This is a genomic window from Brevundimonas sanguinis, from assembly GCF_029636725.1.
Classification (GTDB): domain Bacteria; phylum Pseudomonadota; class Alphaproteobacteria; order Caulobacterales; family Caulobacteraceae; genus Brevundimonas; species Brevundimonas sanguinis.
On sequence record NZ_CP116770.1, the window covers coordinates 2,318,093 to 2,375,637 of the forward strand.

Genomic DNA, 57,545 nt, shown 5'->3' on the forward strand with positions numbered 1-57,545 from the left:
TCCCTCTACGAGCCGTGGATGACCTACGGCACGGTCAGCGCCAATAACGAGCTGACCCATTTCGAGCGCGTCGAGTTGCCGGGGCCGCGTCTGCCGCACGACATGGGCCTGACCGAGAACTACGTCATCCTGCACGACCTGCCGGTGGTCTTCACCGACGCCGGCCTGCGCAAGAGCCAGTGGAACATCCACTTCGCCGACCAGCCCGCCCGATTCGGCGTGGCGCCACGCCGAGGCCGCGGCGACCAGATCCGCTGGTTCGAGACGGATAGCTGCTACATCTACCACGTCGTCAACAGCTGGGAGGACGGCGACGAGGTGGTCATGACCGCCTGCATGATGACGCCCAACGGCTATCCCCCGAACCCGGCCTACGGCCCCTATGCGGCCATGGTGAATGTGCTGGCGCTGAACGCCGTGCCCGTCGAATGGCGGATGAACATGCGCACCGGCGAGGTGAAGAAGCGCCAGTTGGACGACCGCATTGGCGAGTTCCCGGTCGTCAACCTCGACCATTACGCCCAGCCGACCCAGTGGTCCTATCACGTGGCCATGTCGAAGACGGAGCTTCAGCGCTTCAAGGGCCTGATCAAGTACGACCTGACCACGGGCGCCGCGCGAACCTATGATTACGAGCCGCAGATGTTCGGCTCCGAACCGGCCTTCGCCCCGCGCATCGACGCACGGGCCGAGGACGACGGCTATGTCATTGCCTTCGTCACCGATGAAAACACCGGCCGGTCCGAGGTGCAGGTGATCGACGCCCAGAACTTCGAGGCTGGACCGCTGGCGCGCGTCCTGCTGCCCGTTCGTGTGCCCGCCGGCTTCCACGGCACCTGGGCGCGCGGCGACCAGATGACAAAGGGTTGATCCGTTGAGCGCCTATATCCACGACGCCGTCCGCACCCCGCGCGGCAAGGCCCGCCCCGACGGCGGGCTGGCCGCCTTGAAGCCGCACGAACTGGTCACGGGCCTGATCGACGCCATGGAGGCGCGCGGCCATGCGCCCCGCGCCGCCGAGGCCCTGATCCTGGGCTGCGTCGGCCAGGTCGGCGCCCAGGGGGCCAATGTCGCCCTGGTCAGCAAGATGCACGCGGGTCTGGACGACGCCGCCTTCGCCTTCGCCCTGAACAACTACTGCGTATCGGGCCTGACCGCCGTGGGTCAGGCAGCGGCCCTGGTTCAGACGGGCGCCGTGGGTTCGGCTCTGGCCGGCGGGGTCGAGATGATGTCGCGTGTCCCCTTCATGGGCGACAAGGCTGACTACTATGAGGACGCCAGCTTCCCGCCGCGCACCCGCTACCTCCCCGTCGCCGTCGCCGCCGACCGTCTGGCCGAGGACATCGGCGTCACGCGCGCCGAGATGGACGCCGCCGCCCTCACCTCGCAGCAGCGCACCGCCTTCGCCGAGAGCACGCCCCTGACCGCTTCACGCATTCCCCTGAACGGCCTGTCGCACGAGGAAGCCGCGCGCCCGAAGACCAGCAGCGAGAGTCTGGCGTCGTTGCCACCCGCCTTCGCCGCCCTAGCCGCGCCTTACGGCGAGGCATTGGAGGGAAGGGTCATTGACCACCGCCATACCGTGTCGCACGCCCCGCCGATGAGCGACGGGGCCGGGCTGGCACTGATTTCCAGCCAGGCCAAAGGCGCCCGCGCCCGCATCATCGCTTGGACCGAGGCCGGGGGCGATCCCGCCGCCTCCCTGACCGCCGGCTTCACGGCGATGGACCGGGTGCTGGACCAGGCCGGGCTGACCCTGGCCGACATGGACAGGATCGAGTTCATGGAGGCGTTCGCCGTCACCATCGCCAAGTTCACGCGGGAACACCCGACGCTGAGCGACAAGGTCAATGTCGGCGGCGGCCATCTGGCCAAGGGGCACCCGATGGGCGCCACCGGCGCTATCCTGCTGTCGTCCCTGCTCGATGCGCTGGACGCCTGCGAAGGCCGTTACGGTCTGGTCGTCGCCGCGGGCGCGCAAGGCGTCGGCTCGGCCATGATCGTCGAACGGATGGGCTGAGCATGAACGTGCCCTTCCCCGCCGCCGAGGCCCGCCGCGGCCTCGTCGAACGTCACGCCGACCTGATCGAGGCCGCGATCAAGGCCGTGTCCGCCCGCGCCGCCTGGTCGCCGTTCAAGGACTCGCCCTCGACCAAGATCCACGGCCCGGACAAGCCCGTCGCGGGCAAGGCCGCCTTCGAGGCCCAGCTCAATCGTCCCTTCGACCTGGACCTGCCCGGCGTGATCGACCGCGTCGGCGCCGAGGTCTCGCCCTTCACCGGCGAGGCGCTGGGGATCACCTATCCGCGCTGCGATCCCGAGGCCCTGATCGTGGCGGCCCAGACCGCCTGGCCCGACTGGCGCGCCGCCGATCCGGAACTGCGCCTGGCCCTGTGCGCCGAGATGGCGACGCGCCTCTACGACGCGAACTTCGAAATGGCCCAGGCCGTCATGCACGTCGCGGGTCAGAGCTATACCCAGGCCTTCAGCGGCTCCGGCCCCAACGCCCTGGACCGGGGTATCGAGGCCCTGGCCTACGCCGCCAAGGCCATGCGCGACGTGACCCGCAGCGCCCGCTACGAACGCGACTTCGCCGGCGAAGCGGTCAGTCTGGACAAGACCTATGTCCTGGTCCCGCGCGGGATCGGCCTGGTCATCTGCTGCGCCAGCTTCCCGACCTGGAACGCCTATCCGGCCCTGTTCGCCAGCCTGGCGACCGGCAATCCGGTCATCCTCAAGCCCCACCCCATCGCCGTCCTGCCCATGGCCATCGTGGCGCGCGAGTGCCGCCGGGTGCTGGCCGACTTCGGCTTCGATCCCAACCTGATCACCCTGGCCGTCGACACCCTGGCCGAGCCGGTGGCTCAGGTTCTGGTCGATCATCCCGCCGTCCAGATCGTCGATTTCACTGGCAGCCCCCGCTACGGCGGCCATCTGGAACGGACGGTGACGGGCAAGCTGCTGTTCACCGAGACGGCGGGCGTCAACACCGTGGTGGTCGAATCCGTCGCCGATCTGGACGCCGCCGCCCGCGCCGTGGCGCGCGCCGCCAGCCTGTTCTCGGCCCAGATGTGCACCAGTCCGCAGGTGGTCTATGTCGCCCCCGCTCTGGCCGAAGCCTTCGCCGCCGCCCTGGTCGCCCAGATCGACGCCATCGCCGAAGACCCGGCCCTGGCCGCCGGAATCATGGGCGCCGTCCAGGGCGAGGTCAGCCTGAAGGCTGTGGCCGACGTGCGCGGGGCCGTGGAGCGGCGTCCCGGCCTCCGCGTCCTGCGCGAAGCCGCGCCCTACGCCCACCCGCAGTTCCCCCAGGCGCGCACCCTGACGCCGCTGGTGCTGGGCGTCGATGGGTCCGCGCCCGACCTCTACGCCGAGGAGCATTTCGGCCCGGTCCTGTTCGTGGTGACGATGGAGGCCGACGCCGCCGTGGCCGAGGCGACCGATCTGGCCCGCACCAAGGGCTCGATCTCGTCCTATCTCTATTCGACGGATGAGGCTTTCATCGTCCGCTCGACGCCGCTCTATGAGCAGGGCGGGGCCAATCTGACGATCAACCTGACCGGGGCGATGTGGATCAACTTCGCCGCCGCCTACAGCGACTATCACGTCAGCGGCCTGAACCCGGCGGGCAACGCCTGCCTGGCCGACCTGGCCTTCGTCGCCGCGCGCTTCCGCATCGTCCAGCGTCGTCGTCCGACAGCATGACGACGCCGGTCTTCATCGCCGGCGTGTCGATGACCGCCCTGGGCAAACGCCCCGCCGACACGGTGAAGAGCCTGACCGCAGAGGCCGTGCGCGACGCCCTGGCCGACGCGGGCGCGCAGGTCGGCGATATCGAGGCCGCCTGGTTCTCCAACACCCGCCAGCCCATGCTGGAGGGGCAGAACACGGTGCGCGGCCAGATCGCCCTGCGCCCGCTGGGCCTGGACGGCATCCCCGTGGTCAATGTCGAGAACGCCTGCGCCTCGGGCTCAACGGCCCTGCATCAGGCGATCCAGTGGCTGCGCGCGGGTGCGGGCGATATCGCCCTGATCGTCGGGGCCGAGAAGATGGTCTGGCCCGACCGGCCCGAGCGCGTCGCCGCCGCCTTCATGGGCGGGACCGACATCCACGACCGCGAGGGCGTCCTGGCCTATATCGCCGCCATGGGCGGTGAAGCGCCGGGCGAAGGCCGCAGCCTGTTCATGGACCTCTACGCCGCCCAGGCCCGCGCCCACATGGCCCGCTTCGGCACGACCCAAGAAGACTTCGCCCGCCTCGCCGCCAAGAACCACACCGCCGCCGCCTTCAACCCCAAGTCGCAGTACCGCACGCCGATGACGGTCGATCAGGTGATGGCCGACAAGCCCATCGTCTTCCCCTTCACCCGCGCCATGTGCGCCCCGGTCAGCGACGGCGCGGCGGCCATGGTGGTCTGTTCGGCCAAGGGACTGGCGCGGCTGGGCGCCGCCGCCCGCGCCGTGCGGGTGCGCGGCTGCGCCCTGGTCAGCGCCGCCGACCGCGCGCCCGACGACTACGCCAATCATATAGGCCGCCGCGCCGCCCGCGCCGCCTATGAGCAGGCCGCTCTGGGGCCAGAGGCCGTGGACCTGGCCGAGGTTCACGACGCCACCAGCTATGCCGAACTGCAGCAGATCGAGAACCTGGGTCTGGCTGTCCCCGGCGAGGTGGGCGCGCGGCTGAGGGCGGGCGATTTCGCCCTGGGCGGCCGCACCCCGGTCAATCCATCCGGCGGTCTGGTGGCCAAGGGACACCCGGTCGGCGCCACGGGCATCGGCCAGCTGTATGAACTGATCCAGCACCTGCGCGGCGAGGCCGGTGCGCGTCAGGTCGCGGGCGCCCTCATCGCAGCCGCCGAGAACGGCGGCGGTTTCCTCGGCGTCGAGGAGGCGGCGACCGTCGTCACCCTTCTGGAGCGCGCGGCGGCATGATCCGACACCCGATCCGCGCCCTCTATGACGGCCTGTCCGACAAGCGCGACCGTCCCGCCCTGTTCGACGGCGACCGCGTCCTCAGCCACGGCGACCTGATCGCCCAGGTCGAGGCCGCCGCCGCCGACCTGATCGCGTGCAGTGTCAGACCCGGCGACCGCGTCGGCCTGTGCGCCGCCAACAGCGCCGATCATGTCATCGCCTACCTGGCCATCCTGCGCGCCGGGGCGGTCTGGACGCCGCTGAACCCGCGCAACGGTCCGCGCCTGAACAGCCTGTTGCAGCAGCGCGCCGATCTGCGCCTGACCCTGCACGATACAGAATCCGCCGAGGCCATGGGCGAGACGGCCCGTCCGCTGGCGCTCGACGCCTGGCGCCCGGCCCCGGTCGATGCGGCGACCCTGTCTCCGATTTCCGACGATCCCGAACGTCCCTTCGCCCTGAAATTCACCGGCGGCTCGACCGGCGTGCCCAAGGGGGTGCTGCAAAGCCTCCGCAGCGGGGCGGCGGCGCTGCGCTCGCTGCAGAGCTTCTATGGCTTCGGCCGCGATGACGTGAACCTGGCCGTCGCGCCGCTGACGCACGGGGCCTCGCACTACATCCTGCCGGTGCTGGCGGCGGGCGGGGCCCATGTCCTGCTAGACAAGCCCGAGCGCGAGGCCATTCTGCGCGAGCTGAAGAGCCGGATCACCACCGTCTTCATGCCGCCGACCCTGATCTATCTGCTGATGGAGGAAGGCCGCTTTGCGCCCAGCGACTTCGCCCGACTGCGCCACCTGACCTATTCCGCCGCCCCCATGCCCCCCGCGCGCATCGCTGAGGCCGTGGCGCGCTTCGGCCCTGTGCTCTCGACCCTCTACGGCCAGACCGAAGCCCCCATGACCATCGCCGGCCTGTCGCCCGCCGAGATGGCCCGGCCCGAACTGCGGACCTCGGTCGGGCGACTGTTCCCGGACACGCCGGTCGCCCTGCTGGGCGACGACGCCACGGTCCGCACGGGCGAGGCGGAGGGCGAGATCCTGGTGCGCGGCGACCTGGCCGCCACCGTCTATCTGGACGACCCGGCGCAGACCGACGCCGCCCGCCACGAGGGCTGGCTGAAGACCGGCGACATCGGACGGCTGGACGGCGACGGCTATCTCTTCCTGCTAGGCCGCTCGAAGGAACTGATCATCAGCGGCGGCTACAACATCTATCCCGGCGAGGTCGAAGCCGCGCTGAACGCCCACCCCGCCGTGCGCGAGGCCTGCGCCTTCGGCGTCGCCGACCCTGTCTGGGGCGAGCGGCTGGAGGCCGTCGCGGCCCTGGACGACCCTTCGGTGACGCCCGAGGCCCTGACCGCCTTCGTGCGCGAGGCCGTCGGCCCGGTGCGCACCCCCAAGACCCTTCACGTCGTCGCCGCCCTGCCCCGCAATCCGGTGGGCAAGGTGGTGCGCGGCGAGGTGAAGTCACTGATCTATCCGGCGCCTCAATGACCGGAAGACGTAAAAGAGAACCAGGGAGAAGACCGACATGATCGTCGTGCCGGAGGAGCGCATCCGCGATTTCAAGGCCAGGGGCTGGTGGGGCGAGGAGACGCTGGACGATCTGTTCCGCCGCCACGTCGCCGCCATGCCCGACGCCGAATCCGTGGTCGATCCGATCAACCGCGAGGCCATCATGGGCGGCGCCCCGGCCCGCCTGAGCTGGTCACAGGTCGAGGACAGGGTGGCGCGCTATGTCGCCATCCTGCACGCAACCGGGGTCGGCCGTGACGACGTGGTGGCGGTGCAGCTGCCCAACGTCATCGAACTGGGCCTGATCTATCTGGCCTGCATCCGCCTCGGCGCCATCGTCACCCCCGCTCCGGTCCAGTACCGCGAGCACGAACTGGCCTATATCCTCCGCAAGACCGACGCCAAGGCCGTCGTCACCGCCGCCCGCATCGGCAAGCATGCCCACGCCGAGATGATGCTGGCGGTCCAGACGGGCGCCGCCGCCCTGAAGACCGTTCTGGTGGTCGGCGGCCATGCTCCTGACGGAAGCATCGACCTCGACGCCCGCGCCGCCGGGCTGGATGAGGCCGAAATCGAGGCCGGGCGCGCCGCCGCCCGCGCGGCGAACATCTGCGCCGACGACATCGTCACCATCTGCTGGACCTCGGGCACCGAGGCCGAGCCCAAGGGCGTGCCGCGCAGCCACAACGAATGGATCATCATGGGCGCCGGCGTCACCGACGCCGCCGACCTGAAGCCCGGCGCGGTCCTGCTGAACCCCTTCCCCATGGTGAACATGGCGGGCATCTCGACCAGCTTCGTCTCCTGGCTGCTGCTGGGCGGGGTGCTGGTCCAGCATCAGCCGTTCGACCTGCAGATCTTCCTGCAACAGGTGCGCGACGAGAAGATCGACTACACCGTCGCCCCGCCCGCCATCCTGAACCTGCTGCTTCAGAACGAGGCCCTGCTGGAGGGCGTGGACTTCAGCCGGCTGCGCGCCATCGGCTCCGGCTCGGCGCCCCTGTCGGAATGGATGGTCCGCACCTTCCACGAGAAATACGGCGTCCAGATCGTCAACTATTTCGGCTCCAACGAAGGCGCCTCCTTCCCCAGCGCCCAGAAGGACGTGCCCGACGCCGCCGAACGCGCCGTCCTGTTTCCGCGTCTGGGCGAAGGCTTTGAATGGAAGGCCCTGCTGCACGACCGCATCTTCACCCGTCTGGTCGATCCCGAGACGGAGCAGGAGATCACCGAGCCGGGCCTTCCCGGCGAGCTGCGGGTCAAGGGCGCGACGGTCTTTTCCGGCTATTGGCGCGCGCCCGAGATCAACGCCTGCGCCTTTGACGGCGACGGCTGGTTCCGCACCGGCGACCTGTTCGAACTGGCCGGCGACCGGCTGCAGTTCTATCGCTTCGTCGGGCGCCTCAAGGACGTCATCATCCGCGGCGGGATGAACATCTCGTCCGAGGAGATAGAGGGCCATCTGATCGGCCACCCGGCCGTGGCCGACGCCGCCGTGGTCGGCGCGCCCGACCCGAACCTGGGCGAACGCCTGTGCGCCTTCGTCGTCTTCAAGCCCGGCCAGAGCGCCGACCTGGGCGACATCAACCGCTTCCTGACCAGCGACAAGCACGTCGCCGTCTACAAGCAGATCGAACGGCTGGAGGTCATCGACGTCCTGCCGCGCAACCCCGTCGGCAAAGTGCTGAAGCGCGAACTGCGCCAGTGCCTCGGCGACCAAACCGGACACCTGAAATCCGCATGACCACCGCCTTCCCCCACCCAATGCGCCTGCCCGTGATCGCGGCGCCCATGTTCCTGGTCAGCGGGCCGGAACTGGTCATCGCCGCCTGCAAGGCCGGGATCGGCGGCGCCTTTCCCACGCCCAACTGCCGCACGGTCGCAGACCTCGACGCCTGGATGGGCCAGATCACCGACGCCCTGTCGCCCGGCGACGGTCCCTGGGTCGCCAACCTGATCACCCATTCGACCAACGCCCGTCTGACCGAGGATCTGGCCCTGGTGGCCCAGTACAAGCCGCCCATCGTCATCACCGCCCTGGGATCGCCCAAACCGGTGATGGAGACGGTCAAGGCCTATGGCGGCCTGGTCTTCGCCGACGTGGTCAACATGGCCCTGGCGAAAAAGGCGGCGGACGCGGGCGTGGACGGCCTGGCCTGCATCAGCGCCGGCGCGGGCGGCCACACCGGCCACCTGTCGCCCTTCGCCTTCGTTTCGGCGGTGCGCGAGTTCTTCGACGGCTGGCTGACCATCGGCGGCGGCATCGCCGACGGCGCGGGCGTGGCGGGCGCCGTCGCTGCAGGCGCCGACATGGTCTATATGGGCACGCGCTTCCTGGCCGCCGCCGAGAGCCGGGCGCAAGACCCCTACAAGCAGATGATCGTGGACTGCGGGCCGGACGACCTGATCGTCTCCTCGGCCATCACCGGCACGCCCGCTTCGTGGCTGAAACCCAGCCTGCGCGCGGCGGGCATGGACCCGGACGCGCTGGGCGGCCCCATCACCCGCGACTATTCCGGCGACGCCGCGCACAAGCGCTGGCGCGACATCTGGGCCGCCGGTCAGGGCCTGCAAAAGGTCGGAGCCGTCGAGCCGACCGCCGTCGTGGTGGATCGGCTAGAGGCTGAATACCGCGCCGCCGCCGCCCGCTTCGCCGGCCTGACCGCGCCCCGGAGCGCCGCGGCATGACCGCGTCGCCCCAGACGATCCAGCCGCCCGCCTTCGCCCTCGACCCGGCGCAGAGCGGGCTGGAGCTGGCGCGCCTCTGGATCGAGACTGTCTGGCCGGGCGGTTTCGTCAACCGCCTGGCCGCCCGTCCGGTCGAGGCGGCTGAAGGCTTCATGCGGGTCGAGTGCGACATCGACCCCGGCCACTCCAACTTCGTCGGTCTGGTCCATGGCGGGGTGACGGCGGCCCTGGTCGACATCGTCGGCGGCGGGGCGGCCATGACCCTGCTGAAACCGGGCGAGTTCCTGCTGTCCACCGACCTGTCGATGCGCTTCCTCAACGCCGCCCCCATCGGCTGCGGACGGCTGATCGCCGAGGGCCGCGCGGTCTACGCCGACCCGCGCAAGGTGGTGGCCGAGGTCACGGTCTCGACGCCCGACGGCCTGACCATTGCCCACGGCTCCGCCGCCATCGCCATCCGCGTCCGGCGTCAGGACGGCTGACCCGCCCCGAGGCCTAAAGCTTCAGTCGCGACCGATCACCAGGCTGACAGTCGTGGTGGTCGAGCCGCCGATGTTCAGGGTCTGCACGTTCTTCGCTCCCTCGACCTGACAGCCGCCCGCTGTTCCGGTCGTCTGGCGGAAGGCGTCCAGCGCCATCCGCACGCCGGTCGCTCCGACCGGGTGGCCGCATCCGATCAGCCCGCCTGACGGATTGATCGGCAACCGTCCGCCGATCTCGATACTCCCCGCCTCGATGGCCTTCCAGCTCTCGCCCGGCGCGGTCAGGCCCAGATGGTCGATGGCCATGTATTCGGTCATGGCGAAGCAGTCGTGCGTCTCCACCGCGTCGATAGCCTCCAACGACAGCCCCGCCCGCGCCCGCGCCTCGTCGATGGCGCGCTTGACCTGAGGGAAAACGTAAGGCGCCCCGGCGCTGGCCTCGACCTTGCGGGCATAACTGATCGGTCCCGACCGATGGCCCCAGCCCTTGATGCGCGGCAGGGATTCCAGCGGCGCGCCGCGCCGCCGGGCGTAGTCCGCCGCCCGCTCGGCCGAGGCCAGGACCACCATGGCCGCCCCATCCGTCACCTGGCCGCAGTCGCTCTTGCGCACCCGGCCCTCGATGACCGGATTAGCCTCATCATCGGCCGCAAAGCTGGCGTCGTTGAAGACATAATCCCGCGTCTGGGCGTTGGGATTCAGCCTGGCGTTGGCGAAGTTTATCTGGGAGATGCGCCGCAGGTGCGCCTCGTCGATCCCGTAGCGGCGGTCGTATTCGTCGGTCAGTTCCGAAAACGCCCGCGGCCAGACGTAGCGCGCATCCTGATACTCATGCCCGACCCAAGCGGCTGCGCCCAAGTAGGCGGCCCCCGTCTCGCCCGGCGCATTGCGCATCATCTCCAGCCCCAAGACAGCGGCGGTTCCGTAGCGTCCGGATTCAATGTCCGCCATCGCCGCCAGCAGGGCAATGCTGCCCGAAGCGCAGGCCGCTTCGTGCCGCGAGGTCGGCAGGCCGTCGAAGGCCGGCTCCGCCATGGCGAAGAAGCCGCCCAACTGCCCTTGGCCCGAGAACAGGTCGCCGACAAAGTTGCCGACATGGCCGACTTCGATCTCGCCCGGCGCCATGGCTACGGCGTCGAGGCCGCCGTGCAGGGCCTCGGCGAAACCGTCGCCGATCTCCAGTCCTTCGCGGGCCCAGTTGCGTTTGAAATCGGACTGCCAGCCGCCCAGGATATAGACCATCGGATATTCTCCCTGTTTCAGGCGACGACCACGCCCCGCCCCGGCGGCTCGGCGTAGAGAGCGTCGACCTGGGGCTTGCGGTTGTCGATGACGGCGCGGCGGTTGATCGTGGCCTTGTCCGACACCTCGTGGGCGTTCGGATCGGGCGGCGTAGTCAGGAAGGCCAGACGAGCGATACGGCCGCTGGCGCCGTGGGCCGAGGCGTTGTGCGCGGCCAGTCGTTCCTTCGCAGCCTGCCCCAGTGCGCCCGAGGTCATGGCCTCGGCGACCTCCATGTCCAGCGCCGCCTTGATGCCGGCGGCCGAGGGCCAGGCCAGAACGCCCAGCCAGGGTCGGTTGTCGTCGCACAGCACCACCTCGGCGACCAAAGGCGCCAGGGCCTGCAAGGCGGCTTCGCGCATCTGCGCGCCGAACACCCAAGAGCCGGTCGACAGCTTGAACTGGTCCGCCAGCCGCCCGCCGAAGAAGACGCCCTGGGCCGGATCGTCACGGTCTGCCAGGGTCGCCAGATCGCCCATGCGGTAATAGCCGTCGGCGTCAAACGCCTCGGCGGTCCGCGCCGCGTCGTCGTGATAGCCGGCCATGACGTTGGGGCCGCGCACCCGCACCTCGAACTTGTCCGCGTCATGCGGGACCAGCTTCACCTCTACGCCCGGCACCGGCAGACCCAGTCCCAGCCGGTCGGTGTACTGATGCACCACCATGAAGCCCGCCGTGGTCTCGGTCGCGCCGTAGGCCGAGGTCAGCATGATGCGATGGCCGGTTTCCTGCACCGCCATGGCCTGAATCCGGTCGCTGACCGACTGGCTCAGGGCTGCGCCGCCGAAGACCATGACCCGCAGGTCCGAGAAGAAGGTCCGGCGCAGCGCAGCGTCCGCCTCCAGCGCGTCGGCCAGCATGGCGTAGCCGGTGGGGACGTTGACGTAGTAGCGCACCGGCAACTCGCGCAGGTTGCGGATCGACTCCTCGAACAGGCCCGGCATGGGCTTGCCGTCGTCGATATAGAAGGCGCCGCCGGCCAGCAGCACAGCGCGCAGCACCGCCGCCCCGGCCACATGGTTCCACGGCATCCAGCCCAGCATCTGCCCCGACCAGGCATAGCCTTCACCCACCACCTGGGCGGCCTGGGCCGTGTTGGCGGCGACCGATTTCAGGCTCAGAGGCACGACCTTGGGCAGGCCGGTCGAGCCCGAGGTCATCATGAACTGGGCGACCTGATCGGGCTGCAACCCTTCGATGCTCGCGGCGACATCCGGGCCAGGCCGCATCGTCATGACCTGGGCGAGAGACAGACTGGGGCGGGTCAGCGCCTCGGGCGTCGCGGTGATGACGATGGCGTCGCCCAGGTCCAGGGCGTCGATCGCACCCGCGACCATGCGCGCGTCCTCCACCAGCAGGATGGACGGCTTCAAACTGCGGATGACATGGTTCAACCGCCCCAGATCCCCGCCCAGCAGGGCGTAGTGGGCGCTGACCGGCGCGGTCGGCACGCCCGCCGCCATGGCCCCGAACAGGAAGGCGGCCATGGCCGGACTGTTGGCGCCCATCAGCATCAGCGGCCCGCCCGTATGCTCCGGATGATCCAGCAGCCACTGGGTCACGGCGTCCATGCGGCGCTTCAGACCGGCGTAGTCCAGTGTGGACCAGGCCCCGCCCTGGGCAGGATCGCGCCGCGCCAGGCCCGTCTCCGCCCCCCGGCGCGCCGCCACCCCGGCAAAGGCGCGCGGCAAGTTCCAGTCATGCTCGGCCAGAGGCACGCGCGAGCGCATCACTATCGCCCCGTCCGCCCCGCGCCGCACGTCCAGATCGACGGGCATCAGCCCGGCGTCACGGAAGCCTGCGGTTCGCCACTGCTCCGACATCTGATCCGATGCGTCCATGAAACCCTCCCGGTCGCCGCCTCAAGACGGTCTGCTAATAAAAGCAAGATGAGGCGCAGAACGACGCTGGGTCAAGCCGCGTCGGCGGCGTCCGCCTCGGCGGTCAGGAAGCGGCGGTCGGCCCAGCAGGCGTGGGTGCCGGAACTGATCTTGTGCGGCAGGGCGATGCGGCAGACGGGGCCGTCCTCGAACCGCTTGCAGTCGATCAGGATGCACTCCGACCGGCCCGCGTTCTCGTCGATGATGAAGCTGACCAGGTACCCGTCGTCCTCGTCCGTCGCTCCGATGCGCGGCGCGAACGGCGCCTCGCTGGCGTAGCGCCCGTCGGGCAGGGTCACGGTCCAGGATTCCCCGGTCTTCAGGTCGTGCTTGATGAAGCCGTTGAACAGGAACCAGCCCGGCTTGGTCGTGGTGCTGTAGGCATAGCGATAGGGCTGGCCGGCGTACTGCTGATTGATGGTGCCGAACTCGACCAGCCGGTCGTCCAGCCGCTCTTCCTTGGTCGTCCCGTTCGCCAGATTGAAGCGCCAGCGGTGCAGTTTCGGGCGGAAGCTGTTCTCGTCGACGAAGGCCATCATGTGGGCGTGCTCGGCGTAGATCTCAGGCAGATCGCCCAGCGGGTCCGGCATCGGCTTTTCCTGGAAATAACCGTCCATGACGATCTCGTCGCCCTCCTCATAGGCGTTGAGGAAGTGCAGCACATAGGTTGGCGCCGCCTCGAACCAGCGGATGTCCTTGGCCTCGCCGTAGCGGGGAATGACGGCGAAGCGCGACGGCATATCGGGGCGATAGCGCACGGCGTGATAGCCCGCCTTCAGCGCCTTCTCGTCCCAGAACAGCGGGAAGTCGTTCAGGATGGTGTAGTTCTCGCTGAAGATCATGTCGTGCGGCAGACGCGCGCCCGGCAAGGGAACGGGCGTGTAGTGGGTGCGCCGCCCGTCCGGGCCGACCACGCCGTAATACATATAGGGCGCGTGCTTCGAGTAGTTGAAGAAAAGCAGTTCGCCGGTCCGCTCGTCCACCCGCGCATGGGCCGAAACCCCGTCCAGCGGCGCCCAGGGCGCGACGCCCTGATCCTCCAGCGAGGTCGGGTCCAGCTGATAGGCCTCGCCGCACTGATAGAAGGTCGCCAGCGCCTTGCCCGCATGGACCACTACGTCGGTGCTGGCCGAATCCTTGATGCCCCCATGGGCGCCGAATCCGGGGCGTTTCGACACCTCTGGCCCGTCCATCATCCCGCCCCACAGGCTCTCGCCCGCCTGCTGCTCCGCCTGGAAACAGCGGCTGCGCACGAAGCGGTTGCGATAGTCGGCCTTGCCGCTGCGGAAACTGATCTGATGCAGCATCCCGTCGCCGTCGAAGGGATGGTGACGGCCCAGGGGCGTGTGAATCTGGTTCTCGGTGTTGCGGATATAGACGCCGTCGATGTCCGCCGGAATCGCCCCCTCGATCACCTCGAGATCAACCGCGTTGACCTCCTCATGCTGCGGCGTCCACGGCCCGCTGAGGTAGGGGTGATTGCTGGGTTTCAGGGTCGCGACGATGGGCGACAACCGCTCGATCTGCATGGCTCATCTCCTGGCTCTGGACGAAGCCTCGCCTTTTTGGTCTATTTACGCAAGTCATAGATCGGCGCGGCTGAGCCGGGCGTGTGATCACCCGTTCGGCGAGGATTTCTCCATGTCCCAAACCAACACCTTCGAGGGGTCCGGCCCCGTGCGGGCGGGGCATGAACTGCCGGTCGAGCGCCTGTCGGCCTGGCTACATCAGCAGGCGCCGGAGGTACGCGGCCCCATCGACATCCGCCAGTTCAACGGCGGCCAGTCCAACCCGACCTATCGCCTGAACACGCCGGGAAAATCCTACGTCCTGCGCCGCAAGCCGGCCGGCCCAGTCCTGAAAGGCGCCCATGCAGTAGAGCGCGAGCATCGCGTGATCTCGGCCCTGCACGCCACCGGCTTTCCCGTCGCCGCCCCCCTGATCTTGTGCGAGGACGAGGCCGTCATCGGCTCGACCTTCATGGTGATGGAGATGGTCGAGGGCCGCATCTTCTGGATCCCCACCCTGCCCGAACTGACGCCGGATCAGCGGGCCGCGCATTTCGACGCCCTAAACGCCACAATCGCCCGCCTGCACAGCCTCGACATCCAAGCCCTCGGCCTGGAAGACTACGGCCGTCCCGGCGCCTTCTTCGCGCGCCAGATCCAGCGCTGGTCCCGGCAGTATCAGGAAGACGACCTGGCCGGGCGCGATCCCAACATGGACCGGCTGGTCGCCTGGCTACCCGAAAACATGCCCCAGGACGACGGCGCCGCATGTGTGGTTCACGGCGATTTCCGCGCCGACAACCTCATCTTCGCCCCTGACAGCGCCGAGGTGCGAGCCGTGCTGGACTGGGAGTTGTCGACCCTGGGCCACCCCATGAGCGACTTCACCTATCACCTGATGATGTACCGCCTGCCGCCGTCCATGATCGGCGGCTTTGCCGGCGCCGACCTGAAGGCCCTCGGGATTCCGAGCGAAGCCGACTACCTGGCAGCCTACTGCGACCGGGTCGATCGCGCGCCGCCCACGGCGGATGAACTGCGCTTCTACATGGCGTTCAACATGTTCCGGCTGGCGGCCATCTTCCACGGCATCAAGGGACGCATCGCGCGCGGCACGGCCGCCTCCGCCCATGCCCAGACCATGGCCGACAACCTGCCCGCCCTCGCCGCCCTGGCCTGGGCGCAGACGGAGACGACATCATGAGCCACAACGACCTCGACCAGGGCCAGGCCATAGCCGCGCGCGTGGAACGCTTCGTGCGCGACGTCGTCATTCCCTATGAGAAGGACCCGCGCGCCACGTCGCACGGCCCGACCGACGATCTGGTCGTCGAACTGCGGACCCTGGCGCGCGCCGCGGGGCTGATGACGCCGCACATCGGGGTCGATGGATCGCACCTGTCGCAGCGCGCGACGGCCCTGGTGCTTCAGGCGTCGGGCCTGTCGCCGCTAGGCCCGGTCGCCCTCAACGTCATGGCCCCGGACGAGGGCAATATGTACCTGCTGGGCCAGGTCGCCAGCGAGGCTCAGAAGCGCCGCTTCCTCGCTCCCCTGGTCAGCGGTCAGGCGCGCTCCGCCTTCTTCATGACCGAACCCGCCGAGGACGACGGCGCCGGCGCCGACCCCTCCATGCTGAAAACCACCGCCGTGCCGGACGGCGACGGCTGGCGCATCAACGGCCGCAAGGCCTTCATCACCGGCGCGGTCGGCGCCTCGGTCGGCATCGTCATGGCCCGCACGGACGCCGGCGACGGCAAGGTCGCGGCCACCATGTTCCTGGTCGACCTGCCCGACCCCGCCGTGCGGGTCGAGCGGGTGATGGAGACGATAGATTCCTCAATGGCTGGCGGCCATTCGATCATCGCCCTGGAAGACCTGCGCGTGCCCGGCGACCAGATCCTCGGCGTCCCGCATCAGGGTTTCAAATACGCTCAGGTCCGTCTCAGCCCGGCCCGCCTCAGCCACTGCATGCGCTGGCTCGGCGCCTGCCGCCGCACCCATGAGATCGCCGCCGCCTACGCCGTCAAACGCCACGCCTTCGGCAAGCCGCTGATCGACCACGAGGGCGTAGGCTTCATGCTGGCCGACAACCTGATCGCGCTGAAGCAGGTCGAGTTGATGATCGACTGGTGCGCCGGCGTTCTGGACACGGGCGTCCTCGGCACAACCGAAAGCTCCATGACGAAGGTCGCGGTGTCCGAAGCCCTGTTCGGCGTGGCCGACCGCTGCGTCCAGATCATGGGAGGAACCGGCGTCTCGGGCGACACCGTGGTCGAGCAGATCTTCCGCGAGGTCCGCGCCTTCCGCATCTATGACGGGCCCAGCGAAGTCCACCGCTGGAGCCTAGCCAAGGCGGTGAAGCGGCAGATGACGACCTAGAGCGCGTGCTCGCTCAGAAGGGCGCCTCATCGGTCCGAGGAGCAACATCATGAGGTCTATGCCGTCCGCCGCGATCAGCGTCGCCTGCGAAAGCTCTCCAGTCGTCGGCGGCACCGCTCGCTCTAGAACCCAAGATGCGCTTCAGGTCCAAGCGGACACCCCGCGTCCATTCGTCCCGCCTGTCCGTTTCAACAGCTTTAGCTTGCGGCGCCAAGTTTGTCGCCATCGCTCAAGACTGGCAGACCAAGTCATTGTCTTTGCCCCCCTGATAACGAACACTGGCTGGACCACCAGCGAAGGCTGTCGTTTTCATCGTGAAACAATTCTGCCGCAGGTCTGGAATGCGCCATGTGTGGACGGCTCCCCGTTGGCAAGGGTTGATCTGACGTTCTGCTGAGCCTGGTCGGTGCGGCCATGTGTTCGACCTGTTGGTGCGGTACGCGTGACCGCTGGCCATAATGCCTTCCGCGAAGCCGGGTCCCGACCAAAAGCACGCGCTCGAGGCGCTCTGGCGCAAGTGGGTTTTCCCGCCTTCCGGTTTCGACCGGCTGTCGCATTACATCCTGTCCGCCCTTCCCAAGTTCGTCGGTCTCCGCGCTAAGCCTCGACCTGTCTCTATGCCGCCAGCGGCTCCCTGTAGCGCTCGCCCGAAGTCATGATCGCCCAGACCATTCGCGCGGTCTTGTTGGCGAGAGCGACGGCTGCAACCTTCGGCGTTCGTCGCGCGAGCAGTTGCACCAACCACGGCCGACGTGTGCCGTTTCGCACCGCGTAGCGCACGACCGCCAAGGCGCCGACGACCAGCATCTGTCGCAGGTATCGATCTCCCTGCTTCGTGATCCCGCCGAGCCGCTCCTTGCCGCCGCTAGAGTTCTGCTTCGGAACGAGGCCGATCCAGGCCGCGAGATTGCGACCGGTTTTGAAGGCCCTTGGATCGGCGATCGTGCCGACCAGAGCGCTGGCCAGCAGCGGGCCTACGCCGGGGATCTCCATCAGCCGGCGCCCGACCTCGGTCGATCGGGCGTTGGTCCGGATCAGTCGATCGGTCTCTAGGACCTGCTCGTTCACCAGCCGCAGCTGCGCGGCGAGCATGGCGAGACACCCCTTCGCCTCGACTGGAACACGCTTGTCAGCGGGGTCGTGGACCACCTCGATCAGCGAGTGCAATCCCTGCCTGCCGACCGCGGCCGCCAGGCCGAACTCCGCCATATGGCTGCGAATCGCGTTGGAGATCTGGATACGCTGCCGGATCAGAATCGACCGGGTCCGATGCAGCACCATTACGCTCTGCTGCTCTGGCGACTTCACCGGCACGAAGCGCATGGTCGGCCGGGTGACCGCCTCGCAGATCGCCTCTGCGTCGGCCATGTCGTTCTTCTGGCGCTTCACATAGGGCTTCACATAGCTCGGCGGCATCAGCCGCACGTCGTGGCCCAGGCCAATCAGTTCGCGGGCCCAGTGATGCGCCGTTCCGCAGGCTTCGATCCCGATCAGACAGGGGGACAGCTTTTCGAAGAACTTCAGCAGCCGCGCTCGCGTCAGCTTCTGTCGAATGATGACGCCGCCCTCAGCATCGACGCCGTGCACCTGAAACACCGACTTCGCGATGTCCAAACCAATCGTGGCTACCTGTCCCATGGCTCTCCTCCAGCTCTGCCGGAGGCCTAACGCCGCCGGTGGGTTGGAGAGCCGTCCACAGCATCAGGAGCGGACATTCGAACGGCCGCGGTAACCGGACATTGGGCTCCCCGGTAGGCCGCGTCACCAGAGACGGCTGCCAACGTACTCAATACGCTCTAGCCCTAGGTGCAAGTGTGCCGGATCGCCTCGGCAAAGTCCGGCTCCTAGGATGGGTGAGGGGATCGTTTGCAAGGAGGGCCATCGCCGGAGCCTATCGGCGTTTTTGCGGCACCGGAAGGATTCAGCGCGTGCGACAGATTCGATCGATCTGGGCGCAGAGACAATGCTGCTACGCCAGGAGCACGAAGCCGCGTGCTGAATGCGCGGCATCTCAATCGCTCAGATACGGAACTGGATGCGGTGCAGGTTGACCAGCTTTCGGTTCTCTTTCTGCAGCCGGGCAATGACATCGTCTAACTCTGAACCGAGGTGGCGATAGTCCAACTTTACGCCATCACGCAGGTGCTCGGCTTCCACTCCCATTCTGGTGGTGCTCCCGTCCGCCTCAAGGAAGGCGCTCAGCCAACGGTCGACCACCGAGTTCCAGTGCTCAACCACTCGCGCGTCCTCAAGCATTTTGCGGACGGCGAGGAGAACATCACCCATGCCCATCACGTAATGGCGCACATAAAGCGTGAGGTCGATCGATTCTGGTTGTGACGGATCTTTCTCACGCATCAACCTGTACTCAGCAAGTAAGTCTTTGAAGCGAGGGAACTCTGCAAGCAGTCGAGGCGTCACACTTGGCTTGAAGGTATGAACCCGCGTGGCTTTGATCTCGTCTTTGTGCTCCAACCAGTTCGCCCCATAGCTGAGCCCGGTGACAGCGAAGTTCTCATGCTGGCTGTGGTTGCGTAGCTCTTCCATGAATCGATAGGGGAAGGATGCTTCCGCGATCTGAGCCTTGGCTTCCCGGAAGGTGGCGAGGGCTTTGCGTCCCAGCAGCTTGGGCAGCGAGACATCAGTCAGGTCACGAAAGAGGCGTGCGCTACTTAGCAGGTTAGCCGTAACCCGGCTCATGTGCCTGCGGTCGCGATTGAAGGCATCGTAAGCCACGCGCTGCCGAACCTCCTCCTCGATCAGGATGCCAGCGATGGCCTTCTCGTACTCCATGTAATTGCTGATGAGGATGTCGTAGGCCTCTTCGACATCCACGACACGGGCAAGACCATCTAGGGCCTTTACTAACTCCTGATACTCGCGAGCGGTAAGCTCAACACGGACCCGACTGTCCAATGTCCGTCTGACAACCACGTACTCATCAGCCACAGCGCCCCCGCTAGATATCACCATGGTGGAAGCGATACTCCTTTGAACAACTACGGCAAGGGGTGGATGCCACCATTAATGCAGCGAGACACCCTCTGCGATTGTTGGCTGAAGGCACAGGCATCAATGAGCGCAGCAATGAATCAGGCGTCAGAGACGACCTATCCCGTCCGGCGAGGCGGAGTGCGGAAGCGGGCCGACAAATCGATTCCGATAATCCTAATGCTTTCCACGTTCGGGAATTGAGGTGCGAGGCTCGCCCAGTGCGATTCAAGCGCCTCGATCAGGCCCGTGAAATCGACAGAGTTCATGTTTGGCGGGATTTGCCATCGCGCTTTCCTCTCATCTCCCCGGTGGACCAGAACGAACAGAGCCGTGCGTGACCGGACATCGCGCAGGTAGTCGCCCGACAGCTGGACCTCGAGACGCTCGAACAGGCTCGGGCCGGTCCAGGCGTCGGCGAGCTTGAGCTCCATCGGTACGGGCCCGTCAAACCCTATGCCCTGAAGGCGGAGATCGGGCCGCTTGGCGTCCGCGAGCTCCTCTTCCTGGGTCGCGACGTAGCGGCCGAGTGCGTCCCGTCGCAGCCGGTTTCCGATGTAGTTCCGCACATCGGTTTCCAAGAGCGCCCTGCGCAGTACGCTCGCCTCGCTGCTGTCGCCGTCTTCCAGATCCGCCTTCAGGTCCAGTAGCCGGCAGACTGCGAGGTCGTAGAGCTCCCGGTGGGTACGTGGCGTGCGCTCCAGCGTGTCGTGGAATTCGCGAACCTGTTCGACCCGCCAAGGATCACTCTCGGAATCCGCCTCTGCCTTCGCCCGGGCATGGTGTTTGAACCAGACGCGGGACTCGACATCGGGGTGGGCCTTGGCGATCTCGCTCAGGGCGATGAACGCGGCCTTGCCGGGGATCTCGTTCAGCCATCTGAACAGCGTGTCGCGCGCGTCCTGCGCGTCATCGCGCAGTTCCGGCGAATAGACGCCCTTCCCCACCCGGTCGATGTCGTCCTTTCGCTGGATACAGGCGTGCATCAGGAGATACAGCCGCTTGAGCGTATCGGGGGTCTTGAACTGGTCGCGACGCCAGAATCCGCCGGTGCGGCGACCGCCGACCAACTGGCTGATGAAGATCATGGCGAACCGGGTCCGAACCGCCTTGTCGGCGATCGCGGCCAGGCGGTGCTCGAGCGCCTGGACGGCCTGATCCGGATCGACGGCCACCCACATCGCGAACCAGGTCGCGGCTCGTTCGATATCCGGACTGTCAACCCTTCGCCTTGCGACGTCGGCGATCTCGGAGCCCGGAACGGTCGAGCCCTGCACAATATTCAGGACGTACCGCAGGTTCTCCAGCGTGCCGCGGTCGGAGTCCGAAAGCCGCTGCAGCAGCGCAGGCCCGATCGCATCCCAGAGCCACTGCCCGCTGTAGTTCACATCATGGAGCAGATAGATCGACCCGCCGTCCCCGGTCCGAGCAAGCTCGAAGTCGATCTCGGCCAAGGCCAGGCGCGTCACCACGGCCGGCGCATGGGCGAACAGGCGCGGCATCCACGGCGGAAAACCGTTCAGCTCGTACATGGCCACCCGGAACGCGCGTTCGACGGCCGCATCGTCCAGCCCCTTGGGCCAGTCAGAGGATTCCGCCGACTCAATGGCGAGGCCGTTCAGACCTAGGATGGCTGCGAAAGGAATGCTCCTCGGAGAAGCCCCCTCAGAAACCAGTTGCGGCTTCTGTCGGCGTCCGAAATTAACCGCCCCGTCGCGATAGGCTTTGGCGACGTCGGCGCCGAACTCCGCCTCCAGACTGCGCCAATTGCTATCCGAGTAGTTGTGATTGCCGCCGTTCAGGCGGTGAAGCTCGCCATGCAGATAGTATTGCGCGTTGGTGACGTCGTCGGGCTTCTTCAGTCCGAGGCCGCGCACCGCGTCCAGATTGTCGGCCAAGTGCGTGCGCCACTCCTGACGATCGGTCTCGCTCTTCAGCTTCCGCACAGCGTCGCGCCGCTCCCACTGCGCCGACATCCGTCGATAGCGCAGCTGGTCCGGGCCCGCGGGCGCGGGTTTCATCAGCCGGGCAAGTTGGGCTTTGAGTTCAGGGACGGCCTGGACGCGGGCGTTCAGGCGCAGCCGCATCGGCCTCCGCCGGCCTGCCGCGACATAGATGCGAAACGCCAGCGAGACGGCGATCATTTTGTCATCGAGGTCGCGGCGGACATCGATCTGGTTCAACACCGCGTCGAGATCGTCTGGTCCGAACTGAAAATACGGGCTCCAGCAGATCACCGGCCAACAGTCGGTCAAGCGCTCGGACTTCTTGGCGTCGAGCCAGAGCCGCTCCTGTGCGGCGGTGTGCCAGAACAGGGCCCAGTTCAGCTCCGGCCAAGCCGGCACGAGCTTGTCGAGCGTCAGAGCGATGTCGCTGCTGCGGGGGCGACCGAAATGGTCGGCGCGGGGCAGAAGATACAGGGTGTCGAGCGCCGCCGCGTTGAAGGCGTGCGCGTGTCGAAGCAGGACCAGGCGTTCGACAGCGAATGCCGCGGGCTTAAGCAACCACCCAAATTGCTCCGACATCTCGCAGTGCCGCCGATCGACCACAGGCGCGCGCGCCAAGAGCGGCCGGACCCGGTCGATGAACACGACCAAGGCCGCCGGTTGGGCGGCGCGGACAAACTCCTGGACGGCTGAACCTAGAGGATCGACGGTGTGAGGTTTGCTGGCGGCCGCATTCTCGATGCACGACACCAGCCAAGAGGCCGTCGCCTCCGTCGGTGGCGCGCCCGAGAGAAGTTCCGCTAAAAGCTGGCGATTTCGCTTGCCGGGTTCGGCCGCGAACCTTGTTCGGACATTCTCTATATCGGCGAACTGACCGACTGCGGCGATCGCGCGGAAGGCGGCGATCCGCACGTTGAGACGCACTTTGGCATCAACCGCGATCGCCAGAGCGGGGGCGAGCCCCGCTTCGAGTTCCCCCTGCCAGACCAACTGCAGGAGGAACCACATGACGTCCTCGTCAGCGGTATGGCGCTGCATGAGGCCGATGATGTGCGGCGCGAGGTCCGAGGTCGCGAACCGCTGGGCGGCGTTGTAGTCATAGGCGAGATGGCGAGGTCCGCCCTTGGCGAGTTCGGCGCAGATTTCTTCGAGGATGGCCTGGCGCAACGAAAGCGGCAGCTGGCTCGGGTCGCCCCCTTCGAGAAACAGCTGCGGCGACAGCCGCTGGACCCGGGTGCGGATGGCGTCATCGAACAGGACGAGCCATTGCAGAACCGGCCGCATGCTGGGGACGATCACCTCGATCCCATACTGTTCGCGGAAGAAAATCTGCTCGATGCGGCTGCGGGAAGTGTGTCGCTGCAAGAGTTCATTGAGCCAGACGGCGGTCAGATACTCTCGCGCGGTCCTGTGGTGAAACCGCACGGAGCCGTAGGTCTCGGCATCGAACACCGGACGAGATAGCAGGGTCGCGATGTCGGCCTCTGTCCAGTCGGGCAGCAAGGGGGCGGTCGCCATCGCGATCGATGAGCCGCCACCACCGTCCGGGACGCCGATCGCCTGAGTTCTCGTCAGCGTGGCGGCGCCCGCGAGCAGCTTGGCCCCCAGACCGACGCGATCGGCGGCGATCGGCCGGGCTTCGGCTCTGTTTGGGTCTCTCTCCCTGAGCCGGCGGGCGACACTGGCCGCCATCAGCTCCAGCTTGCTGCCGATCCGGCCATTCGACAGCCAGAAGCCGATGACTTCGTTCAGGTCTTGAGGCCGTGAGGTGAAAGACCAAGCGTCAGCCCGCTGGATGGCGTCCACCAAAGCCCTGGCCTCGGAGACGCCCCTTCGATGGCCGAACACCTCGATCTGTCGGGCGTTCAGATCGTCCAGAGTGACCACCGTGAACGGGCTTTTCACCGAGCCGTCCCAACTTTTCTTGGCGGCGGGCAGAGCGAACGGCAGAATCCGCTCGCACATCTGGAGATCGGATTTCGAACGCCAAGCTTCCACGCGACTGCTCAGCAATATGTGGGCGCGAGCCATCGCGACCGACAGCTTCTGACCCAGTCGGCGCACCGCCCGCTCCAGGTCCTTGGGATTTCGCAGCCGGGCCTCATCGACTGAGTCCAAAAATAGCCAGCCGTCGGCATCGGACGCCAACCACGCGTCGAATTCGGCCGCCGTTCCCTCGTCGAACGCGGTGTCGAAATCGTCCGCGACGAACTCCAGTCGAAGGAAGAAGGCGGCCTTGCCCTCCTCCCGAGTGATCTTGGCGACATGTCGGAACTCTTCCGTCTTTCCGCTGCCAGCTTCGGATAAGACGACGACCCTGTGTTCCGCGAGGAGTTCGGACCAGGTGAAACTGCGGCCGATACGCCGGCCAGGCACGATCTCGCTGTCGTCGTCGCCTGGCGCAAGGCCATGAAACGTCCGTTCGAGCTCAATGAAGTCGTCGTCACCCATTCTACCGTATCGCGCTGAAAAGCCCGCCGACTGCTCCCGCCAGACTCATGTTGATCCGAGGCTATACTGGGATGGCCACCGGGCAAGCGCGTTTAGGAGTTTGCGTCTTGTGGTCCATGTCGATCGAGCTGATGCCGGTTCAGAACACACTCGCCGGTGCGGTGCATCACCTGCAAAACAGACGTTTGGAACGGCCGCCCGGAGTCAGAACTGCGAATTCGGTTGCTGTTCGAGAGCGGACGTTGCGAAAGGCCGCGTTGAGTCAAAAGCCGTATTTGAATGCGCTCCCGAGTCCCGCCTTTACTCCTCCCCGCGACTTGTAGGGGAACCGACAAGCTTTGAACTGCGCACAAAAACTCCACTGGAAACATCGCCTTACAGGCGACGGGTGGAGAGACGAATGCAGGCCCCCCAGACCCTAAATGCTCGCGCAAAATATTATGGATCTGTCGCCATCCTCCGGCAGCAAGGAACAGCGATCTAGGCGCGATGGAAGCCATCCGAGAATCGCTGTTTCTCGAATCCATTCATCGCCCTAAGGTTGCAAATCGGCATCACAATGAAGGCTGGACGTGGACGACATAGAAGGATCTGAGCTGTCGGAGGCGATGGCAGCGCTGCTCAACCCCTCGAAGTTTGACAAGCTCGTGTCGTGCGTCGTGGGGCACAGCGACCCCTCGGCGACCGAGGGTCCCAGAACCGGCTTGCTGCATGTCCGCTTCAGCGAGGACAGTCCGCAGATAGATGCGCTCGGCGAGTTTCTCTGGGCACAGTGCATGTTTTACGCCCTACCGAGAAAGCGTCGTCTCGAATTTCAGGAAGCTATCGCCGAGGATTTTGCGGTCACTGCACGCGTCAACCAGGCGGTTCGAAACACGTTCATCGAGTTCAACAAGAAGCACCCCTCACGGGCGAGCGAAGTCGGCGAGGTGATGGCCTACTGCGTCGCTCAGGACCAGCTGTCTGCCGCGCAAGTCGCCGCGAAAATGGCGTTGAAGACCTCCTACAACATGCCGATCCACGGTCTGGATGGTATCCATGCGATCTTCGAAAACGGCGAGATGACGGTCTATTTCCTGGAATCAAAGCTGGCTGGCAGCGCCAACTCCGGCGTCAGGGAATTTGCAAAATCATCTGCGGCGTTCTCATCGGATAGAAAGCAGTATCTGAAGGAGTATCAGATCGTCTCCGACCTCGGGAACTTCGACTCCCTGACCGGTGCGGCACGGGAGGCTGCGCTCGCGTTCTTCGATGTTCAGGACAATCCTGACGCCCCTCGGCGCGAGCGTTACGTCGGCGTGATCTGCTACTCCGAACGCCGGCTCTTCAACGACAAAATCCCGGTCACCGAAGGGCCGGTCTCGGCCCATGAGACTCATTTCGCCGGCCTGCTGAAAGCCGAGCACGGCCTCCACAAGGGGCGCGCGAACAAACATATCCTCTCCGCAGGCGCAAATCCCAACAAGAGCGTCGTCTTCTTTGTCGCCGTGCCCGACGTGAACGATCTAAGGCGCGCCTTCTACCGGGCGATGGGCGTGGACGCGCCGGATCAGGATGACATTACGGACGAGCCCGAAGACGAAGACGAAGACGACGAAGTCGAACTGTCTGACTATGACGCGAGCGGTGAAGTCCTATGAGTTTCGCCCTGGAACTCGCCAAACGGATACGTGGCCGCGCCAGCTTCCAAGCCGACCTTGATCGTCTCCAGGTCAGCGCCGCCAGTGCCACCCTGGATCACCCTCTAGAACGAGATGAGGTACGCACCGACCTCGGCGCAGCGCCCATCAACGCCACCGAAATCCGACGGCTGCTCTACTGCGCCGGCGTATTCCTGCAGACCGACGATGAGCGTTTGCGCGCGACGGCCCAGTCCATCGCGCTCGGCGCCCTTCTTATTGGCGACGCAGAGGTTCCTGTAGATGCCAGCCTGCGCCTGCTCACCGACCTGGGCAACTTCCCCGCCCTTACGTATGCCGAACAGCGGTTCACTCCTGACCAGTCTTTGAGACAGGCGCTTCGGGGTGCGATCTCTCGAGAAATCAACAGCATTACCGTCGGCGACCAGAGAATCGCCCTGACGGACTTTCAGAAGCGCGCCTGGGATCGGCTCCACCATGCCGACGCCGTTGCGGTCTCGGCGCCGACCTCTGCCGGCAAGTCCTTCCTCGTGATTGAGCACATGTGCCGGACGATCGAACAGGCTAAGACCTATTGCGCCGTCTATGTCGCCCCCACGCGCGCGCTTCTCTCCGAAGTCTATGGTGCCATCCAGAAGCGCCTCTCGGGCGATCCTTCCATCCGGGTATCGACCGTCCCGACGATCGATCCGAGCCACCCGGCCCGACAGGTCTTCATCCTCACACAGGAACGGCTGCAGGTGCTGCTCGCCGTTTCGAGCATCGTGTTCGATCTCGTGGTCGTGGACGAGGCTCAAAACCTTTCCGACGGCGCGCGCGGAATGATCCTGCAGGAATGCCTAGAACAGGCGTTCGGCCGCGCGCTTGACACGCGCCTTGTACTCTTAGCGCCAGGCGCCCAGGGGTTCGAGGATGTCGCCCGTCTAATAGGCCTCAAAGCCTTCGAAGCCGCCGTTTCACTTCTCCCCTCCGTGATCCAGAATCGAATTCTCGTCAGCAAGGCGAACGAGCCGAGAACGCTCAATCTGCGCCTTTTGACGGCGTCCGGTCCGGTGCCATTGGGCTTACTGCGCAGCGCACGCGGTTTCGACACTCCATCGACCCGCCTCGCGGCGGTGGCGCTGGAACTTGGCGCGACCGGCGGTTCGCTCGTTTATGCGACCGGTCCCAAGGACGCCGAAACCGTAGCGTTGCAGTTGTTCCATGACAGTCGCCCCCTCGATCTGGATCAGTTGAATGAGCTCGCCGAGTTCATCGAGCGGCATATTCATAAGGAGTATGCTCTGGCGAAACTGGTCCGCCGGGGCGTGGCCTTCCACTACGGCCGGATGCCGTCGCTCCTTCGCGAATCGATCGAAGGGGCATTCAAGACCGGTGCGCTACGCTTCCTCGCCTGCACCACGACTCTCTTTCAGGGGGTCAACTTGCCGGCCCGAAATGTGTTCATCGATACGCCGACTCGTGGGGTTAACGCCAAGCTCGACCCCGCCGCACTCTGGAACTTCGCCGGCCGCGCCGGCCGGATGAAGGCCGACATCGTCGGAAACGTCTTCCTGGTCGATTACGACGAATGGCCCGAAAAGCCGATGGATAGCTTCGTCGGATACAAGATCGAGCCTGCCTTCGCCAAGACAGTGGAGGATCTCGGCCCTGCCGTCATCGAAGCTCTCAAAGGAGACATGCCCCGCCAAACTCCCAATGGAGAGGACACCGGAAGAACACGCGCCGCCGCAGGTCTTTTGATCTCGCGGGCGGCCAAAGGCGACGTCGCCGCCTTCGCGTCGCGTTCCCTGGGCAGGCTGCCTGCAGAAGAGCTCGACATGATCGTCAAGACAGCGGAGACAGCGAGCGAGACCATTGGACTTCCAGCATCGTTGCTTGCGACCAACTGGACGATTGACCCTTTCGGCCTGAAACGCCTGTACGTGGAGCTCGTCGCCAAAATCTCGGCGGGGATGGCCGATGACCTGATCCCGCGCTTCCCAGAAGAATATATGGTCGCTCGCGAGGCATATACGGCGATCTTTAACCGCGCCCAGCGCGCTGTGAACCTCAACGAGAACCGCTTCCCCGCGCTAGTCTCGGGGGTAGCGGTCAAATGGATGCAAGGCGCGCCCTACCCCCTCCTGCTATCCGACGCGATCAAGCGCGCACGAAAACAATGGACTGCTAAAAACAACGTCTATGAGGAAGAGCTTGCTCGAAATCCCCGCACACGCAAGCGCAAGCCGAGTGATCTCGACGTCAATGACGTCATCCGCAAAGAATTCGATCTCATAGAAGACGTGATCCGCTTTCAGTATGTTCAGCTCGGTAAGGCCTACGTCGACATTCTTACACTCGCCCTGCGTAAATGCGGCCTCGAAACCCGTATTCGCGAAATCTTCGATTTTCCGCTCGCGCTCGAACTCGGGGTTTCGACCCGCTCGGCCTGGTCCTTCATGGAGCTGGGACTTTCTCGGATTGGAGCGGGGGCTCTGGAAAGTCAGTTCCCAAACTCTGAACTCTCAGTTGGAGAGGCTCGGGAATGGCTGAGGAGCGTCGATGTCAGGTCTTTGAAACTGAATTCCGTCATCGTGAACGAGTTGATAGACCTTGGCCTCGTCGCTGAGCCAATCGAGAATCCCGAGACTTGATCGCATCGGAAATGGCGCGCGGGCGATGTCATCACCCTCGAAATTCAAATTACGGTGCCCAAAGGCTGTCGTGATGACCGCCACTGAGGCTCAAACCTGCGCGTTCAGCGGCTGATCTCGGAGGCCGACCTTCTCCGGCTGGATAGCTTCATCTGGCGCATGGGACCTGATCCGCGAAGACCCTCTGGGGCCCCGCACCCTTGGGCCAACTATGGCGAAGGCTTTGAATCGCTGCCCCCAGCGGAACAAACCCGCATTGCTATGGCGGCGAGGTCTCAGGCCGAAGAAGTCAAGGCGCTAGAAGATCATCGCATTGCGAAGCTACTGGCACTGAATCTCCTCCAGCACCCAACAGGCTTAGTGCCTGGGCGTCCACTTCTTGGAGGGGCAAGGGGATGCCGATCATCAAGAAGGAGGAGCCCAGGTTGACTCCACTTGGCGCGATGGTCCTCACCAAGACCAGCCTCGGTCAGGACACTTAGGAGGGCGTTCTAGAGCGGGACCGCGAAGCTGCGGAGTCGGCCGCTCAATGAGCGCCAGCTGTATCTCTCAATGCGCCGGATCGACGTGCAAAGCTCTGGCACGCAGCTTCTCCGCATCCACGACAAAGCGGGCTAGCTGATTGTTCCGCCAGCGCAAGTCCAGCCTTTCGTCGGCCTGGAACTCCATCAGCACGCGTTCAGCGTGAAGATCAATTTCAGTGTGCGCTGCCTTGCCGAAATAGGATTTCTTCAGCGTATAAAAATAGTTGCGCAGAACATCCTGAGCTTCGCGGAATTCGCCTCTACTCAACAATTCGTCGATGAAAACACGAAGAACCTGCACAGTAGCTCGAGCTTGTCGTAGCGCCACTGCATCCCTACGGCCTAGGGTGTGGATATTGGCCAACCTGCTCTGAAAACAATGCAAAGGATGCATCACCAGAACGCTGATCCCCCGCCCCTGCGCGTCCTTCCCTCCAATAGTTACGAACTGTCTGCGCAATTCGGCGTCATTGACACCAAGAACGCTGCGCATGAAGTCGATCTTCACCTCTCGCCCGTTCAACTCGCCAACGAACAGGGCCGCATTCGGCGTATGATCCGCGCCATCAGGCAAAATTAGCTTCCCGCCGAGATCAGCGACAAGCCCATCCTCCGCAGCGGAATTATGAAGAAAATCAATATCTTTGCTAGTAAACGGCCCATCATCGAGAAGCTCTGGTAAAACCCCTCGGTAGAACTCAACCCAGAGATTGACAGACTGTCCGCCCACCACGATCGCTTCCGCGTCCGCAACGATCTCCAGTATCCTGGCAACCTCCGCCGCCTCAAGGTGAAGGGCACCGAGGTCATTGTCTGCGTTAGCTGACAGAATTCAGCCTCTTGCGCCCCACGGCCTGGAGCTCAAATCTGGAAACACCAAGCGGGGAAAAGAAACTGTTGGCGGCGGCGAGTTCGCGCACGCTCACTTGGCCTTCGCCAAGCCTAGCCTCGTCAGCACGACGGCAGGCCGCCTTCTCGGCACCCCTCCGCTGCAGGTCATATCTCTCGAATGCGCGCATAACCATTCTCACCACCAACTGCCAATATAGACTCAATGCGCTAAACGTCCAATGTCCGATTTGCGCCTACCACGCCTACCTGCTGACCTGCTGAGGAACCAGCAAGGTTCTAAGGCGGAACAAAATTACACGTACAACTCATAAGCATTCCATCTCGACGGATGCCCCAGCTGCAGGCCAGTTCCACGTCTAGGTCAACCTCAACAGACTGAAGAACGGCGGCTCAAGGCCTACCCTCCGCTTAGTCCACCTCGATGAGACCTCGCCTCACCCCCACAGCCACCGCCTCTATCCTCGTACGCACGCCCAGTTTGGACGCTGCCTTCTCGAGATAGCTATCCACCGTGCGAGCTGACAGGCCCAATATAGCTCCGATGTCGGTCGAGCTCTTGCCCTGGCTGACCCAAGCGAGACATTCGAGCTCGCGCGGGCTCAATCCGGGCGTGACCGTCCATGCGGTCTGGCTGTTCAGGTTGGCGTCCATTCCTTCCCCCCACCGGCTGCTGCTCCGTCCGTACACGGCGATAACGGCGATTCTCTACGCCTAAGAGTTGCGGTCAGACCGCAACTTCTCTGCGGAATAGGCCTCCATCACATGGTTGAACCCGGAGCGGCGCCCGCCTAAGGATTGGGCGTCGGGCGCCGCGAAACAGGCGCGGAGCTGGAGCCGGGGGCCCTTCGGGCAGGGCAGCGCTCCGTTGGCAGATAGCGGGCCTCGTTCCGCGAGGATTCCAACGCCCGACCCCCTCGCCTTGCGTCCGGATTCGGTTTGATTCATGCTCGGGCGTCGGCCCTGGCGCCGACAGGGGCTTGGAATCCCCTTTGCGGACTCGGATTTGGAAAGCGCAATTGCTGCGTGAGCTGTCGTCGTACCTGGCGCAGGCTGTGTCCTGCGTCCGGATGATCATGGCTGATCAAGACCCACGGGATTCCCGGCCCGCCCTGGAGGCGGGAGATCGACGTGAGCGACGTCAAGGAATTGAAAGCGGATGCGCTGGAGGGCCTGAACGCCCTCTATCGCCAGTATGCACGTTGGCTTGACGGCAGGCTGCGGGCCCACGTCGACCCGGATCAGGCCGCAGACGTGGTTCAGGAAACCTACATCCGCGCCGCCCCCTATTCGGCAGGCCTCATCCGGCATCCCCGGGCCTTCCTCCTGCGGATCGCCATGAACGTGGTCCGGGACGAGAGCCGCCGACGCAAACGACGGGGAACGACAGAGACCTTTACGGAAGCCGCCGACCCGGGCGAGGCGGCCGACCAAGTCGAAGCGCTGATGATGAAGCAGGCGGTTCTGACCATGCCCCCCCTCTACCGTGAAGTTTTCGTCCTGAGCCGTTTTGCCGGTATGAGCTATCCTGAGATCGCCGCCGCCCGCGGGTTGAGCGTCAAGGCGGTGGAGTGGCGTATGTCTAAGGCGTTGCAGCACTGCGTCGAGCAACTGGACGGATAGGCGGGATGACGATCGATAAGGAACGGGACGCCCGGCGGCACGAAGCCGCGACATGGTTCGCCCGTCTCGGTCAGAAGCGCGTGTCGACGACCGATATCCACGACTTCTTCGAATGGCGGAAAGACCCGGACAATGCCCGCGCCTACGAGCGCGTCGAGAAGGCCTGGGACACGAGTCGGACGCTTGCCGAGGATCCCGACATAGCCGCCCTAACGGCGGAAGCCCTGGGCCAGGCCCCGCCGAGGGTGCGGGCCCGCCACATGGTGTCGCGCCTGTGGAAGCCGATCGCGGCCGGCGCCATGGCGCTCGCCGCCCTAGGGCTGGTCTCGGTCTGGACCCTGAACCGGCCGCAGGCCTACGCCACCGGCGTCGGCGAGCAGCGTACCCTGCGTCTGGCCGACGGATCCCAGGTCGTCCTCGATACCAACAGCCGGGTGGAGGTCCGCCTGCGCTCAGACCGCCGATCCGTGATCCTGGTCTCCGGACAGGCCTTCTTCGACGTTGAGGGCGACCCGGCCCGCCCCTTCGTCGTCGCCGCCGGCGACACCACCGTCACCGCCGTCGGCACGCGGTTCGATGTCCGGAAGCTGGGCCAGGGCGCGAAGGTCACCCTGATCGAGGGCCGCATAGACGTAGGGACCTCCGGCATGTCCAAGCCCGCCTGGTCCTTGACGCCGGGCCAGCAGGTCGTCACCGCCCGAAGAAGTCCGCAGGTCCAGTCGGTCGACGCGGCCCGTGAAACCAGCTGGACCACGGGACGGCTGATCTTCGCCGCGACGCCGATCCAGGAGGCGATCGCTGAGGTCAGCCGGTACAGCGACCGTCGGATCGAACTGAAGGACGCGGGCATCGCGCAGATTCCCGTCAGCGGCGCCTTCGACACAGGCGACACCGACGCCTTCATCGCGGCGCTTTCTGACCTCTACGGCGTCACAGCATCCACGGGCGCCGACGGCGCCATCATTCTTGAGGCGCCGATAACCTGAGGAAAATAATCTTTAGGCGGAGTTAGGGGGCCCGCGCCTTCCCGGCGTCTCTGCCCGTCCCGCACCACGCGGGAGGAGCAAACGGGGAAGATCATGCGTATCGGATTGGGGACGACGACAGCACTATCAACCGCCCTTTTAGCCTGCGTCGCGCCGGCCTGGGCCCAGGGCGCGGACGCCGTGAGGCGGTATGATGCGCCCGCCGGCCCTCTCGCCCGGACCCTGAGCGTCTTCGTCGAGCAGAGCCGCCTCCAGATTCTCTATCCTGCCGCCCTTGTGGAGGGCCGCACCTCTCCCGGCCTTCAGGGCGACTATAGCGCAGAAGCGGGGCTGGCTGCGCTGCTGCGCGACACCGGGCTGGCGTTCCGCCGGACCCGCCCCAACGTCTACGTGCTTTACGATCCGAACGCGCGCGCCGGGCTGACCGACGACGAACTGACCGTGGTGGACGACGTCGTCGTTACGGGCAGTCTGATCCGGGGTGTCGGCGACGGCCCCTCGCCCGTGGTCAGCATCGACCGGGACCAGATGGACCGCGAGGGCCGGGCCACCGTGGCCCAGCTGCTCGCCGCGCTGCCGCAGAACTTCGGCGGAACCGCCAATGAGGGCGCCCTTAACAACGGCGCCGATCGCTCGGGGACCAACTCGACCTACGCCAACGGCGTCAATCTTCGCGGTCTGGGCAGCGACGCCACGCTTGTACTGATCAACGGCCGCCGCATGGCGGGCACGGGCTCCAAGGGCGATTTCGCCGACGTCTCCTCCATTCCGACGGCCGCGATCAGGCGGGTCGACGTCCTTCTCGACGGCGCCTCGGCCCTCTATGGCGCCGACGCCGTGGGCGGCGTGGTCAACATCATCCTGCGGGACGACTACGACGGCGCGGAAACGCGGATCCGGGTCGGGAACACCAGCGACGGGGTCAGTGGGGAATACCAGTTCGGCCAGACCTTCGGCCGTCGCTGGAGCAGCGGCAACGCCCTGCTCACCTATGAATACAATGATCGCGAGGCCCTCTCCGGAACGGAGAGGCGGCTGGCGAGCGACTCCGATCTCCGATGGCGCGGCGGGACTGATCGCCGTCAATTCTACAGCAATCCGGGAAACATCGTCGTCTTCGATCCGGCGTCAGGCGGCTATATTCCGGCCTGGGCCATACCGCCGGGTCAATCAGGCGTCGGCCTTCAGCCCGACGACTTCCTGCCCGGGCAGGTCAATCTCGAAAACCTGCGCGCCGGCATCAACGTCCTGCCGCGGCAGACCCGGCACAGCGGCTACGCCCTCTGGCGCCAGGGCCTCGGCGATCGGCTCGAGGTCACAGCCGACGCCCGGTACGGCAAGCGCAACTATGAAACCCACTCCTTTCCGATCAGCGCCCTGCTGACGGTGACCGACGCAAACCCCTTTTTCGTCTCGCCGACGGGAGCCCGCTCCCATACCATAGCCTATTCCTTCCAGGGTCAGATTGCTCCGCCGCGCGTCTTCGGCGAGGTCGAGAGCCTGGGCGCCAGCCTGGGCGGCGCCTTCGACCTGTCCCACGACTGGCGGATCGACGCCTATGTCGCCTACGCCTCGGAGGAGAGCCGGACCGGCTCTTCCGGAGCGCTTCAGTCCACCTATCTGCGCGAAGCGCTCGGGGCGATCGCCGACAATCCCGCCACGTCTTTCAGTCCTTTGCGGGACGGATACCTGAACCCCTTCGGCGACGAGGCGGTGAATACGGCCGCCGTCCTCGACTTCATCAGTTCGGGCTACTCGCGCGCCTACAGCCGGACAGGCGTCGCATCGGCCAATTTCCAGGTTTCCGGCGCTCTCCTGGAGCTTCCGGGCGGGCCGCTCCGGCTGGCGACGGGCCTTTCCTTCCGCGAGGAGACCTTCAAACGGCAGTCGACCGGCTTCAGCAGCGGTCTCGCCCCTACCGTCGGCGCCGCTGTCAGGACGGAAAGACAGGTGGCGGCGGCCTTCGGCGAGGTTCGCCTCCCTGTCTTCGGCGCCAACAACAGTCGTGCTGGCTTTGAACGGCTAGAGCTCTCGCTCGCAGCCCGGTTAGAGGACTATGCCGACGTCGGCCAGACCACCAGCCCCAAGATCGGGATCGTCTGGGATCCTGTCGATGCCCTGCGCCTCAAGGCCAACTACGGCCGCTCGTTCAGGGCTCCGGCGCTGCGCGAGGTCAATGACGCGCCAAGCGCCAGTCCCTCGATCCTTCCGCGCGGCTCGCAGCAGATCCTGTCCATGATCCTCTACGGCGGCAACCCTGACCTTCAGCCGGAAGAGGCCGACACCTGGACCCTCGGCTTCGAAATCCGTCCGCACCTTGTTCCCGGACTGCGTCTCGGCGTGAACGGCTTCAGGACCGATTTCGAAAACCGGATCGGCCAGCCTGCCCTAGAAAGTATCATGACGGTGTTGAGCGATCCTTCTCTCGCACCTTTCGTCAGAACCCTGAACCCCGCCGACAGCAAGGATCTCGCTGCTATCCAGGCCATCCTCGATCTGCCCACGACCGGGTTGCGCGACCAATTTCCGGCCTCATCCTATGGGACCATCGTCGACGCCCGCTACGTCAATACGGCCAGCGTCCAGATTCAAGGCGCCGACCTCAATATCGACTACGGCTTCAGCCGGGGAGCGGATGCTTTCGATCTCGGCCTGAACCTGACGTGGCTCGAACGGTTCGACGCGCAGCCGACCCCGACCTCCGCCGCAGTCTCCCAGCTAGACCGGCCCAACTTTCCAGTCGGTCTGCGCGGACGCGGCTCAACCTCATGGTCGCGCGGCCCCTGGTCCGTCTCGTCCTCGGTTAATTTCGTCAATTCCTATCGGGACCTGATCGGGAAGCGGATCGGCTCGTGGACGACCGCCGACCTCGCGGTCCGCTTCACGCCCGACCATGGTCCGCTGGCCGGAACGGGTCTCACCTTTACGGTGCAGAACCTGTTCGACCGCGATCCGCCCTTCTATGACGCACCGGAGGGCGTGGCCTATGACGCCGCCAACGCCAATGTGATGGGGCGCTTCGTCTCTTTGCAACTGACGAAGGCCTGGTGATGCGGCGCTCCCTTCTCGCGCTAGCCTTGGCGACCACGACGGCATGGCCGGTCGCGGCCCAGACGCCCCGCCCCTTCTCGATCGATGATCTGCTTGGTCACGAGGACATCGGAACGACCCGCATCAGTCCCGATGGGGAATGGGTCGCGATCGAGCATCGGCGCCCCTATGACCAAGCCGGGTCCTATGATCTGTCAACCATGGTCAGCGCCATGTTGACCGATCTGGAGATTCATCGCGTCGCACAGGATCAGGCGCCGATCCGCCTCGCCTCGCCCAGCCACGAGGCCGGCCACCTGTCGGGCCCCTTCTCGCCCGACGGCGCCCGCATGGTCGTGTTTCGCGTGACAGCCGACGATCTTCAGCTCGGCGTGCTTACACTCGCCACCGGCGAAATCCTCTGGACGCCGTTCACTCCGGAGATGATCCAGTTCGGCCAAACTGTCGCCTGGCGATCTCCCACTGAACTAGTCTTCATCGCCCGACCGCGTCACGATCCGCCTGTCGCCATGCGGGTCGGGTTCAAGGTCCAGAAACGCGTGGAGCAGTTGTGGCGCACGGCCGCCAGCGGTCATGGCGCCAGCGCCGTCTACATCCCGAGCGGCGAGACCCGGCAGTCCCGAACCCAGGCCGAGCCCTCCACCCTTGTCGTCCTGGACATCCTCGCCAGGACGCCGCGAATGCTGGCCCGCGGGGAGTGGTTTGATCTCAGGCTCTCACCTGACGGCCGCCACGCTGCACTTCTGGAAGACGCCGAAGATCTTCAACCCCGACCGGATCGCCCGGTCCGGGTCGGCGACCCTATCCGCCGGGGACGTCTGAGCCTCGTAGCGCTCGACAGCGGCGTCGTGCGCGCTCCACTGCCCGACCAGGATCTGGCCATGTACCTCATGACCTGGTCGCCCGCGTCCGACGCCTTCATCGTCTTCGGCCGTCCCCTTGGCGGCGACTTCGACAAGGACGGGCGGTTCTGGACTGTATCGTCGAATGGACGCGCCAGGGCGCTTGATCTGGGGTCTCTAACCCCCTGGGTTCAGCGCACCTGGGACGGCGTCGCCATTCCTCTTGCAAGTTGGGACGGCCGCCGGCCGATTGTTCAGGCCCGGACCGCTGACGGTGCCCGGGTCTGGGCCAGTCCCGGTTCAGCCTCTTCTGACCTTATTCCTGTCCGGGAGCCCTCGGAACGGATTGTTGAGCTTAACGGACGCGCCGCCATCCAGCGCGCTGACGGCGTCTATGGATTCACGCCGGACAGCCCGCTGCTCGCGCGCGGGCAGCTTCGCGACCAGGGGCAGATCGCCGATATGGGCAATCCAGTGCGGTGGAACCCTTCGCCCCGGGATATGGGAGCGCGCACCCTGGTCGATCAGGCCTGTCTGTCACGCCTCAACGGGACGCCAGCCTGTCTCTCGCCTATGGAGCCCGACGAGGTTGTCCTCGCGGCCAGTCCGGACGCTGACTTCCTTGTCACCCGCCAGACGAAACAGGGCGAAAGCGAGGTTCGCCTTAGATCGGCAGAGGGGATTAAAACTCTTATCGCGCTCAATAAGGGATGGTCCGACATCGACTGGGGGCGCATCGTGCCCGTGCCTCACCCGGGTCCGGCGGGCGAACCTTTGACAAGCTGGCTTCTCCTTCCTCCCGGCGCAGCCCCCCACGCCCGTCTGCCCGTCGTGGTCGAGGTCTATCCTGGGACGGCCCCCCGTTCCGCGCCGTCGGCGCTCCTTCCCGGAGGAACCCGGTTGCAGAACAATCCAGCCGTGATCGCGGCTGCGGGCTACGCCGTCCTCGTCGTTAGCCTCCCGCTCGCGCCGGGCGAAAGCCGCCCGGCCGCGGGGATCGCAGAGCGAATATTCGTTGCGGTCGACGCCGCCGGCGATCTCGGGCTGGTCGATCCTGGGAGGGTCGCCCTGATCGGTCACAGCTTCGGCGGCTACGGCGTTCTCAGCGCTGTGGCCCAGAGCGATCGGTTCAGCGCGGTCATCGCCTCAAATGGCTATCCGGATCTGAGCTTGTCCATGCAACTTCCGCCGTTCTACCGGGTCGCGCCCGAGGAAGGCGTGCCCATTGGGCGCATGGTTGGATGGGGCGAGACGGGACAAGCATCGATCGGCGATTTCGCAGCTGCGCCGGCGGCTTACGTCGAAACCAGCCCTCTTTATCAGGCCGAGGCCATTCGCACTCCGGCCCTGCTGATCGAGTCCGACCTCGACACTCAGCGCATGAGCACCCTCTTCAGCGCCCTCTACCGTCGCAATCGGGAAGCGGGGCTTTTGACCTATTTCGGCGAGGGACATACCTACGCCAGTCCAGGCAACCTAAGGGACCTGCACGCCCGCATCATCGACTGGCTGGCGCGCTATCTCGGTCCGCCGACGCCGCTCGATCCGATCACTCCAATGTCGGGCCCAGGACTCGAGCACTCCGAGCACAAGCGGACGATTGCCGTCAGCGCTCCACATCAGCCGATGAGGTGACAGGTCGCGTTCAAGTCTAACCGGATCGAGCAGCCGGTGCTCTGTCATGCGCCCCTCCATCAGGAAGGGACGGAGCGCCGGCAGGCTCGCCAACACGACGTGGCCGTAAAAGACGCTCAGGTCGCCCTTATCCCGCCGTTCGGTGATCAGGGCGGGCAAGCGATCCGCGAAGGCGAGACGCGCCAGCCCGCGATCTCGCACGCCCGCCAGGAGTTGGTCGGCGGGCACGGCCAGAGCATGCTCCATGACCGGCTGGCTAAGCAGGGGATGGACGAGGTCGGCTGTCCTCGCGCGCCGGCAGTCCCCCCAGAACAGCTGGCAGTTGGCCAGACGAAGCACCTGCCCCCGCTTAGCGGGCGGCAGGTCTTCACAGTCCTCCAGCCAGGGATGACGCCGTGCGCCCGAGGGACGGACGCGCCCACCGCCCAGAGCCAATGCAGCGACGGTCCAAGCGGAATGACGCGTCCAGCGACCAACCTCGGCCCAGTAGCCAGGCTCGAACCCCTGCCATCCCCTCCGCCTGCGTCGGTCGACGACCACCTGAGGGTCCGGAGCCTGAAAGAAAACCGCGTCGCCGCCCTGACCGGTCAACAATCCCGTCGCGTTCGCCACCGCCAACCGGTTCGCCATCTCCTCGTCATAGGCCGCATCAACCCCGTGCAGCGCAGGACGCACGCCCCACCCCAGAGGCGCTAGCAGCCCAGGCGTGATCGGCGCCACCGGCTTTCGAACCACCTCGAGGGAGAGGCTGCTCATTCGCGCGCTGGCCAGAGCATAGGGGCGCTCGTCGCCCTCGGCCCAATCTCCATAATAGTTGACGAAGCGGGCACGGTCGGACCGGCCGGAGGCGGCGAGGCTGCTCGATACAATCGCAGAATCCAATCCGCCGGAAATTTCGCCGACCAGCCTTGCATGGTCATCCGTTTCCGCCACAACGGCTTCATCCACCACACTTCGAAGCGCTGCGGGTGAAGGATCGACGTCACGCGTTCGCCAGATGTCGGCCGGTCGCCAGACGGGATAGCGGGCGACCGTGCGGCCCATGAGTGCATATTCTCCCGGCGCAACCCCGGTCAGGCCTTTCAAGGGCGGCTGATCACTCGCCAGACCCGGCTGCTCGGCGATCTCACCCAGGCGGTCCCAATCGATCGCCAAGACCGCTGGCATCATGACATCCGCCTCTGGCGGAGGCTGATCAGACGCCAGCCACAATCCGCCACACTTCCAAGTCAGGCAGTCGACGGCTCCGCTCGGATCCCGCAACACCGCGAGGTCACCGGCGTCGGTCCGCCAGGCCAGCACATATCTCCCCCAGCCGCCGGCCACGGTCGCTCGGGCGAGTTCGTCCGGGCTGCGGCTCCGGCCGATCAGGGCCGATAGGGCTTGGCCGTGCGGACGATAGGTTCCGATCAGGATGCAGCGACGATGGACAAGCCGGATCCTGGGCGGACGCCGGGGCCCGACGAAGACTTCCAGATCGTCAACCACCAGCACAGAGCGCCATCCAGCGCGCTCCAGGCCGCGACGCCCGGCCTCCAGGACAGCAAGACCCGCCGGGTCCAGGCCATCGCGCTGAATGACCATATAGCCGTGCTCGGAAGGCGTCATCTGCTGTAGATCGGCGTGTAGGCGGTCAGGCGTTCGACATCGTCGTTCAGACAGAGGTCGTCCAGTTGGACCCAGCAGTGAGCCATGAAGGGCCAGAGTCGCACACCAAAGACCCAGTCGGCCTCCAGCCCCCGTTGGTTCAGAAATCGCATCAGGAGGGCCGATCGCACCAGGCATTCGCCCTCAATCGGTAGCCAGGGCGCCATCTGCCAGAAGGCCCGCGCCGCCTCTGCGACACGGGCAGGCGTCCGGTCGCCGGCCGGCCCGTCTGCGAGCGCGAGATAGCTGGCCACCCCCGCCCCTTTCCGGATCGCGCGGACCGCCAGCGCCGCCCGCAGCGCCGCCAGCCACGTGGCGATGGCGGGCGGTTGTTCAGGCCGCTGATAGATGACCGTCTCCGATGGGCGCTGGGGAAGAGGCCGCCGCTCGGGGGCCGATCCGGTCGTCACGAGCCCAGCCTCGTCAAGAGTGGCGATCAACTCGGCGCTCTGGATCCCACCATCTACGTCCGCCACCGCCCCCGGCAAGCAGAGGTATTCATCCCGCATCAAATCCAGAATGATCAGGGCGTCGTCGACCGCCACAGCATGGACATCAGGTCTGAACACAGCCGTCATCTCTCATCTCCCTTCGGCCGTGAGGACGCCGCTAGAAAAGCGACGCCCTCAGCCGTTCTAGCGAGTCGCGCCGTTCATTTCCCAGCGCTGGACCGGGATCAGTTCGAACTGACCGCGGGGAGAATCCGCCCGGGTTTGTTGCTCGGCTCCACCAAGCCGTACGATGTCAGCGCGGGCGCCGAGGTCGTCGTAGCGGTAGATGGGGGTGAGTTCAGCTTTCTGGATGCCGACCTCGGCGCGGGTATGGACGGAGGCCGATCCGAGGCGGATCAGGCCGGACAGGGTCTTCAACATGACAGTACCTCCTGGGACCGACGCGGAATGCGCCGGTATCTCGAGAAAGCACCCGCCCCTGCCTATTTGACAGCTATATTTAAACTATACTTTCGCCTGACCGGCGGACGGCTGCGGAGATGCTGGCGACCGTCTCCATCCGTCCTTCATGATACCGGATGACCTCCTCCCTGAAGCCGGTCAGTTCCTCGTTCCCGGAAAGGGCCTCGAGGCGCTCGACCTCGCCCAGTGTCACCGGAGCCACCGTCATCTCGACCGCACGAACCGGACGAAGGCGGACTGACGCCAGGCGCTGGGCGCGGATCAGGACCCTGTTGCCGGATCGCCCCGCCGCTCCGGCGAACACCCGTTCGAGACGATCAAGGAGCGAGGCTTCCTTCTGCTCTACAGCCAGCCCGCCCGCAGCGACTGGCGCATCAATCGCCCAGAGAATAAGGCGTTGATGATAGTCGTAGAGCTCGACGATATCGCTCGCAGCCAGTCGCGGTGCGAAATAGCCCCGTCCGGGCCAGTGCTCGATCACCCCTTCCCCGGCCAGCCTGGCCAGCGCTTCCCGGACGGGCGTTGGGCTCAGGCCGAGTTCGCGGGCCAGGGTCGTGACCACCATGGGCATGCCCGCCCCGAAACGGCCCTCCCCGACGAATCCCGAGAGGGCCGAAAGGGCCATGTGATAGGGATCATGCAGTCTCATCTCCCACTCTCCCGCCGCACCCAAGACATGCGAGACGACACGGCCAATAACCGCAGGTTATTTTCGTCATCCCGCAAGTTTCCGGTACCCGTTTATTTCCTGACTTTCATTTGAGTCAGCACTGGCCCATTTTTCAACCTGCAGGGGTGCTGGGGTTCAGTCCGCACACCTCGTCAGCAGGGAGAAATGCGGACGATGGGCCCGGAGAAACGCCAATCCCAGAGCGCGACGCTTTCGGCGTCGCTCCGCCTCATCCGTACGCACCGCCGGATGCGCACCATCGACGTGGCGGACGCCATGGGGATGCGTCTGCGGACCTATGAATTGTTCGAGGCCGGCAAAGGCAAGGTCCATCACGAGCGCATCCATCGCTTCGCCCGGGTCACGGATTCCGACCCCTACGCCATCTTCACCGCCATGGCCCTCGGCTCGCCGGAGTTCGCCCTGAGGGCGGCCGACAACAAGCTAGTCGAGATCCTGGTGGTCGCCTTGCACGCCCTCGACGACGACATGGGGGACGGGATCGCCGAACTGGACGGCCGCACCATCATCAATACGGTGACCCGCGCCTTCCGCGAACTAGCCATGCAGGCTGTCCGTCGCGACGAGGCTGCGCGGATATGGCTTCAGCAGAGGCTTGAGAAGCTGGTGCCGCCGGACATGAGCGACGAGGACGAGCCTCCTGCCGACCAGGGTCCGTGAATCCAACGCCGGGAAGTTGCGGGCTGGCCGCAGGGCGGGAGGCGGGCTGTGCTGGCCTCATGCGCCCCACGTCGCCTCTCCCTGCTCCGGTCGACGCCCTGACTGATCGTCAGCGCCAGTGCCTGACCCTGGCCTCCGAGGGTCTGACCTCGAGCCGGATCGCCGCCGCCCTGGGCCTCTCGCCGCGCACGGTCGACGAACATCTGGCGGACGCCTGCCGCCTGCTCGGAGTGAGAACCCGCATCCAGGCGGTGGCGCGGCTCGCCGCCCCCCGTCATCACCCCACCGTAGACCTGCGACAGGGAGGCGCCGGGTCGATGCCTCCTCTGGGGCGGGGCTGAATGAGGCTCCACAACTCGGAGCCCGCCTTGCTGGATCTCGCCGCCATTCTCATCCTGGCCCAGGCCTGCGCCCCACAGAGCGCGCCGGAGACCCTGGCCGCCGTGGCATGGGCCGAAAGCCGGTTCGATCCCCTGGCCATCGGCGTCAATCGCGGTCCACGCCCAGCGCGACGCGCCAGGGACGCCGCCGACGCCGCCCAGATCGCGCGCGGCCTGCTCGACCGCGGCGCCAACCTTGATCTCGGCCTGGCCCAGATCAACAGCGACAATCTCGAATGGCTTGGCCTGAGCCCCGAAGCCGTCTTCGATCCCTGCCGCAACCTCGCCGCCGCGGACCACGTCCTGCGCGCCAGCTATCGGCCGCGAGCGGACGAGACGCCGCAGCAGAGCCTGAGGGTCGCCCTGTCGCGATACAATACGGGTCATCCGGAGCGCGGCTTTCGCAACGGCTATGTCGCCCGGGTCGAGGCCGCCGCCGGAACGCTCGGCCTGGCTCAAGTCCCGCGCGCCTCTCACCCTCAGGCGCCCGTCGCCGCATCGGAGAGCCCTGTCGAACAGAGTCCCGTCGCCGGCTGGGACGTCTTCGGACGGGCGCAGGCGAGCGCGCGCTTGGTCTTCGCTTCCACCGGAAACGCCTCGGGAGGTCAGAAATGATCCGACAGTCTTCCAGGACGCAGCGCCTCTTCGCCGCTGCCCTGATCGCCGGCGCCTCCAGCCTTCTGCTGGTCCAGCCCGCCTTCGCCTCGGCCAATATTGAAGGCCTGCTCCAGAACGTCGTCGACATGCTCACCGGCAACACCGCCCGGCTGTTGGCGGTCCTGGCCGTGGTGGTGGTCGGCATCCTGTGGATGTTCGGCCTGTTTGATCTCCGGCGGGCCGCCATCGTCGTGCTCGGGATCATCGTGGTCTTCGGCGCGGCCGAGATCGTCAACCTCATCACGGGCGGCGCCTGATGAGCCCCGCCATTCTCTCCCTCGGGGCGGCCGGGACCGCCTTCGCCCTCGGCCTGGCGCTCGGACGCCGGCTGATCTCTCCCCTGCGTTGCGCCCAGATCGTCGGCGGTCTGGGGAGCGGTCTGGTCATTGTTCTGGCCGCGGTCCGTCTTCTTGCCGGAGGCGATCATGGCTGAGGAAGGCCTGGCCGAGGACCCGCTCTTCCTGGCCTGCACCCGGCCGGCCATGGTCATGGGCGTTCCAATGGAGGCCATGGGGGTCAATGTCATCCTCTCCGGACTGGTCTTCCTTATCGGGGGCAGCCTCCTCTACCTGCTGGTCGCCCCCGCCCTGCACATGGTGTTTCGCGCCGTCTGCCGCGCCGACCACAACGCCTTCCGCCTGCTCTTCGTCTATGTCGACACCAAGGGGCGGGCTAGAAACAGCGTCCTGTGGGGTGGAAGCTCGCCCTCCCCCCTGCCCCTGGTCCGTCGCTACCGCGCCACGGAGCTGACCCGTGGCTGAAGGCGGGATCAGCAAGAGCCGGCTCAAGCGCGAGAACGACGCCCGATCGCACCTGCCATATGCACGCCACGTCAGCGATCATGTCGTGGCCCTCGACAGCGGCGCCCTCATGCTGACGTTCCAGATCCAGGGCGCAAGCTTCGAGACGGCCGACGCCCGCGACCTCAACGACTGGCACCTCAAGCTGAACCAGGCCTGGCGAAACCTCGCGGACGAGCAGTTCGCGGTCTGGCACCACCTCATCCGTCGCAGGATCGAGCCTGAACCCTCCACGGGCTATCGCTCCGCCTTCGCGGCCGACTTGGGCGCCGCCTGTAACGCCCGGACGGCGGACAGGCCTCTTTGGGTCAACGAACTCTTCGTCACCCTGGTCCTGCATCCGGGCCGCACGCCGTCAAACAAGACAGCCGCCCTGATACGGCGTCTGGGCAAGGCGCGAGGCGAAGACCTCGAATCCGCCACCGTCTATCTGCACCGGATCGAGGAAGCCGGACGCGACCTCGCCCAGTATCTGGACCGCTACGCCCCGCGCCGCCTCGGCCTCTATGAGAAGAACGGCCTGTGGTTCTCCGAACCCATGGAGATCATGGGCCTGGTCCTGACCGGACGCCGATCGCCCGCCCCCATCGTCTACGGCCACCTCGGCGGCGCCCTCTACGCCAATCGCGCCATCTTTGGCCGGGAGACCCTGGAACTGCGGGACGTGGCTTCGGCCCGTTACGCCGGCGTCCTGGCCATCAAGGAATATCCGGCCACGACCCGGCCCGGCCTGTGGAACGCCCTGCTCAGCGCCCGCTTCAGCTTTGTCGTCACCCAGTCTTTCGCCTTCCTCTCCAAGGCCTCCGCCCGGGCTGTGATGGAGCGCAAACAGAACCAGATGGTCTCGGCCCGCGACAGGGCCGGCTCCCAGATCGCCGGACTTTCGGAGGCCCTGGACGAACTGACGAGCAACCGCTTCGTCATGGGCGAACACCAGGCTTCGGTCCTGGTCTACGGCGATACGCCCGCGGCCCTGGCGGAGCATCTGTCCAAGGCGCGCGCCGTACTGGCGGATTCCGGCCTGGTCGTGGCGCGCGAAGACCTCGGTCTCGAAGCCGCCTTCTGGTCCCAGTTTCCCGGCGCCTTCACGCGGCGCACCCGCCCGGCGGCCATCACCTCGCGCAATTTCGCGGCGCTCGCCCCCTTCCATTCCCATCCGGTCGGCAGGGCGGCCGGAAACCACTGGGGGCCGGCCGTGGCCGCCCTGAGGACGACCGCGGGATCGCCCTTCTATTTCAACTTCCACGTCGGCGACCTGGGCCACACCTTCATCTGCGGGCCTTCCGGTTCTGGGAAAACGGTCGTCCAGAACTTCATGCTGGCCCAGCTGGAGCGGTTCGGCGCCCAACAAATCTTCATCGACAAGGATCGGGGCGCAGAGATCTTCGTGCGCGCCTGCGGCGGAACCTATCTGACGCTAACGAACGGCGAGCCGACCGGCTTCGCCCCGTTCAAGGCCCTGCCCCCGTCGTCTCATAACCGCGCCTTCCTGGTCCGCCTGGTCCGGACCCTGGTCAGCCGTCCGGATGAAAGCCTGACGGTTGCCGAGACCCGGGCGATCGATCATGGCGTCGCGGCGCTGGAGGCCCTCCCCCGCCAACAGAGGTCCATCACCGCCCTGAGGAGCCTGCTGGGCCAAGGCGACGCCGGGGGCATAGGCGCCCGTCTCGAGCGCTGGCAGCGCGGGGGCCCGCTCGGCTGGGTTCTCGACAATGAGGAGGACGCCCTCAGCCTGGAGGCTTCCCTGGCCGGTTTCGACATGACCCGGGTGCTGGACCATGACGAGGTCCGGACCCCGGCTATGCTCTACCTCTTCCACCGAATCGCCGAACGGGTGGACGGTCGCCGGCTGGTCCTGGACATCGACGAGTTTTGGAAGGTCCTCGGCGATCCCGCCTTCACAGACCTGGCCCAGGACGGCCTGAAGACCTGGCGCAAGCAGAACGCACTGATGGTGTTCGGCACCCAGTCGCCCGCCGACGTCCTGCGCTCGCCCATCGCCCACGCCGTCCTGGAACAGTGCGCGACCAAGATCTTCCTGCCCAACGCTCACGCCCAGGCCCGCGACTACGTCGACGGCTTCGGCCTAAACGAGACCGAGTTCCGGCTGATCCGCGACGAGCTGACGCGCGCGTCCCATTGTTTCCTGGTCAAGCAGGGTCACGACAGCCTGGTGGTCGAGCTCGACCTCAGCAGCATGGACGACGCCCTGGCGGTCCTGTCGGGCCGGACCGAAACCGTCGCCCTGCTCGACCAGATCCGCGCCGAGACGGGCGACGACTACGCCCAATGGCGCGACCTCTTCCATGCCCGAAGGAGAGTCTCATGAACGCCCGTTCGCTCGCGGCCCTGATCGGCGCCGTCCTCCTGGCCTCAGCCCCGGCCGTCCAGGCCCAGCACATCGTTCACGACCCGACCGCCTACGCCCGGCTGGTCGAGGACGCCCGCACCGCCCTGCAGCAGCTTCGCGCGCTTCAGGCCCAGGTCGAACAGGGTCAGGCCCTGTTCGACAGCCTGAACGCCATCTCCGACGTCAACGCCCTGGCGAGCGTCCTCGGTCTTCCCGAAGTCCGCAATCCGCTGCCGGACCTGAGGGCTCTGCGGGCGGCGGCTGACGGAGACCTGGCGGCGCTCGGCGATCTGGCGGACCGCGCCGCCGCCATCCGCCGCGAGACCCGCCTCTACACCCCGCCCTCAGGGGACGCGGATACCTATTATCGCGACAGCCTCGAACGGTCGGGGGCCCGGACAGCCCGAGATCTGGCCATCGGCGAGGCCGTCAGCCAGGCGTCCGATCGGAGAGTCGAGGGCCTGGAAAGCCTGCGCCGCGCTTTGGACGCCGCCCCCAATGCCCGCGCCGTCATGGATCTCGAGGCCCGCCTCGCGGCTGAACAGGCCCTGATCCAGAACGAACAGCTCCGCCTTCAGGGTCTCGCCCTGACCCATGCCGCGGAAGCCCGGCTCGAGGAACAGCGCGCCCGCGAACAGGCCGAAGCCGCAAGGACGGCGCGACAGGCGGTCTATGCGCGCGCCTTCCGATGACCCGCCCTGTCGTCCTTCTCGCCTGCGTCCTTCTACCGGCCTGCTCGCCACCGCCACGAGACGCCGAAGGCATCGCACAGGCGCCGGGGAGCGCCGCTAAGGTTGTGGCGGACTGCGACGCAGGCCGGAGGACCCGCGATTGCGTCGTCGCCCGCCAGGGTCTGGCTGAGGCCCGCCGGCGGGAACGCATGGCCGCCGACGCCCGGACCGTTCGGGAGCCCTGATGATGGACTTCCGGGTCTTCGAGCCAAGCTATGACTTCATCGACGGCCGCCTGAACGAATTCCTCGGCAGCCGCCTGTCCGCAGTGATCGCCGAAGTCGAGGGCCCTCTGAGGATCGCCCTTGTCCTCTATGTCGTTCTCTACGGCTTCGCCATCCTGCGTGGCTCCATCAGCGAGCCGGTGATGGATTTCGCCGTCCGTTCGATGAAGCTCGCCCTGATCTACGCCTTGGCGACCACATCCGCCTATTCCAGCTTTGTCACCGAACCGCTCTTCACCGGTCTGCCCAATGTCCTGACCCGCGCGGTCAGCGGCGCAGAGGCTCCGAGCGTCGGCGCCGCCTTCGATCAGTTCTTCGCCTATGCGGCCTGGTTAGGCGAGGACATCGCCCGCGACGCCTCGGCCTTCAATCCGGCCCCCTACGTCATCTCGGCGGCGGTCTTCATCATCGGCGCCCTGGCCGCAGCCCTGGGCTTCGGCGTTGTGCTGGTCGCCAAGCTGGCCCTAGCCCTGCTCGTGACCCTCGGTCCGATCTTCATCGCCTGCGCCCTGTTCGACGCTACCCGGCGCTTCTTCTTGGGCTGGCTGAGCCAAGCGGTGAACTATCTGGTCCTCTTCGCCCTGATAATCGTCATCTTTCAACTGGTCCTTTCGCTTGTGCGCGACCAGTGGGGTGCGATCCAGGGCTCAGACCCGATGGTCGGCGGACTCATTTTCATCGCCCTGTGTCTGCTTGGCGCGATCTTCTTCCTTCAGACCCCGGCCATAGCGGCAGGCATCGCCGGCGGCGCCAGCGCCGCCGTCGGAGACTTCTTACCCAGCCCTCGTAACAGCGGCTCAGGGCCGTCGCCGCTCGCACGCCCCGCGCCTCAGAGCGGCGGCGCCATCCGCTTAAAAGGAGCCTGACATGCCTCTTCGCCTTCTGCTTCTCGCTGTCTGCGCCCTCAGCGGCTGCGCCTCCCTGCCCGCCCCGAAGCTGCCGACTTGCGACGGCGCAGCCCGACGTCCGGCCAATCCTTACGGCTCCATCCTCTCCCCCGCCGCCGTCCCCATGGCGACCGCCGACGCCGGGACGCCACCATCCGGAGGCTGTGCATGACCGGCGTCCCCTCTGACGACCTGAAGCGCTACTTCGCCGAGGCGCGACGCTGGGATCAGGACCGCCTGTCCTCCGCCCTTCGCTCGCGCCGCTTCGCCTGGATCGCAGCGGGCGCGACCACGCTTCTCGCCGCCGCTTCAAGCCTGGCCGTCATCGCCCTGACGCCGCTGAAGACGACCGAACCCTTCGTCATCCGCGTCGATCAGTCGACCGGGGCGGTGGACGTGGTCAGGGGCCTTTCAGCAGACCAGGGCCCGGCGCGCTACGACGAGGCCGTCAGCAAATACTTCCTGGCCCAGTATGTCCGCGCCCGAGAGGGCTATCTCGACCCGGCCGCCGAGGACGCCTTCCGCATGGTGTCCGTCCTCTCGGCGCCCGGCGAACAGGCGCGCTGGTCCGAGCTTTACCGCGGCTCCAATCCTCAGAGCCCGCAGAACCTCTATGGACCGGACGGCGAGGCCGTCGTCGCCATCCGCGCCATCGGCTTCATCAATGACGATGTCGCCAATGTCCGTTTCCGCCGCACGGTCCGACACGCCCGGCAGGCCGTCGAGAGCGACTGGATCGCCACCATAGCCTTCACCTGGACCCGCGCGCCGATGACGGAGGCGGACCGGCTGCGCAATCCCCTCGGCTTCCAGGTCGTCTCCTATCGCGCCGACCCGGAGGTCATCCGATGAAAGCTCTCGCCCTTTCCATCAGCCTGGGCGCCCTGGCGCTCGCCGGCCCTGTCCTCGCCCAGGAGACGCCGGACGCCCGCATGCGCGAGGTCGTCTACGCCCCTGGCGAGGTCTATCGCGTGGCGGGGGCCTTCCGCATCGCGACCCAGATCCTCTTCTCGCCCGAGGAGACCATCCGGCACGTCGCCATAGGCGACAGCCTGGCCTGGGAGGTCGCCGCCGAAGGCTCGGTCCTCTTCCTCAAGCCGCGCGAACGCCACCAGCCCACCAATCTCCTGGTGGTCACCGAACGCGCGGGACAGGCCCGCCACTACGCCTTCGAACTGGTCGCGCGCGACCCGGGCGCGCGCTCGTCGATCGCCTATCAGATCCGCTTCCTCTACCCCGACGACGATGAGGCCCGCGCCGCCGCCAGCCTGGCGCGGGCCGCCGATCTCGCGGAGGAAAGCCTCGTCAGCCTCGAACTTCAGCAGGGCGCGATCCAGGGGCCGCGCAATCTCGCCTATTCGGTCCAGGGCGACAGCCGGATTCAGCCCAGCGAGGTCAGCGACAACGGCCGCTTCACCCTTCTGCGCTTCCCTGGCGCCCAGGCCCTTCCGGCCATATTCGAAGTGGCCGAGGACGGAGGCGAACGGCTCATCCCCTATGACGTCCGTGGAGAGTTCGTGGTCATCCATGGCACCGCGCGCGGCCTGCGACTGCGCCGCGGCGCCTCGGTCCTGTGCATCTTCAATGAGGCCTGGGATGCTCGCGGCCTCGCTGCGGCGACCGGCACGGCCTCTGCGACGGTCGTACGCGATCTCACCGGAGGCCGGTCATGACCGCCGATCCCACCCCGCCGCTCGAGGCTTTGGACCGCCACGACAGTCCTCCGACCGGTCAGGACCGGGGGATATCTCCCATCGCGGGACGCCTCGGCGGACGCCAGGGGCGGATGATCACGCTCGCCGCCCTGGCCGCCGGCTGCGGCGTCTTCCTTTTCGCGACCTGGGACCGGGGCGACGCCCGGGATCGGAAATCACCGGCCGCGGACCAGCCCGCCCGTCAGGGCGCGCCCTTCGAACCCGCCCGTCGCCCCGAGCCTCCGCCGCTCATCGGCGACGCCGAAAATCCCCATGCGGCGCCGCTGACTGACGAGAGTGAAGTCCTGCCGGCGATCGCGCCTTCTCACGACAGGGCTAACCCCGCGACCTCGACGGCGGACGAACGGCGCGCCCTGGCGGAGAGCGCCCGGCGAGCGCCGCTGCTGGCCTATAGCCGTTCCGGCCGGGCGTCCCCCGCCCCCGAACACGGCCTACCCCAACAGACTGCCAGCCCGCAGCCCCCCTCCCCGCTCGATGCGCTTCGCCGCCTCAGCCCGATCGGCGAGGCCCGGGCGGGCCGCCTCCCCGATCGCAACCTCCTGATCACCGCCGGGACCAGCCTGCCCTGCGTGCTGCAGACCGCCATGGACAGCGCCACGCCGGGCTACGTCAGCTGCCTGGTGTCCCGCGACGTCTATTCGGACAATGGGACCGTGGTCCTGATGGAGCGCGGAACGCGGGTTCTGGGCGAGTATCGCGGCGGGCTGGAAACCGGTCGTCGCCGGCTCTTCGTCCTGTGGACGCGGGCCGTCACCCCGTCGGGCGTGGCGGTCGCCCTGGCCTCGCCGGCGGCCGACGCCCTGGGGCGCTCCGGCTTCGACGGCGAGATCGACACCCGTTTCTGGGACCGCTTCGGCGGCGCCCTTCTATTGTCGATCGTCGATGACGGCGTCTATGCAGCAGCCGGCCGGGGACAGGATTTCCAGTCCGCCGCACGGGTCCCGTCCGACGCCGCCGCCATCGCCCTTCAGAACTCTGTCGCCATCCCGCCGACCCTGCGCAAGGCGCAGGGGTCCGAGGTCTCCATCTTCGTGGCCCAGGACCTGAACTTCGCCGATGTCTATCGCCTTCGGCCGCGCTGATGGAAGACACCGCCGTTCTCGACCACTATCTCGCCCCGCTGCGCCCCTTCCTGGAGCCGGAGGCGGTCACGGAGGTGGTGGTCAACCGCCCGGGTGAGGTCGGGGTCGAAGCCGCCGGCCGGTGGCGCTGGCACGCGATTCCGGAGCTGACCGAAGCCTGGCTGCATACGCTCGCAGTCGCGGCGGCGGCCTTCACCCGGCAGGACGTCGACGCCGAACACCCGATCTGCTCCACCGTCCTGCCCGGAAACGAGCGCTGCCAGATCCTTCTTCCCCCCGCCGTCCCGGGCGGCATGATCTCCCTGACGATCCGCAAGCCTTCCAGCCGCCGGATGGGGCTTGAGAATTTCGAAGCCGCGGGCCTGTTTGCAGCGGCGACAACCGTGAGCGGCCACGAGATCGACGAAACAGACGCCGCCCTGATCGCCCTGAGGCAGGCCGGAGACTGGCCCGGCTTCTTCCGGCTGGCGGTGGAGAGCCGCCGCAACATCCTCATCTCCGGCGCCACCGGTTCGGGCAAGACCACCTTCGCCAAGGGTCTGGTCGATCTCATCCCGCTCCATGAGCGGCTGCTGACGATCGAGGATACGCGCGAACTGACGGTCCCCCATCGCAACGCCGTCCATCTCCTTTACGCCAAGGACGGCCAGGGTCTGGCCAGGACCGGTCCCAGGGTCCTGCTAGAGAGCGCCCTGCGCATGCGTCCCGACCGGATTCTGCTTCAGGAACTGCGCGACGGCGCCGCCGCCTTCTTCTTCCTTCGCACCGTCAACTCCGGACATCCCGGCTCGATCACCACCGTCCATGCGGACTCGGCCGCCCTGGCCTTCGAGCAACTCACCCTTCTGGTGCGCGAGTCCGAAGGCGGCCGCGACCTGCCGCGCGAGGACATCCGAAGCCTGCTGCACCTGATGGTGGATGTGGTGGTCCAGATGAAGAAGGTCGACGGCCGCTTCCGCATGACGGAGGTCTGGCATGACCCCGCTCGCAAACGCCTCGCCCGCGGCTAGGACCGCGGCCTGGGCCGTCGCCGGGCTCGCCCTTGCCGGCGCCGGCGCGACGCTGACCCTGATCATCGCCCTGGCCGGCACGGGACAACTCGCGCCGGATCTCGACTGGGCGCGGCTTCCCGCCTGGGTCTGGCGATCGCGCCATGATCCCGAGCTTTCGCGATGGCTGGGCTTCGGCGCCGGCTCCAGCGCACTCCTGCTCATCGTCCTGGCCGCAGCGGCCGCCCTTTCACGCCGCCGCCCTCTCCACGGCGCCGCGCGCTGGGCGAACGGCGCGGAAATCAGCCGGGCCGGGCTGCGAGCGCGATCGGGCATCGTCATCGGCCAGGCGAAAGGCCGTCCCCTGGTCTTCGACGGTCCCGAGCACGTCCTCCTCCACGCCCCGACCCGGACCGGCAAGGGCGTCGGCGTGGTCATTCCCAATCTCCTGACCTGGCCGGGATCGGTCGTGGTCCTGGACGTCAAGCAGGAGAACTGGGCCGCGACCGCCGGTTACCGCGCCGGCTGCGGCCAGACGGTCTGGCGCTTTGATCCGCTCGATCCGCAGGGGCGCACCGCGCGCTACAATCCGCTCGGCCACATCAACCGGCGCAATCCGGTCGAGACCCTCGACGAGCTCCAGAAGATCGCGACCATGCTCTTCCCGGCCCCGGAGCACGCCGATCCCTTCTGGAACGAGGCGGCGCGGACCGGCTTCATAGGCGTCGGCGCCTATGTGGCCGAAACGCCCGACCTGCCCTTCACCCTGGGCGAGATTTTCCGCCAGCTCACCGGCGGCGATCCCCGCCGGCGCCTTCCCGCCCTGGTCGAGGCGCGCGCTGGCTCCGAACGCCCCCTGTCGTCCTATTGCGTCGCCGCCCTCCTCGACTTCGCCACGGCCGGCGAGAACACCTTCGCCTCCATTAAACAGACCATCACGGCGCGCATGGCGCTCTGGCTGAACCCTCTGGTCGACGCCGCGACCGCGTCCTCGGACATTGACCTGAGAAGCCTGAGAACCCGCCCTATCTCCATCTACCTCGGCGTCTCCCCCGACAATGTCGCGCGCTGCGCCCCGCTCTACAGCCTCTTCTTCCAGCAGCTCGTGGACCTCAACACCCGCCGTCTGCCGGATCGCCGGGCCGAGCCGCTGGAGGTCCTGGTCCTGCTCGATGAGTTCGCCCGCCTCGGCCACGCCGGCGTCCTCGCCCGGGCCTTCGCCTATGTGGCCGGCTATGGCCTGCGCCTCCTGCCCGTCCTGCAGAGCCCCGCCCAGCTCCGGGCCATCTACGGGCCGGACGTCGCCGAAGAGATCATGTCCAACTGCACCGTCGAGGTCGCATTCGCTCCCAAGGAGCTCAAGACGGCCCGGGACCTCAGCGAAAGGCTCGGCGCCTATACCTACGCCGCTCTGTCCCGCAGCCGGCCCGCCATGCTGGGCGCCGGAAAGCGCTCGATCACCCAGTCCGACCAGAGGCGCTCTTTGATGCTGCCCCAGGAGCTGATGCAGATGAACGCCGACGCCCTCATCGTCCTGAAGGCCGGCCTGCCGCCCATTCTCGGCCGCAAGCTTCGCTTCTTCTCCCACCGCAAGCTGAAACGCCGGCCCGTCGCGCCTCCGGACGTTCCGCCCATTCCTGCGTCGCCAGCGCCCCGGCTTTCTCCAGCGCCGCCCTCCCCGGGCCCGGCCCCAGAAAACGACGACTGGAGCTTCGAAGGCCTGGTCCGTTCGCTCAAGCAGGAGGGCGCGCCCCTGCCTCCCGGCCATGGGGCCGACGAGGCTCAGGTCGCGGCCTGGGTGGACGCCCTCATCGACCATGCGGCCGCCCCGCGAGACCGCGCCGAGGGGAGAGGCTGATGGTTGGAAACAAAGCCGCAGCGCCCCCCGTTCGCGACACGGAGAACGCGCTCAGCCCCGTTCCCGGCCGCGCCCGGAAGCAGGCCCCGGTCTCGCGCCGCAAGGGCGACCTGCCCGAGGGGCTGGACGCGAAATACCTCGTCGAGCACGACCGGAGAGGCAGGGCCGAACGCTTCCACCGGGACAACCGGAACGGCGAGGCGCTTTTCCGGGATCACGGCCGGCGCCTCACCGCGCGCGAGCCCTATCCCGACGTGGTCAGGGACATGCTCCGGATCGCCGACCATCGCGGCTGGCGCGAGATCGTCGTCAGCGGCGATCAGGCCTTCCGCAGGGAGGTCTGGGTCCAGGCCCAGGCTCTCGACCTCCAGGTGCGGGGCTATCGTCCCCGGGAGATCGACCGCCAGGCGGCGGAACGTAAGACCCCGCCCCGCAAGACAGCCCGGAAGGACGAAGACCGGATCCGGGCTGAAACCCAGGCGCCGACGCGCATGGCCCAGGTCGCCATCGCTGTTGGCGGCCTCATCAAGGACCCCGCCGCCCGGGACCGCCTGATGCGGCGCGCCGTCGCCCGCGTCATCCGTCACCTCGATGCCGGCCGGCGGTTCGAACGCGAGGCTGGTCAGACGCGGAGACGGGATAGGGATCGCTGACCCATAAACATCTACATATGAACCATTATGCGACTTACATGACATTAATGGTCATATGTGAACAATAACAGTCCACCCTATCTTGGCTCCTCACAATCGTCCATATATAGACGATATCATATCTCACGAGTGACAATCGTTCATATATGGAGGATTGCATGCCGATCGCCGAGGCGGAAATCGATCGCCAGGCCGAGCGTCTGGGTCGTGGACTGGCGGCTGAACGCCTCAGCCGGAACCTCACCCAAGCGCAACTCGCGACGGAGGCGGGGCTGTCGCTCAGCACCCTGCGCCGCCTGGAAGACGGAAAGAACATCTCCCTCGACAACCTCATCCGCGTGATGGACGCCCTGCAGATCGCCGGCCGCCTCGACGCCCTGACGCCCGCCCTGGACATCCGCCCGGTCGAACGGGTGCGCCCGGCCGGCCGGGAGCGTAAGCGGGCGGCGCCCGCCGCCTCGCCCCCGCCCGCCTCCCGCTGGGCCTGGGGCGACCAGTCATGACCGACGCCGTCGTCCGCCTGTGGGGCACCGACATCGGCGCCGTCAGCTGGGTCGAGGCGCGCGGCCACGCCGTCTTCCAGTACATGCCCGACTTCCTCGGCAGCGGCGTGGAGCTGGCGCCCCTCGTCATGCCGCTGAACGCGGCGCCCTACGCCTTTCCAGAACTGCCGCGAGACGCCTTCAAGGGCCTGCCCGGCCTCCTGGCGGACTCCCTTCCCGACAAGTACGGCAACGCCCTGATCGACGCCTGGCTCGCACGCGAAGGCCGCGACGCCGCCAGCTTCAATCCGGTGGAACGCCTCTGCTACATCGGCACGCGCGGCATGGGCGCGCTCGAGTTCCACCCGACCATCCTCAAGACCGAGCGCCGCTCGCGCCCGATCCAGATCGACGCCCTCGTCGACCTCGCCAACCAGGTCCTCGACGCCCGCGCCGACCTGCACGGCGTCCTGTCCGGCGAGGACGACCGCGATACGCTGGAAGAGATCCTGCGCGTCGGCACCTCGGCCGGCGGAGCCTGCGCCAAGGCGGTGCTCGCCTGGAATGAGGCCACAGGCGAATTCCGTTCCGGCCAACTCCCGGCGGATGCGGGCTTCACCTACTGGCTGATCAAGTTCGACGGGGTGAGCAACAACCGCGACAAGGAACTGGCCGATCCGCAGGGCTTCGGCCTGATCGAATACGCCTTCTCGCGCATGGCGGCCGACGCCGGCGTCGACATGTCCGAATGCCGCCTCCACCAGGAGGGCGGCCGCAGCCATTTCATGACCCGCCGTTTCGACCGAAGGGCCACGGGAGACAAGCTGCACATGCAGTCCCTGGCGGCCATCCGTCATTTCGATTTCAACGCCGCCGGCGCCTATGCCTACGAACAGGCCGTCGAGACGATCCGCAGGCTCGGCCTGCCGGCGGTCGACATCGAACAGCAGTTCCGCCGCGCGGTCTTCAACATCCTGATCCGCAACCAGGACGACCACGTCAAGAACATCGCCTTCCTGATGGACCGCACCGGCGCCTGGCGGCTCTCCCCCGCCTATGACGTGGCCTACGCCTACAACCCCTCGGGCCCCTGGACCCGGCAGCATCAGATGAGCCTGAACGGCAAACGCGACGACTTCGACCTGGAGGACCTCGTCGCATTCGGAGGCTACTGCGGCTTCAGCCGCAGAAGAGCCCTCGCCCTGGTCGAGGAAGTCAGCGCTCCGGTCTCGGCCTGGCGCGCCTACGCCGACGACGCCGGCGTCTATGAGGCCGACGCCGTGCGCATCCAGCGCGCCCTCCGCCTTGAACTGAAGGCGGCCCGTCCCGCCTGACATCGCCTCAACGCGACCGGCCCCGAGGACCGGGCTCAGGCGACCTTGTCGCTCCGCCGCTGGCGCGGTCCCGGACCGCCACGATCTCGTCGCGCAGCCGCATCCGCCGGGTCTCAGGCTTCGGCAGACCGCGGACGAAGGCTTCGACCGAACGTCCGAGTTCACGGTCCTGCGGATCATCGGAACGAGCGAGCGCCAGAGCCTCCGCCACATAGGCTCGCCGGATGAAGCGCTGACGCTCGATCGCCTGACGCTCCCAGACCGCCCCTTCGCCCTCCCCGCGCGCTGCCTCGCGAAAGGCTCCCGCCAGCACCTTGGGCAGGGGCCCTGCTCCCGCTTCAAACCGCTGTCGCGCCTTGCGAACAGAGGTCCGCTCCGCCTTGCGCACCACGCCCCGCGTCCGTCGCGGCGTCGCCTCCGCTTCGACGCTGCGCTCTCGCAGGGCTTCAGCGAAGACCTCCCGCCACCTCTGGAGATCCGCCTTCCTAGGATTCAGCCGCGCGCCGTCACGGCCTGACATCCTCACCGTCAGGTGGACGTGCGGATGCCGGTCCTCGTCGTGCAGGACGAAGACGTAAGAGAAGCGCTCGCCGAACACATGCTCCGCAAAGGCCCGCGACGCGTCCTCCACACGAAACGGCTCCGTGCCCGCCGGCATGCTCAGGACGATCGACATCGAGACCGCCGCTCGCCGCCGCATAGGCTCCGCCGCTAACTCTCCCGCCCAGTCGTCCGCCAGCGTCCGCACCTCGGCGCGCCCCTTCAGCCGTTCGCCGTCCGGGCCTTCCAGGGACAGGCGTCCATTGCGGGAGATATAGTCGAGGTGCCGGGCGAGATGACCGGCGTCATGCGTCTTGCCGGTGATCTTGACCATGGCCTCCGGCGCCCGCCGCGCCACGCGGGCGAGCGTCGCCCGCGCGCCCTCGCCGCGTCCCCCTCCCGCCCGCCCAAGCACCGACCGCGTGATCCGCGCCCGCGCCGGCTGGACCGGCGGCCGCAGCGCATCCTCGAAACCCGAAGGCGGCCGGAAGTCCGTCATGAGCCGGCCGACCAGTAGTCGAGGTTGCCCTCGAACGCCCGCCGCAGACCCGACAGGCCGCCCCTGACCTCCTCTGCAAAGGCGAGGACGCGATCCAGCTCGACATCAGGCGCCCGCCCTCCTGGGACCGTCGCGTTCACCGTCCGGGCGATCTGGTTCAGGTTCACGCCGATCCGGCGCAGGTCGCGCTGCACCTCGATGAAGGCGGCGGCCTCCCCCGGCGAAAGCTGCGGCTGGCCGTGGAGCCGCCGGCGCACGAGGGCGACCACCCACTGAGTGCGCGACAGGCCGACCCTCGTCGCCTCAGCCTCTACGGCGGCGAGATCGGTAGCGCCCAACCTTAGGGTCAGTTTTCCGGTCAGCGGTTCCGCCGACGCCGGTCCGGAACGCGGATCCCCATCTCCGGCCGAGGCCTCGATCAGCCGCCTCAACAGCCTCGACCGCCCGCCGCACGCGCTCGCCGCCGCATCGAAGCGGCGAGCCAGATCGGGCGGAAGGCGAACAGTGAAGCGGTCCATGGGCAAAGGGCTCTGTCAGACATTGCCGGCGCAAAGCCTATCCTGCCCTAGACCTCCAACCGCTTCGCCCCGTAGGCCTACGGGAGGGCCCAGCCGTCGTCCCGACGTTCCACCC

General features: G+C 66.7%; 47 protein-coding genes and 1 pseudogene (1 of these 48 cut by a window edge). 34 read left to right on the forward strand and 14 right to left on the reverse strand.

Annotated features, from left to right (window positions below; translation table 11 throughout):
- The 8 genes in view from PIB44_RS11510 to PIB44_RS11545 are tightly spaced (at most 37 nt apart) and all read left to right on the forward strand, a layout consistent with a single transcriptional unit that may run on beyond the window.
- Positions 1-870, forward strand: partial view of a carotenoid oxygenase family protein gene (locus tag PIB44_RS11510; protein ID WP_278069478.1) — the 3' portion only. It extends 591 nt beyond the left edge of the window; the window shows 870 of its 1,461 coding nt (coding positions 592-1,461); its start codon lies beyond the left edge, outside the window; it ends in the stop codon at positions 868-870.
- Positions 871-874: 4 nt separating this feature from the next.
- Positions 875-2,020, forward strand: a complete 1,146-nt coding sequence (locus PIB44_RS11515) for an acetyl-CoA C-acyltransferase (RefSeq protein ID WP_278069479.1) — start codon at positions 875-877, stop codon at positions 2,018-2,020.
- 2 nt (positions 2,021-2,022) lie between these two features.
- Positions 2,023-3,705 (forward strand): aldehyde dehydrogenase family protein, encoded by a 1,683-nt coding sequence (locus PIB44_RS11520; protein ID WP_278069480.1) that lies wholly within the window; start codon positions 2,023-2,025, stop codon positions 3,703-3,705.
- Positions 3,702-4,931 carry a thiolase family protein gene (locus PIB44_RS11525; protein ID WP_278069481.1) on the forward strand — a complete coding sequence of 410 codons (1,230 nt, stop codon included), beginning with the start codon at positions 3,702-3,704 and terminating at the stop codon, positions 4,929-4,931. Before PIB44_RS11520 ends, PIB44_RS11525 begins: the two co-directional genes overlap by 4 nt.
- Positions 4,928-6,406 (forward strand): class I adenylate-forming enzyme family protein, encoded by a 1,479-nt coding sequence (locus tag PIB44_RS11530; RefSeq protein ID WP_278069482.1) that lies wholly within the window; start codon positions 4,928-4,930, stop codon positions 6,404-6,406. The genes PIB44_RS11525 and PIB44_RS11530 overlap by 4 nt, the downstream gene beginning before the upstream one ends.
- A 37-nt stretch (positions 6,407-6,443) precedes the next feature.
- Positions 6,444-8,171 (forward strand): class I adenylate-forming enzyme family protein, encoded by a 1,728-nt coding sequence (locus PIB44_RS11535; protein ID WP_278069483.1) that lies wholly within the window; start codon positions 6,444-6,446, stop codon positions 8,169-8,171.
- The gene (locus PIB44_RS11540) at positions 8,168-9,115 is read left to right on the forward strand and encodes an NAD(P)H-dependent flavin oxidoreductase (protein ID WP_278069484.1); all 948 of its coding nucleotides are present in this window, start codon (positions 8,168-8,170) and stop codon (positions 9,113-9,115) included. The genes PIB44_RS11535 and PIB44_RS11540 overlap by 4 nt, the downstream gene beginning before the upstream one ends.
- Positions 9,112-9,597: a PaaI family thioesterase gene (locus PIB44_RS11545; protein ID WP_278069485.1), complete on the forward strand. Its 486-nt coding sequence runs from the start codon at positions 9,112-9,114 to the stop codon at positions 9,595-9,597. Before PIB44_RS11540 ends, PIB44_RS11545 begins: the two co-directional genes overlap by 4 nt.
- Before the next feature lie 21 nt (positions 9,598-9,618).
- Here the strand turns inward: PIB44_RS11545 and PIB44_RS11550 are convergent, their stop codons facing one another.
- From PIB44_RS11550 to PIB44_RS11560, 3 genes are all read right to left on the reverse strand, one after another.
- Positions 9,619-10,839: an acetyl-CoA acetyltransferase gene (locus PIB44_RS11550; RefSeq protein ID WP_278069486.1), complete on the reverse strand. Its 1,221-nt coding sequence runs from the start codon at positions 10,837-10,839 to the stop codon at positions 9,619-9,621.
- Between the two features lie 17 nt (positions 10,840-10,856).
- Positions 10,857-12,719, reverse strand: coding sequence for an AMP-binding protein (locus PIB44_RS11555; protein ID WP_278069487.1), 1,863 nt, complete (start codon positions 12,717-12,719; stop codon positions 10,857-10,859).
- Between the two features lie 71 nt (positions 12,720-12,790).
- Positions 12,791-14,287, reverse strand: coding sequence for a carotenoid oxygenase family protein (locus tag PIB44_RS11560; RefSeq protein WP_278069488.1), 1,497 nt, complete (start codon positions 14,285-14,287; stop codon positions 12,791-12,793).
- 112 nt (positions 14,288-14,399) lie between these two features.
- Between PIB44_RS11560 and PIB44_RS11565 the strand changes: the two genes are divergently transcribed.
- A complete protein-coding gene (locus PIB44_RS11565) occupies positions 14,400-15,470 on the forward strand; it encodes a phosphotransferase family protein (RefSeq protein ID WP_278069489.1) in 1,071 nt (356 codons plus the stop codon).
- A complete protein-coding gene (locus PIB44_RS11570) occupies positions 15,467-16,645 on the forward strand; it encodes an acyl-CoA dehydrogenase family protein (protein WP_278069490.1) in 1,179 nt (392 codons plus the stop codon). The genes PIB44_RS11565 and PIB44_RS11570 overlap by 4 nt, the downstream gene beginning before the upstream one ends.
- A gap of 615 nt (positions 16,646-17,260) precedes the next feature.
- On the opposite strand, the gene PIB44_RS11575 is transcribed toward PIB44_RS11570, so the two are convergent.
- The 3 genes from PIB44_RS11575 to hyoA all read right to left on the reverse strand — a co-directional run bounded on the left by PIB44_RS11575 (position 17,261) and on the right by hyoA (position 24,033).
- Positions 17,261-18,283, reverse strand: coding sequence for an IS110 family RNA-guided transposase (locus tag PIB44_RS11575; RefSeq protein WP_278069491.1), 1,023 nt, complete (start codon positions 18,281-18,283; stop codon positions 17,261-17,263).
- A gap of 381 nt (positions 18,284-18,664) precedes the next feature.
- Positions 18,665-19,594, reverse strand: coding sequence for a hypothetical protein (locus PIB44_RS11580; RefSeq protein WP_278069492.1), 930 nt, complete (start codon positions 19,592-19,594; stop codon positions 18,665-18,667).
- Between the two features lie 161 nt (positions 19,595-19,755).
- On the reverse strand, positions 19,756-24,033 hold the full coding sequence (gene hyoA / locus PIB44_RS11585) for an NACHT domain-containing antiphage protein HyoA (protein ID WP_278069493.1): 4,278 nt from the start codon (positions 24,031-24,033) through the stop codon (positions 19,756-19,758).
- Between the two features lie 572 nt (positions 24,034-24,605).
- Between hyoA and PIB44_RS11590 the strand changes: the two genes are divergently transcribed.
- On the forward strand, positions 24,606-25,673 hold the full coding sequence (locus tag PIB44_RS11590) for a HamA C-terminal domain-containing protein (RefSeq protein ID WP_278069494.1): 1,068 nt from the start codon (positions 24,606-24,608) through the stop codon (positions 25,671-25,673).
- A complete protein-coding gene (locus PIB44_RS11595; RefSeq protein WP_278069495.1) occupies positions 25,670-28,309 on the forward strand; it encodes a DEAD/DEAH box helicase in 2,640 nt (879 codons plus the stop codon). Before PIB44_RS11590 ends, PIB44_RS11595 begins: the two co-directional genes overlap by 4 nt.
- Positions 28,310-28,858: 549 nt before the next feature.
- On the opposite strand, the gene PIB44_RS11600 is transcribed toward PIB44_RS11595, so the two are convergent.
- Together PIB44_RS11600 and PIB44_RS11605 are read right to left on the reverse strand one after the other, a co-directional pair.
- Positions 28,859-29,566, reverse strand: a complete 708-nt coding sequence (locus tag PIB44_RS11600) for a hypothetical protein (RefSeq protein WP_278069496.1) — start codon at positions 29,564-29,566, stop codon at positions 28,859-28,861.
- A gap of 527 nt (positions 29,567-30,093) precedes the next feature.
- On the reverse strand, positions 30,094-30,336 hold the full coding sequence (locus tag PIB44_RS11605) for a response regulator transcription factor (protein WP_191742434.1): 243 nt from the start codon (positions 30,334-30,336) through the stop codon (positions 30,094-30,096).
- 477 nt (positions 30,337-30,813) lie between these two features.
- Between PIB44_RS11605 and PIB44_RS11610 the strand changes: the two genes are divergently transcribed.
- From PIB44_RS11610 to PIB44_RS11625, 4 genes and pseudogenes are all read left to right on the forward strand, one after another.
- Positions 30,814-31,305, forward strand: a complete 492-nt coding sequence (locus PIB44_RS11610; protein WP_227157844.1) for an RNA polymerase sigma factor — start codon at positions 30,814-30,816, stop codon at positions 31,303-31,305.
- 5 nt (positions 31,306-31,310) lie between these two features.
- Complete coding sequence (locus PIB44_RS11615) at positions 31,311-32,291, forward strand: FecR family protein (RefSeq protein ID WP_278069497.1); 981 nt, start codon at positions 31,311-31,313, stop codon at positions 32,289-32,291.
- A gap of 93 nt (positions 32,292-32,384) precedes the next feature.
- Positions 32,385-35,342: a TonB-dependent receptor gene (locus PIB44_RS11620; protein WP_278069498.1), complete on the forward strand. Its 2,958-nt coding sequence runs from the start codon at positions 32,385-32,387 to the stop codon at positions 35,340-35,342.
- A gap of 1,415 nt (positions 35,343-36,757) precedes the next feature.
- Positions 36,758-37,651: pseudogene (locus tag PIB44_RS11625) on the forward strand (alpha/beta hydrolase family protein); the annotation flags it as partial.
- A gap of 9 nt (positions 37,652-37,660) precedes the next feature.
- Here the strand turns inward: PIB44_RS11625 and PIB44_RS11630 are convergent.
- The 4 genes from PIB44_RS11630 to PIB44_RS11645 form a co-directional block, all read right to left on the reverse strand.
- Entirely contained in the window at positions 37,661-39,427 is a 1,767-nt protein-coding gene (locus PIB44_RS11630) for an asparagine synthase-related protein (RefSeq protein ID WP_278069499.1), read from the reverse strand.
- Positions 39,424-40,044: a lasso peptide biosynthesis B2 protein gene (locus PIB44_RS11635; RefSeq protein WP_278069500.1), complete on the reverse strand. Its 621-nt coding sequence runs from the start codon at positions 40,042-40,044 to the stop codon at positions 39,424-39,426. The genes PIB44_RS11630 and PIB44_RS11635 overlap by 4 nt, the downstream gene beginning before the upstream one ends.
- A 57-nt stretch (positions 40,045-40,101) precedes the next feature.
- Complete coding sequence (locus PIB44_RS11640; protein WP_076223319.1) at positions 40,102-40,338, reverse strand: hypothetical protein; 237 nt, start codon at positions 40,336-40,338, stop codon at positions 40,102-40,104.
- Positions 40,339-40,417: 79 nt separating this feature from the next.
- Positions 40,418-41,029: a GntR family transcriptional regulator gene (locus PIB44_RS11645; protein ID WP_278069501.1), complete on the reverse strand. Its 612-nt coding sequence runs from the start codon at positions 41,027-41,029 to the stop codon at positions 40,418-40,420.
- A 270-nt stretch (positions 41,030-41,299) separates the two neighbouring features.
- On the opposite strand from PIB44_RS11645, the gene PIB44_RS11650 reads away from it, so the two are divergent.
- The 18 genes from PIB44_RS11650 (at position 41,300) to PIB44_RS11735 (ending at position 55,873) form a co-directional block, all read left to right on the forward strand.
- Positions 41,300-41,731 (forward strand): hypothetical protein, encoded by a 432-nt coding sequence (locus PIB44_RS11650; protein ID WP_227157838.1) that lies wholly within the window; start codon positions 41,300-41,302, stop codon positions 41,729-41,731.
- Between the two features lie 59 nt (positions 41,732-41,790).
- On the forward strand, positions 41,791-42,072 hold the full coding sequence (locus PIB44_RS11655) for a helix-turn-helix domain-containing protein (RefSeq protein ID WP_278069502.1): 282 nt from the start codon (positions 41,791-41,793) through the stop codon (positions 42,070-42,072).
- Positions 42,073-42,726, forward strand: a complete 654-nt coding sequence (locus tag PIB44_RS11660) for a lytic transglycosylase domain-containing protein (RefSeq protein ID WP_278069503.1) — start codon at positions 42,073-42,075, stop codon at positions 42,724-42,726.
- Positions 42,723-43,025, forward strand: coding sequence for a TrbC/VirB2 family protein (locus PIB44_RS11665; protein WP_076223328.1), 303 nt, complete (start codon positions 42,723-42,725; stop codon positions 43,023-43,025). Before PIB44_RS11660 ends, PIB44_RS11665 begins: the two co-directional genes overlap by 4 nt.
- Positions 43,025-43,201, forward strand: a complete 177-nt coding sequence (locus PIB44_RS11670; RefSeq protein WP_278069504.1) for a hypothetical protein — start codon at positions 43,025-43,027, stop codon at positions 43,199-43,201. The genes PIB44_RS11665 and PIB44_RS11670 overlap by 1 nt, the downstream gene beginning before the upstream one ends.
- The gene (locus PIB44_RS11675; RefSeq protein ID WP_278069505.1) at positions 43,194-43,529 is read left to right on the forward strand and encodes a VirB3 family type IV secretion system protein; all 336 of its coding nucleotides are present in this window, start codon (positions 43,194-43,196) and stop codon (positions 43,527-43,529) included. Before PIB44_RS11670 ends, PIB44_RS11675 begins: the two co-directional genes overlap by 8 nt.
- On the forward strand, positions 43,522-45,897 hold the full coding sequence (locus PIB44_RS11680; protein ID WP_278069506.1) for a VirB4 family type IV secretion/conjugal transfer ATPase: 2,376 nt from the start codon (positions 43,522-43,524) through the stop codon (positions 45,895-45,897). Before PIB44_RS11675 ends, PIB44_RS11680 begins: the two co-directional genes overlap by 8 nt.
- Entirely contained in the window at positions 45,894-46,610 is a 717-nt protein-coding gene (locus PIB44_RS11685; RefSeq protein WP_278069507.1) for a type IV secretion system protein, read from the forward strand. Before PIB44_RS11680 ends, PIB44_RS11685 begins: the two co-directional genes overlap by 4 nt.
- Positions 46,611-46,833: 223 nt before the next feature.
- The gene (locus PIB44_RS11690; protein ID WP_278069508.1) at positions 46,834-47,739 is read left to right on the forward strand and encodes a TrbL/VirB6 family protein; all 906 of its coding nucleotides are present in this window, start codon (positions 46,834-46,836) and stop codon (positions 47,737-47,739) included.
- A 1-nt stretch (position 47,740) separates the two neighbouring features.
- Complete coding sequence (locus tag PIB44_RS11695; protein WP_278069509.1) at positions 47,741-47,932, forward strand: hypothetical protein; 192 nt, start codon at positions 47,741-47,743, stop codon at positions 47,930-47,932.
- The gene (locus PIB44_RS11700) at positions 47,929-48,612 is read left to right on the forward strand and encodes a VirB8 family type IV secretion system protein (RefSeq protein WP_278069510.1); all 684 of its coding nucleotides are present in this window, start codon (positions 47,929-47,931) and stop codon (positions 48,610-48,612) included. The genes PIB44_RS11695 and PIB44_RS11700 overlap by 4 nt, the downstream gene beginning before the upstream one ends.
- Positions 48,609-49,433: a TrbG/VirB9 family P-type conjugative transfer protein gene (locus tag PIB44_RS11705; RefSeq protein WP_278069511.1), complete on the forward strand. Its 825-nt coding sequence runs from the start codon at positions 48,609-48,611 to the stop codon at positions 49,431-49,433. Before PIB44_RS11700 ends, PIB44_RS11705 begins: the two co-directional genes overlap by 4 nt.
- On the forward strand, positions 49,430-50,557 hold the full coding sequence (virB10, locus tag PIB44_RS11710; RefSeq protein ID WP_278069512.1) for a type IV secretion system protein VirB10: 1,128 nt from the start codon (positions 49,430-49,432) through the stop codon (positions 50,555-50,557). Before PIB44_RS11705 ends, virB10 begins: the two co-directional genes overlap by 4 nt.
- Complete coding sequence (gene virB11 / locus PIB44_RS11715) at positions 50,557-51,567, forward strand: P-type DNA transfer ATPase VirB11 (RefSeq protein ID WP_278069513.1); 1,011 nt, start codon at positions 50,557-50,559, stop codon at positions 51,565-51,567. The genes virB10 and virB11 overlap by 1 nt, the downstream gene beginning before the upstream one ends.
- The gene (locus tag PIB44_RS11720; protein ID WP_278069514.1) at positions 51,533-53,404 is read left to right on the forward strand and encodes a type IV secretory system conjugative DNA transfer family protein; all 1,872 of its coding nucleotides are present in this window, start codon (positions 51,533-51,535) and stop codon (positions 53,402-53,404) included. Before virB11 ends, PIB44_RS11720 begins: the two co-directional genes overlap by 35 nt.
- The gene (locus tag PIB44_RS11725; protein WP_278069515.1) at positions 53,404-54,057 is read left to right on the forward strand and encodes an LPD7 domain-containing protein; all 654 of its coding nucleotides are present in this window, start codon (positions 53,404-53,406) and stop codon (positions 54,055-54,057) included. The genes PIB44_RS11720 and PIB44_RS11725 overlap by 1 nt, the downstream gene beginning before the upstream one ends.
- Positions 54,058-54,215: 158 nt before the next feature.
- Complete coding sequence (locus tag PIB44_RS11730) at positions 54,216-54,560, forward strand: helix-turn-helix domain-containing protein (RefSeq protein WP_278069516.1); 345 nt, start codon at positions 54,216-54,218, stop codon at positions 54,558-54,560.
- A complete protein-coding gene (locus tag PIB44_RS11735) occupies positions 54,557-55,873 on the forward strand; it encodes a type II toxin-antitoxin system HipA family toxin (RefSeq protein WP_278069517.1) in 1,317 nt (438 codons plus the stop codon). Before PIB44_RS11730 ends, PIB44_RS11735 begins: the two co-directional genes overlap by 4 nt.
- Before the next feature lie 7 nt (positions 55,874-55,880).
- Here PIB44_RS11735 and PIB44_RS11740 read toward each other — a convergent pair whose 3' ends face one another.
- Complete coding sequence (locus PIB44_RS11740; protein ID WP_278069518.1) at positions 55,881-56,912, reverse strand: relaxase/mobilization nuclease domain-containing protein; 1,032 nt, start codon at positions 56,910-56,912, stop codon at positions 55,881-55,883.
- Positions 56,909-57,430, reverse strand: a complete 522-nt coding sequence (mobC, locus tag PIB44_RS11745; RefSeq protein WP_278069519.1) for a plasmid mobilization relaxosome protein MobC — start codon at positions 57,428-57,430, stop codon at positions 56,909-56,911. Before mobC ends, PIB44_RS11740 begins: the two co-directional genes overlap by 4 nt.
- Positions 57,431-57,545: the final 115 nt, after the last annotated feature.

Excerpts from the sequence above, each read along its gene's own strand:
- PIB44_RS11520 (WP_278069480.1), top strand. The coding sequence starts at position 2,023 with ATGAACGTGCCCTTCCCCGCCGCCGAGGCCCGCCGCGGCCTCGTCGAA.
- PIB44_RS11560 (WP_278069488.1), bottom strand. The coding sequence starts at position 14,287 with ATGCAGATCGAGCGGTTGTCGCCCATCGTCGCGACCCTGAAACCCAGC.
- PIB44_RS11640 (WP_076223319.1), bottom strand. The coding sequence starts at position 40,338 with ATGTTGAAGACCCTGTCCGGCCTGATCCGCCTCGGATCGGCCTCCGTC.
- PIB44_RS11695 (WP_278069509.1), top strand. The coding sequence starts at position 47,741 with ATGCCTCTTCGCCTTCTGCTTCTCGCTGTCTGCGCCCTCAGCGGCTGC.
- PIB44_RS11635 (WP_278069500.1), bottom strand. The coding sequence starts at position 40,044 with ATGACGGCTGTGTTCAGACCTGATGTCCATGCTGTGGCGGTCGACGAC.
- hyoA (WP_278069493.1), bottom strand. The coding sequence starts at position 24,033 with ATGGGTGACGACGACTTCATTGAGCTCGAACGGACGTTTCATGGCCTT.
- PIB44_RS11570 (WP_278069490.1), top strand. The coding sequence starts at position 15,467 with ATGAGCCACAACGACCTCGACCAGGGCCAGGCCATAGCCGCGCGCGTG.
- PIB44_RS11620 (WP_278069498.1), top strand. The coding sequence starts at position 32,385 with ATGCGTATCGGATTGGGGACGACGACAGCACTATCAACCGCCCTTTTA.
- PIB44_RS11555 (WP_278069487.1), bottom strand. The coding sequence starts at position 12,719 with ATGGACGCATCGGATCAGATGTCGGAGCAGTGGCGAACCGCAGGCTTC.
- PIB44_RS11730 (WP_278069516.1), top strand. The coding sequence starts at position 54,216 with ATGCCGATCGCCGAGGCGGAAATCGATCGCCAGGCCGAGCGTCTGGGT.
- PIB44_RS11720 (WP_278069514.1), top strand. The coding sequence starts at position 51,533 with ATGACCCCGCTCGCAAACGCCTCGCCCGCGGCTAGGACCGCGGCCTGG.
- PIB44_RS11550 (WP_278069486.1), bottom strand. The coding sequence starts at position 10,839 with ATGGTCTATATCCTGGGCGGCTGGCAGTCCGATTTCAAACGCAACTGG.
- PIB44_RS11675 (WP_278069505.1), top strand. The coding sequence starts at position 43,194 with ATGGCTGAGGAAGGCCTGGCCGAGGACCCGCTCTTCCTGGCCTGCACC.
- PIB44_RS11700 (WP_278069510.1), top strand. The coding sequence starts at position 47,929 with ATGACCGGCGTCCCCTCTGACGACCTGAAGCGCTACTTCGCCGAGGCG.
- PIB44_RS11530 (WP_278069482.1), top strand. The coding sequence starts at position 4,928 with ATGATCCGACACCCGATCCGCGCCCTCTATGACGGCCTGTCCGACAAG.
- PIB44_RS11740 (WP_278069518.1), bottom strand. The coding sequence starts at position 56,912 with ATGACGGACTTCCGGCCGCCTTCGGGTTTCGAGGATGCGCTGCGGCCG.
- PIB44_RS11630 (WP_278069499.1), bottom strand. The coding sequence starts at position 39,427 with ATGACGCCTTCCGAGCACGGCTATATGGTCATTCAGCGCGATGGCCTG.
- PIB44_RS11540 (WP_278069484.1), top strand. The coding sequence starts at position 8,168 with ATGACCACCGCCTTCCCCCACCCAATGCGCCTGCCCGTGATCGCGGCG.
- PIB44_RS11650 (WP_227157838.1), top strand. The coding sequence starts at position 41,300 with ATGCGCACCATCGACGTGGCGGACGCCATGGGGATGCGTCTGCGGACC.
- PIB44_RS11575 (WP_278069491.1), bottom strand. The coding sequence starts at position 18,283 with ATGGGACAGGTAGCCACGATTGGTTTGGACATCGCGAAGTCGGTGTTT.
- virB10 (WP_278069512.1), top strand. The coding sequence starts at position 49,430 with ATGACCGCCGATCCCACCCCGCCGCTCGAGGCTTTGGACCGCCACGAC.
- PIB44_RS11665 (WP_076223328.1), top strand. The coding sequence starts at position 42,723 with ATGATCCGACAGTCTTCCAGGACGCAGCGCCTCTTCGCCGCTGCCCTG.
- mobC (WP_278069519.1), bottom strand. The coding sequence starts at position 57,430 with ATGGACCGCTTCACTGTTCGCCTTCCGCCCGATCTGGCTCGCCGCTTC.
- PIB44_RS11690 (WP_278069508.1), top strand. The coding sequence starts at position 46,834 with ATGATGGACTTCCGGGTCTTCGAGCCAAGCTATGACTTCATCGACGGC.
- PIB44_RS11685 (WP_278069507.1), top strand. The coding sequence starts at position 45,894 with ATGAACGCCCGTTCGCTCGCGGCCCTGATCGGCGCCGTCCTCCTGGCC.
- PIB44_RS11525 (WP_278069481.1), top strand. The coding sequence starts at position 3,702 with ATGACGACGCCGGTCTTCATCGCCGGCGTGTCGATGACCGCCCTGGGC.
- virB11 (WP_278069513.1), top strand. The coding sequence starts at position 50,557 with ATGGAAGACACCGCCGTTCTCGACCACTATCTCGCCCCGCTGCGCCCC.
- PIB44_RS11735 (WP_278069517.1), top strand. The coding sequence starts at position 54,557 with ATGACCGACGCCGTCGTCCGCCTGTGGGGCACCGACATCGGCGCCGTC.
- PIB44_RS11705 (WP_278069511.1), top strand. The coding sequence starts at position 48,609 with ATGAAAGCTCTCGCCCTTTCCATCAGCCTGGGCGCCCTGGCGCTCGCC.
- PIB44_RS11725 (WP_278069515.1), top strand. The coding sequence starts at position 53,404 with ATGGTTGGAAACAAAGCCGCAGCGCCCCCCGTTCGCGACACGGAGAAC.
- PIB44_RS11615 (WP_278069497.1), top strand. The coding sequence starts at position 31,311 with ATGACGATCGATAAGGAACGGGACGCCCGGCGGCACGAAGCCGCGACA.
- PIB44_RS11605 (WP_191742434.1), bottom strand. The coding sequence starts at position 30,336 with ATGGACGCCAACCTGAACAGCCAGACCGCATGGACGGTCACGCCCGGA.
- PIB44_RS11595 (WP_278069495.1), top strand. The coding sequence starts at position 25,670 with ATGAGTTTCGCCCTGGAACTCGCCAAACGGATACGTGGCCGCGCCAGC.
- PIB44_RS11645 (WP_278069501.1), bottom strand. The coding sequence starts at position 41,029 with ATGAGACTGCATGATCCCTATCACATGGCCCTTTCGGCCCTCTCGGGA.
- PIB44_RS11545 (WP_278069485.1), top strand. The coding sequence starts at position 9,112 with ATGACCGCGTCGCCCCAGACGATCCAGCCGCCCGCCTTCGCCCTCGAC.
- PIB44_RS11655 (WP_278069502.1), top strand. The coding sequence starts at position 41,791 with ATGCGCCCCACGTCGCCTCTCCCTGCTCCGGTCGACGCCCTGACTGAT.
- PIB44_RS11660 (WP_278069503.1), top strand. The coding sequence starts at position 42,073 with ATGAGGCTCCACAACTCGGAGCCCGCCTTGCTGGATCTCGCCGCCATT.
- PIB44_RS11535 (WP_278069483.1), top strand. The coding sequence starts at position 6,444 with ATGATCGTCGTGCCGGAGGAGCGCATCCGCGATTTCAAGGCCAGGGGC.
- PIB44_RS11565 (WP_278069489.1), top strand. The coding sequence starts at position 14,400 with ATGTCCCAAACCAACACCTTCGAGGGGTCCGGCCCCGTGCGGGCGGGG.
- PIB44_RS11670 (WP_278069504.1), top strand. The coding sequence starts at position 43,025 with ATGAGCCCCGCCATTCTCTCCCTCGGGGCGGCCGGGACCGCCTTCGCC.